Genomic DNA, 44,914 nt, shown 5'->3' with positions numbered 1-44,914 from the left:
AACTTTTGGCAAGAAAAACGAAGGTGTCCGACTCACTAGAAACATTTAAAAAGACCATTGCTGACTTGGATCAGAAAATCCTAATCCTGACAAATCAAAAGACAAAGGATTTAACATCCAAAGAATCGCTCACCACTGCGATAAATGAACTTAAGATTGAATTTGCCTCAAAAAATGAACAGTTTTTACATGCAAAAGAACGGCTCGAGCAAATGAAGCGGGATATCGTTGAAAACGAACAAAAACTGACTATTTTCACCGAGGACCTGAATTTCCTGACAGCGGAAATGACCAACAGTTCAACCGGTGAGGAGCAGCTAGAGGAAGCCGCTAAACGCAAGCAGCAGGACAAAGAAAATACGCTTAAGCTGATTGCGGCCAGGAGACAGGAACGCCTAGAGCTGCAAGGCGACCTGGAGAATTTGGAGCTTGAAACAAAGGAATTAAAACGAGTTCATAAAGGATTAACCATCGCCATCAAGGACGAGGAAGTAAAAATGAACCGTTTGGATGTAGAGCTTGAAAACAGGCTGACGCACCTTAGAGAGGAGTATTTATTATCCTTTGAGGGAGCCAAGGAGCAATTCCCACTAACTGTTCCGGTCGAAGAAGCCCGCAAAAAGGTGAAATTGATTAAGCTTGCCATTGAAGAGCTAGGTCATGTTAATCTTGGTGCGATTGAAGAATATGAGCGGGTATCGGAACGCTATGAATTTCTAAGTGAACAAAAGGCTGATCTTCAAGAAGCAAAGGATACACTATTCCAGGTCATTGGAGAAATGGATGAAGAGATGAAGAAACGGTTCAGCCAAACCTTCGAGGGAATCCGGGAACATTTTGAACCTGTTTTTCGGGCGTTATTTGGCGGCGGCCGCGCAGACCTAATCTTAACAGAGCCAGAAGATCTCTTGAATACCGGTGTTGAAATCGTTGCCCAGCCGCCTGGTAAAAAACTGCAAAATCTAGGGCTTTTGTCTGGGGGAGAGCGAGCCTTAACGGCAATTGCTCTGTTATTTTCGATTTTAAAGGTACGGCCTGTTCCATTCTGTATCCTTGATGAGGTTGAAGCCGCCTTAGATGAGGCCAATGTCCACCGTTTCAGTCAATATTTAAAACGCTTTAGTAAGGAAACCCAGTTTATTGTTATCACTCATCGAAAAGGGACAATGGAGGGCGCCGATGTCCTTTACGGGGTGACAATGCAGGAATCCGGCGTATCAAAGCTTGTATCGGTCCGCTTGGAGGATACCAAAGAACTAGTAGAATCATAAGATCAGGAAGTGAGAAAATGAGTTTTTTTAAAAAATTAAAAGAAAAGATTACAAAGTCGACGGATAATGTAACAGAAAAATTTAAGGATGGACTCACCAAAACAAGGGAAAGCTTTTCCGGCAAGGTCAACGACCTGATTGCAAGATACCGAAAAGTGGACGAGGAATTCTTTGAAGAGCTCGAAGAAATCTTAATCCAGGCGGATGTCGGTTTTGATACAGTTATGGAACTAATCGATGAGCTGAAAATGGAGGTAAAGCGCCAAAATATTCAGGACCCTGTTGAAGTCCAAAGTGTCATCTCTGAAAAGCTGGTCGATATTTATAATTCAGGGGAAGAACAGTCATCGCAATTAAATATTCAGAAGGATGGACTGACGGTAATTCTATTCGTAGGAGTAAATGGTGTCGGTAAAACAACTACTATCGGCAAGCTTGCCTATAAGTTTAAGTCCGAGGGAAAAAAAGTAATATTAGCGGCTGGAGACACCTTCCGTGCCGGTGCGATTGATCAGCTTGAGGTTTGGGGAGACCGGGTGGGAGTCGAAACCATTAAGCAGGCTGAGGGCTCTGATCCGGCAGCTGTCATGTATGATGCCATCCAGGCCGCAAAATCAAGAAACGCTGATATTCTCATCTGCGATACAGCAGGCAGATTGCAAAACAAAGTAAACCTGATGAAAGAGCTTGAAAAGGTGAAGCGGGTAATTGAAAGGGAGATCCCGGGTGCGCCGCACGAAGTTCTCTTGGTGCTTGATGCCACAACCGGCCAAAACGCACTCATTCAGGCAAAAACCTTTAAAGAAGCCACCAATGTAAGCGGAATTGTCCTGTCCAAACTCGACGGAACCGCCAAAGGCGGAATCGTCCTAGCGATCCGCAACGAATTGAAAATCCCCGTTAAATTCGTAGGGCTGGGGGAAAAAATGGACGACCTGCAAGAATTTGACGCCGAAAAATACGTCTATGGACTATTCGCGGAGCAGATTGAAAAGTCTGAATAGAATAATGTAAAGATGTTTTGCTTGACACTAACGGTTCGCCCATGTAAACTACTTCGTAAAGGCTTTTCGCTTTACAAAAGGGGGATGCGGCATGCTTGAAAAGACAACACGAATGAACTACCTGTACGACTTCTATCATTCGCTGTTAACGCCAAAGCAGCAAAGCTATATGTCTCTCTATTATTTGGAAGACTACTCACTCGGTGAAATCGCCGAAGAATACGAAGTCAGCCGTCAGGCCGTTTATGATAATATCAAACGGACAGAGGCAATGCTCGAGGAGTACGAAGAAAAGCTATTATTATTTCAAAAATTTCAGGAACGCAACCGGCTCGTCAAGCTTCTGAAAGAACTGCTCGATGAAGAGCAGCCAAGCAAGCAGGCGATGCAAGCCACAATCGCTGAGCTGGAGAATTTAGATTAGGAGTTGGGATAAATGGCGTTTGAAGGATTAGCCGACCGACTGCAAAATACAATCCAAAAAATCCGCGGCAAAGGGAAAGTCACTGAAGCGGATGTAAAAGAAATGATGCGTGAAGTGCGTCTCGCCCTGCTTGAGGCGGACGTTAACTTCAAGGTCGTCAAAGATTTTGTCAAAAAGGTAAGCGAACGCGCCGTTGGACAAGAGGTACTAAAGAGCTTAACTCCCGGACAGCAAATCATTAAAATCGTTAACGAAGAATTAACGGAATTAATGGGTGGCGAGCAAAGCAAAATTGCCGTGTCAAATCGCCCGCCAACCGTCATCATGATGGTTGGTCTGCAGGGGGCTGGTAAAACAACGACCTCAGGAAAGCTGGCTAATTTGCTGCGGAAGAAGTATAACAAACAGCCGATGCTCGTTGCTGCCGATATTTATCGCCCAGCCGCAATCAAACAGCTTGAAACACTAGGCAAGCAATTAAGTATGCCTGTTTTCTCCCTTGGTGACCAGGTAAGTCCGGTTGAAATTGCCAGACAAGCCATCGCCAAAGCCAAAGAAGAGCATCATGATTATGTTCTGATCGATACCGCCGGCCGGCTCCATGTTGATGAGACCTTAATGAACGAACTAAAGGACATTAAGGAACTGACCAAGCCGGATGAAATCTTTCTCGTTGTCGATGCGATGACAGGTCAAGATGCTGTCAACGTGGCACAAAGCTTTAATGAACAGCTTGGCCTGACTGGGGTCGTACTGACCAAGCTTGACGGTGATACAAGGGGCGGTGCTGCTCTGTCAATCCGGTCGGTCACTCAGACACCGATTAAATTTATTGGTATGGGTGAAAAGATGGATGCCCTTGAACCGTTCCATCCGGAGCGAATGGCATCACGGATTTTGGGCATGGGTGATGTGCTGACCTTAATTGAAAAAGCACAGGCCAATATCGACGAAGAAAAGGCCAAAGAGCTTGAGCAGAAAATGCGGACAGCGTCGTTTACACTTGATGATTTTCTCGACCAGTTAGGGCAGGTCCGCAAACTTGGTCCGCTTGACGAACTGTTAAAGATGATGCCTGGCGCTAATAAAATCAAAGGTTTGAACAATCTGCAAATCGATGAAAAGCAAATAGCCCATGTTGAGGCCATTATCAGGTCGATGACGAAACAAGAAAAGCTTCACCCTGAAATCATGAACTCAAGCCGTAAACGCCGGATTGCCGCAGGAAGCGGACGTACCGTTGCCGAGGTAAACCGTCTGTTAAAACAGTTTGAGGACATGAAGAAAATGATGAAGCAAATGTCTGGCATGCAGCAAAAAGCCAAGAAAAAAGGTGGATTTAAATTTCCTTTTAAACCGTTTTAGGACGTAAAAATTTGGAAATAATAACTGTAAAGAAAAAACACTTTACAAATAAAAAAACAATTGGTATTATACTATCTTGTGTGAAACTATTCGGAGGTGCTTATTTAAAATGGCAGTAAAAATTCGTTTAAAGCGTATGGGAGCTAAGAAAACTCCTTTCTATCGTATTGTAGTAGCAGATTCTCGTTCACCACGTGATGGACGTTTCATCGAAACAGTTGGAACTTACAACCCAGTTGCTGAGCCAGCTTTAGTTCAAATCAACGAAGAACTAGCTCTTAAGTGGTTGCAAAACGGCGCAAAGCCATCTGATACAGTACGTAACTTGTTCTCAAAACAAGGCATTATGGAAAAATTCCACAATGCAAAATTAAGCAAGTAATCGTGGAGAAGCGATGAAAGAATTGATCGAAACGATTGTTAAGCCCCTTGTTGATTTTCCTGAGGAAGTTCAGGTTGAAACCATTGAAGATGATACTCGAATCACCTATCACTTAACCGTCAATAAAACGGACATCGGTAAGGTGATTGGCAAGCAGGGGCGTGTTGCAAAGGCCATTAGGACTGTTGTCTACGCAGCAGGATCATCACAACAAAAGAAGATTTTCTTGGAAATTGGTGAATAGCTTTTTGCATCAAGAAAGAAAGGGAGGGATCAAAGTCCTCCCTTTTTTGTTAGTTGTTCAAATTTTTAAGGGGGCAATAAACATGCAAATTATCCAATCCGTTGTGGTGAAGCAAATCTTAACCGAAAAAAGCAAACAACAGCTTTTTGACAAGTATCATGCAAGGAAACGGCAGTTTGAAAAAGAATGCGACCAGCTTCAATTCGAATTAAAACGCTTGGAAAAATCAAAAAGCTACCCTCAGGGCACACTAAAAAAGCACTTTGAAAAAGAAATTGAAATGAGACGAGAAAAAATAAAATTACTTGATTTTCAAATAGAACAATTACATATCCTACCAATAGGCAGCGAATTAAAGGAAAAAGAAGTCCAGGCTCTCATTGAGGTTAAAGCAGGGGACCTTTGGATTGACCAAGATTTACAGCCTGAGATTCTTATTAAAGATGGTATCATTGAGGAAATTAGAAGGTGAGTACATATGGAAAGATGGTTCAATGTTGGTAAAATCGTCAATACCCATGGTATAAAAGGAGAAGTCCGCGTCATTTCGAAAACCGATTTTCCGGAAGAACGCTATAAACCGGGGAATACATTATATTTATTTCAAAAGGCATCAAGCACACCGCTTGAATTAACTGTTAAAAGCCACCGCAGCCATAAAAATTTTGATTTGCTTGTGTTTGAAGGGTATGAAAATATTAACCTGGTGGAGAAGTTTCGTGAAGGAATTTTGAAGGTTCCGGAGTCACAGCTAAGTGAACTCGAGGAAGATGAATTCTATTATCATGAAATTATCGGCTGTCTCGTGGCCACAATCGATGGGGAAGAGCTTGGAAAGATTACTGAAATCCTTACTCCGGGTGCGAACGATGTTTGGGTGGTCAAAGGAAAAGATGGAAAAGAGGTTCTAATCCCGTATATCCATGATGTTGTCAAGAAAGTGGATGTAAAGGAAAAGGTTGTCCTTATTGAACCAATGGAAGGACTATTGTCATGATGCAAATCGACATTCTTACCCTTTTTCCTGAGATGTTTACCGGGGTACTAGGGAGTTCGATTTTAAGCAAAGCAGCGGAAAAGTCAGCTGTCCAATACAATGTCGTGAACTTCCGTGAATTCTCCGATAACAAGCATTCCTCTGTGGATGACTATCCATACGGAGGCGGTGCTGGCATGGTTTTAATGCCGCAGCCGATTTTTGATGCGGTTGCCTCACTTACAGAACAGGCTAACAGCAGCCGCCCAAGAATCATTTTGCTTTGCCCTCAAGGGGAGCGATACAGCCAAAGGAAAGCGGAAGAATTGGCCGGCGAGGAACATTTGATATTTATTTGCGGTCATTATGAAGGCTATGATGAAAGAATCAGGGAGTATTTGGTCACCGATGAAATATCAATAGGCGACTATGTTTTAACAGGCGGTGAGCTTGGTGCCATGGTTGTGATTGATAGTGTTGTCCGTCTGCTCCCCGAGGTGCTTGGCAATCAAGAATCCCATATGAAGGATTCGTTTAGTACAGGTCTGCTTGAACACCCTCACTATACAAGGCCTGCTGATTTCCGCAGCATGAAGGTGCCGGATATACTATTATCCGGCAATCACAAGTTAATTGAAGAATGGCGCAATAAAGAAACCCTAAGAAGAACTCTATTAAGAAGACCTGACCTATTTGAACAAGTAGAACTAACACCAGAACAACAAAAGTGGCTGGAGGAAGTAAAAAAAGAATACAAGTAGTATTGCAGGGGCTTTGAGATTATGTTATGATATTTCTTGTGACTTGAGCTGAGTCTATCAGTTTAATGTCTTATAACGATGTTCCGCTGCAATTGATAAATTCTTGTTTTGCATGAGCGTCTGTTGGAAGGAGTTGAAAACGATGCATAAATTAATTGAAGAAATCACAAAAGAACAACTTCGTTCTGATCTTCCTGCGTTCCGTCCTGGTGACACTGTACGTGTACACGTTAAAGTTGTCGAGGGTACTCGCGAGCGTATTCAGCTATTTGAAGGTGTTGTGATTAAGCGTCGTGGTGGTGGAATCAGCGAAACTTTTACAGTTCGTAAAATTTCTTACGGAGTAGGCGTTGAGCGTACTTTCCCTGTTCATACACCAAAAATTGCGAAGCTTGAAGTAATCCGTCGCGGTAAAGTTCGCCGTGCTAAACTTTACTACTTACGTGAACTTCGCGGTAAAAAAGCTCGTATTAAAGAAATTCGCTAATAAGAAAAAGAGAGCTTGCTCTGCAAGCTCTTTTTTTATACCTAGTGAAAATATCTATTAACAAATTATTAAATTTAATTAAAAACATTAATCCCCTCGTGTTAATTAGTTCTAAGTTATGTAAAATAGGCTTTATAAGACATTTTTTACTGGATTGGTGGGGACAAAAGAATGGCAAAAAAGAAAAATGAATTTTGGGAATGGACAAAAGCGCTTTTAATTGCTGTCATCCTGGCAGCCGTAATTCGCTATTTTCTCTTTGCGCCGATAGTTGTGGACGGCTTATCAATGATGCCTACTTTAAAAAATCAGGATCGCATGATTGTTAATAAGGTGAGTTATAAAATAGGTGAACCGCATCGATTTGACATTATTGTTTTTCATGCACCTGAGCATAAAGATTACATAAAACGGGTCATTGGTCTTCCTGGAGATAGAATCGAATATAAGAATGACACTTTATATGTGAATGGTAAAGCGTATAAAGAGCCATATTTGGATGAATATAAAAAACAAGTGGAGGACGGTCCTTTAACAGACTCTTTCACATTGGAAGAAACACCGGTCGGTCAAATAACAGTTCCAAAAGGGGAATTATTTGTAATGGGTGATAACCGCCGCTTCAGCAAAGATTCCCGTCATATCGGATCCGTTCCAATGAGTAAAGTCATTGGCAAGACAAGCATCGTCTACTGGCCGCTAAACGATGCCCATATAGTTTCTGTGAAATAAATAATATTTTTGCAGAATGCATAGTAAAAGGAGGTGACTGCTTTGACGATCCAATGGTTTCCCGGTCACATGGCTAAGGCTCGCAGAGAGGTCACGGAAAAATTAAAATTAGTTGATATCATTTTTGAATTAGTAGATGCCAGAATTCCCTACTCATCAAGAAATCCGATGATTGATGAAATCATTCAACATAAACCGCGTTTGGTGTTATTGAATAAAGCGGATATGGCCGATAAGTATATTACCAAGGAATGGATTGCTTTTTTTGCCAAAAAAGGTGTGAAGGCAATTGCGATTAATTCCCAGGCAGGAGAAGGAATGAAGGAAATTGCCAATGCTGCCCAGGAAATTTTGAAAGAGAAATTTGACCGCATGCGGGCAAAAGGGGTAAAGCCGAGAGCCATCCGGGCCATGATTGTCGGCATTCCCAATGCCGGTAAATCAACACTGATTAACCGCCTGGCGAAAAAAAATATCGCCAAAACTGGCAATACCCCGGGTGTGACAAAATCCCAGCAGTGGATAAAAGTAGGCAAAGAAATGGAGCTTCTAGATACTCCGGGAATATTATGGCCAAAGTTTGAGGATCAAGAGGTCGGAATGAAATTGGCGATTACTGGGGCCATCAAGGATACGCTCTTAAATCTCCAGGACTTGACCGTTTACGCCCTGGATTTTTTAGAGCGAGAATATCCTGAACGCTTGATGGAGCGCTATAAGTTTACCGACATTCCAGATGACGTTGTACTTAAGTTCGACCACATCGGCAAGCTCCGCGGCTGTTTGATGGGCGGAGGAATGGTAGACTACGATAAAGTGGCGGAATTGGTGATCAGAGAAACCCGTTCCGAGAAGTTTGGTCCTTTATCATTCGAAAGGCCCAAGGATTTTCAAACTGAAAATGAAGAATAACGAAAAGCTCTCCTATTGGGGGAGCTTTATTAAACGCTACCTAAAAGGTGAATTAGAATGAAACGTTTGTCGATTGCAGAAATTGAAGAACAGCTGAATAACGTTAATGCAGATAACGACCCTTTCCTAATCAGTCTTGAAGGAGATGAGCGAAAAGGGGTGCAAACCTGCCTAGCGAGATGGAAGAAGCAGAGAGCTCAAGAAAAAGGCCTTGCTGAGAAATTTTTTGAAATGACGGCCTTTGAGCGTAAATACCGCGGTCAAGGTTTTCAGTATATCGCAGGTGTGGACGAAGTAGGCAGGGGGCCGCTGGCTGGGCCGGTTGTGTCCGCAGCGGTCATTTTGCCGACAGATTTTTTCCTGCCAGGGATTGATGATTCGAAAAAGCTGTCCGAAAAAAAACGGCTTGAATTTGATGAAATCATAAGGAGAGAGGCGCTAGCATTCAGCGTGGCCATGGTTCATGCTCCAGAAATAGACGAAATCAATATCTATCAGGCAACTAAAAAAGCAATGAAATCGGCTATTGCAGATCTAGGAACAAACCCGGATGTAGTGCTCATTGATGCCATGAAACTTGACACTCCTTACCTGACAGAATCAATCATTAAAGGGGACGCCAAAAGTATTTCAATTGCAGCCGCATCTATTGTCGCTAAAACAGCAAGAGATTCCCTTATGAAAGAAATTTCGGGGCAGTTTCCGCAATATGGTTTTCAAGAAAACGCAGGCTATGGAACGAAGGAACACTTGCTTGCGATTGACAAGTATGGAATCACTCCTTATCATCGTAAGAGCTTCTCACCCATCAAGGATACTTTGACAAATCAATTAACGTTTTCGCTGGGTACATAAATCTAGCTTAAGTGATTTATAATAAAACAGGCTGAATAAAGCCTGTTTTATTTTTGGAAAATAATAGTTTTGTATTATCTTACTAATTATTTTCCTTGATTTTTATATAAATATTATTTATAGCATAATGGTGGACAAGGTTTGTTTCATTATATAAAATGTAAACGGAGTCAAATTTTTTGAACAGTTTGATTAGGAGGATGGGAAATGAATATCCATGAGTATCAGGGGAAAGAAATCCTCAGAAAATATGGGGTAGCGGTTCCGAATGGAAAAGTGGCTTTCACTGTTGAAGAAGCAGTTGAAGCTGCGAAAGAATTAGGCACACAAGTATGTGTGGTAAAAGCGCAAATCCACGCAGGCGGACGGGGAAAAGCCGGCGGTGTTAAGGTTGCCAAAAACCTTGATGAGGTTCGTACATATGCCAGCGAAATTCTTGGTAAAACCTTGGTTACACACCAAACAGGACCTGAAGGTAAAGAAGTTAAGCGTCTCCTAATTGAAGAGGGCTGCGATATTAAAAAAGAATACTACATCGGATTAGTATTAGACCGTGCTACTTCCCGCGTGGTATTAATGGGTTCTGAAGAGGGCGGAACAGAAATCGAAGAAGTTGCCGCTAATACACCTGAGAAAATTTTCAAAGAGGAAATTGATCCAGGTCTTGGATTAATGCCATACCAAGCACGTCGTTTGGCATTTAATATCAATATTCCAAAGGAATTAGTCAATAAAGCTGTTAAGTTTATGACAGGCCTTTACAACGCTTATATTGAAAAAGATTGCTCGATTGCCGAAATCAACCCGTTAGTTGTAACTGGCGATGGTAACGTAATGGCTTTGGATGCAAAATTAAACTTCGATTCCAATGCATTGTATCGTCAAAAAGATGTTTTAGAGTATCGCGACCTTGAAGAAGAAGATCCAAAAGAAATCGAAGCTTCCAAGTATGACTTAAGCTATATTGCATTAGATGGCAATATCGGCTGTATGGTTAACGGTGCCGGACTGGCAATGGCTACAATGGATATCGTTAAGCACTATGGCGGCGAACCGGCAAACTTCCTTGATGTTGGGGGCGGTGCAACTGCTGAGAAGGTTACGGAAGCATTTAAAATTATCCTTTCCGATCCAAACGTAAAAGGTATTTTTGTTAATATCTTCGGCGGTATCATGAAGTGTGATGTCATTGCTGATGGAGTAGTAGAAGCAGCAAAACAAGTTGGCCTATCTATTCCGCTTGTCGTTCGTTTAGAGGGAACAAATGTTGACCTAGGTAAGAAGATCCTATCTGAGTCAGGTCTTAATATCACAGCTGCTGAATCCATGGCAGACGGCGCACAAAAAATCGTTTCATTAGTGAAATAGGATCAAGAGAAAGGGGAATTAACGTGAGCGTTTTTATTAATAAAGACACAAAAGTAATTGTTCAAGGAATAACAGGCGGAACAGCCCGTTTCCATACAAAGCAGATGCTTGAATACGGCACACAAATCGTCGGCGGAACTTCACCGGGCAAAGGCGGCCAAGAGGTGGAAGGTGTTCCTGTTTTCAATACTGTGAAAGAAGCAGTCGAAGCAACAGGCGCAAATGCTTCCGTTATTTATGTTCCAGCTCCATTTGCTGCAGATTCCATTATCGAAGCGGTTGATGCTGAACTAGATCTTGCTATTTGTATTACAGAGCATATTCCAGTATTGGATATGGTGAAAGTTAAGCGTTACATGGAAGGCAAGAAGACTCGCTTGGTTGGTCCAAACTGCCCTGGCGTGATTACAGCTGATGAATGTAAAATCGGCATTATGCCTGGCTACATTCACACTAAAGGACATGTTGGCGTTGTTTCCCGCTCTGGTACTTTAACATATGAGGCTGTTCATCAATTAACTCAAGCAGGTATCGGCCAGACAACTGCAGTTGGTATTGGCGGAGACCCTGTTAACGGAACAAACTTCATCGATGTATTAAAAGCATTCAATGAAGATCCTGAAACATATGCTGTTATCATGATTGGTGAAATCGGTGGAACAGCAGAAGAGGAAGCGGCACAGTGGGTAAAAGCAAACATGACTAAGCCTGTTGTCGGCTTCATCGGCGGACGTACTGCACCTCCAGGAAAGCGCATGGGCCATGCTGGTGCGATTATTTCCGGCGGAAAAGGTACTGCTGATGAAAAAATCCGCGTTATGAACGAATGTGGCATGAAAGTAGCTGCAACACCATCCGTAATGGGTGAAACTTTAATTGAAGTACTTAAAGAACAAGGCTTATACGAAAAGTGTAAAACTCACTAAAATACACCATGATAAACAGAAAGTCCCTCAAACTATGAGGGGCTCTTTCTGTTTAAAAAATTTAAAATGGAGGAAATTAACAGTGAATGAGTTTACTGAAAAACTAATCTCCCTGCTTCATTATCCTGATATATCGTGGCATTCGATCTATCAAATATTAAAAAGAGACCCGGGACTTGAATCTCTAAAATCTTATCAACCATTAGCCCAATTGAGCATGTTCCCTCCTCCGGCCTCCGCCATTGCTGCATACCCTGCAACCGAACCCTTTTATCCCGAAATCATTTATGACCAAATCCGCCAATACAAAACAAATGATATCTCCGTCATCACCGTATTTGACCCGCTGTATCCCCGTTATTTAAAAGAAATTTATCAGCCTCCTTGGGCAATCTTCGCAAAAGGTGACTTATCCCTGCTAGAGAAAGATCCGAAATTAGCTGTGGTTGGTTCTAGGCAAGCGACCCAGTACGGAAAAAATGCCATCCGTTTAATTTTCCCGGAATTAATTGATAATGGAGTGCTAATTGTCAGCGGCTTAGCAAAAGGTATTGATAAACTCGCCCATGAATACGCTATTAAAAATGGCGGAAAGACGATTGCTGTGATTGCCGGAGGGCTGTACCATATTTATCCAAAGGAAAATATGAATCTGGCATTGGAAATGATGAAAACACAGCTTGTTCTCTCTGAATACCCGCCGGATACACAGCCACAGAGATGGCATTTTCCAGCGCGAAACCGAATCATTAGTGGAATGTCACGGGGAACATTTATTATAGAAGCAAAGAGGAAAAGCGGCTCATTAATAACGGCCAATTATGCCGTTAATGAGGGCAGAGACGTTTTTTCGCTTCCCGGAAGCATTTTTAATCCCTATTCAATCGGGGCAAATGAACTTATTCAGCAGGGAGCAAAACTTGTCACAAAAGCCGGGGATATATTAGAGGAAATAAGATAAAACTGTATTTTATTGAATAAATTTTTAATTTTTGCAGGGTTTTTTGTATAAATGAAGAAAAGTTAGGATAAAAAGGTTGAAATAATTTCTAATTTGTATTACATTTTCCAACATAAGTTCAAAAACTAGAATGAGACAATAATATTGAAAGTATTATATAAATAATTTGGGATATGGGAGTTTTGGAAAGTATTTCTTGAAGCAAAGTTGTCATAACTAGAATTTAGAAAACTTCTCAAAAAAATCGAGCATCTTAGAAGCAGGCTTTTGCCAGATTCGGGGCGCTTTCACACTTTCCCTCTTAAGGAGGAACATACATGTCAGAGTTTCTTGTCATCGTTGAATCGCCTGCAAAAGCGAAAACGATTGAGCGATATTTAGGAAAAAAATATAAAGTAAAAGCATCAATGGGACACGTCAGAGATTTGCCGCGCAGCCAAACGGGGGTTGATGTAAACAACGGCTTTGAACCGAAATATATTACGATACGCGGAAAAGGTCCTGTTTTAAAGGAATTAAAGACAGCAGCCAAAAAAGCCAAGAAAATTTTTCTGGCGGCCGACCCCGATCGCGAAGGAGAAGCAATCGCTTGGCATTTGGCGCATAGCCTTGATGTGGATATTAACTCGGACTGCCGGGTAGTATTTAATGAAATCACCAAGGATGCTATCCAGGAATCGTTTAAACATCCACGGCCAATCAATAAAGACTTGGTAGATGCACAGCAGGCCCGCAGAATTCTTGACCGCCTGGTGGGCTATAATATCAGTCCGCTGTTATGGAAAAAGGTCAAAAAGGGGTTAAGTGCGGGAAGGGTCCAATCGGTTTCCGTCAGATTAATCATTGACCGTGAAAATGAAATTAAAGCTTTCATTCCAGAAGAATATTGGACGATTGACGGCGAATTTTTAAAGGGGAAAGATCAATTCAGCGCTTCGTTTCATAGTCTTGTAGGACTGAATAAAACAGAAGTAAGCTCTGAAGAAGAGGTGCAAAAGATTCTGCAGCAAATGGAGGGAAACAAGTTCACGGTCATTGCCGTAACAAAAAAAGAGCGGCGCAGAAATCCTGCCCCGCCATTTATAACCTCCTCCCTGCAGCAAGAAGCAGCCAGAAAATTAAACTTTCGGGCCAAAAAGACAATGATGCTGGCACAGCAGCTGTACGAAGGAATCGAACTTGGCAAAGAAGGGACAGTCGGTTTGATTACCTATATGAGAACAGATTCCACCAGGATTTCTGAAATAGCTCAGGAAGAAGCGGCTAATTATATCAAGACTGAATATGGGGAGCAATTTCTAAAAACAGAGCAAAGGAAAGAGAAGAAACAGACAAATGCTCAAGATGCTCATGAAGCGATTCGGCCGACCAGCACATTCAGAGATCCGAGCAGTTTGAAGGAGTTCCTTTCAAGAGATCAACTGCGTTTATATAAATTAATTTGGGAACGGTTCTTAGCCAGTCAAATGGCCCAAGCTGTAATGGATACAATGAGTGTTGATTTACAAAATGGCAATGTGGTGTTTCGCGCTACCGGATCGAAAATAAAGTTCCCCGGCTTTATGAAGCTATATGTTGAAGGTACAGATGATCAAGTGGAGGAATCCAACAAAATGCTTCCTGACCTCAATGAAGGGGATGAAGTGTTCCAGAAGGATATTGAGCCGAAACAGCATTTTACCCAGCCGCCGCCTCGGTATACGGAGGCAAGGCTTGTAAAGACGCTTGAGGAACTTGGAATCGGCAGGCCTTCAACCTATGCCCCAACGCTCGATACAATTCAAAAACGGGGCTATGTAGCGCTCGACAATAAGCGTTTTGTTCCGACGGAGCTTGGAGAAATTGTCCACGAATTAATGGTAGAGTTTTTTCCGGAAATTGTGAATGTCGAGTTTACCGCCAAAATGGAACAGGATTTGGATAATGTTGAAGAAGGAAAAACACCGTGGGTAAAGATCATCGATGAATTCTATCAGGATTTTGAAGTTCACCTGAAAAAAGCGGAAAAGGAAATGCAGGAAGTTGAAATCAAAGACGAACCTGCCGGTGAAGACTGTGAAAATTGCGGCAGCCCGATGGTGTTTAAAATGGGCCGCTACGGCAAATTCATGGCTTGCAGTAATTTCCCGGACTGCCGAAACACAAAACCGATTGTTAAAGAAATCGGCGTTACCTGTCCTACTTGTAAAGAGGGAACAATCGTTGAAAGAAAAAGTAAGAAAAAGAGATTGTTCTACGGGTGCAGCCGCTTCCCAGAGTGCGATTTCCTATCTTGGGATAAGCCGCTTCCTAGAAACTGTCCAAAATGTGAGGGACTCCTTGTCGAGAAAAAACTCAAAAAGGGTGTCCAAGTCCAATGCGTATCCTGTGACTATAAAGAAGAACCGCAGAGCTAAGGAGTGGGAAATATTCCACTCTTTTTAATTTTTTTGAACATAAAACTTTTTTGTTTGTCATTCGTATAGTAAAATGCAAGATGGACTGAATTCGAGGGAATGGTAAAAAGTAAGGACTTATTTAATATTTGAATGTTTCAGGAGGATTAACATGGATATAACAGTAAACGTTGTCGGTGCCGGATTGGCAGGCAGCGAAGCAGCGTGGCAGCTCGCCAAGCGCGGTGTAAAGGTCCGTCTTTACGAAATGAGACCAGTCAAACAAACTCCAGCCCATCATACAGATAAATTTGCCGAACTGGTCTGCAGTAACTCGCTTAGAGCTAATACATTAACAAATGCAGTCGGTGTATTAAAAGAAGAAATGAGAAGGCTTGATTCTGTTATTATCTCTGCGGCTGATGCCTGCAGTGTTCCTGCCGGGGGGGCATTGGCTGTTGACCGTCATGAATTCGCGGCAAAAGTTACCGAAATGGTGAAAAACCATGAAAATGTGACAGTCATCCATGAAGAGGTCATAGATATTCCGGAAGGACTAACGGTCATCGCAACAGGCCCACTAACAAGTCCGGAATTATCGGCCAAACTGAAAAGTTTAACGAATGAAGACTATCTATATTTTTATGATGCAGCGGCGCCGATTATCGAAAAAGACAGCATTGACATGGATAAAGTTTATTTAAAGTCCCGCTATGATAAAGGGGAAGCGGCATATTTAAATTGTCCGATGACGGAAGAGGAATTTGATCGTTTTTATGAAGCTTTGGTCACAGCTGAAACCGTCCCTTTAAAGGAATTTGAAAAGGAAATCTTTTTCGAAGGCTGCATGCCGATTGAAGTAATGGCAGCAAGAGGGAAGAAAACGATGCTGTTCGGTCCATTAAAGCCAGTCGGGCTAGAGGACCCAAAGACAGGTAAAAGACCTTTCGCGGTTGTTCAGTTAAGGCAGGACGATGCAGCAGGTACGCTGTATAATATTGTTGGTTTTCAAACCCATTTAAAGTGGGGCCCGCAGAAGGAAGTGCTACAATTAATACCGGGTCTTGAAAATGCCGAAATTATTCGCTATGGCGTTATGCATCGCAATACCTTTATCAACTCACCAAAGGTGCTAAAAGCAACTTATCAATTTAGAAACCGGGAAAATTTATTTTTCGCTGGACAAATGACGGGTGTTGAAGGGTACGTGGAATCTGCTGCGAGCGGTTTAATTGCGGGAATTAATGCGGCAAGACTCGCGACGGGAATGGAAACTGTAGAATTCCCAGCGGAAACGGCAATCGGCAGTATGGCGCGGTATATTACTTCTGCAAACCCGAAAAGTTTTCAGCCGATGAACGCCAATTTCGGATTGTTTCCTGAACTGCCTGTGAAAATAAGAGGAAAGCAAGAACGGAATTTGCAGCATGCTAATAGAGCGTTAGAAACAATTCAGAACTTTGTGAAAGTTTTGTAAAATTTATTGCAAGGGCTATTGAATTGTGATACGATTTAGAAGCCCTTGTGATAGAAAATGTTGATAATTGTGAATGTTTTGTTAACATTTTTGATTCGTTATTTACAACTGGACAGGAATTGCGCAAAATACTAAGGGACTTATTCAGCTTTTTTATAGTGATTTTGTTATGTTCATGGCTGAGCAAAAGGTGAAGAAAAATGTATAGAAAAAAACATCCCAGGGTATAAATGAATACAGTTTTCATAATTATCTTGTAGAAGGATTTTTTTACATACTTTACTTTGAACTAAAAGAAAAAACTCCAAAAATGAAGGAGGATATCTTAATGGAACAATTTCATGCCACCACGATATTTGCCATCCATCATAATGGCGAGTGCTCAATGTCCGGTGATGGCCAAGTTACCATGGGCAACGCTGTTGTGATGAAACATACAGCTCGCAAGGTTAGAAAGATATTTAATGGGAAGGTATTGGCAGGCTTTGCTGGTTCTGTAGCAGATGCTTTTACTCTTTTTGAATTGTTTGAAGGAAAGTTAGAGGAATTTAACGGGAATCTTCAAAGAGCAGCAGTTGAGCTTGCAAAAGAGTGGCGAAGTGATAAAGTCCTAAGAAAACTGGAAGCCATGCTGATTGTGATGAATCGTGAAAGTTTGCTGCTTGTGTCCGGCACAGGTGAAGTTATTGAGCCCGATGATGGAATTCTTGCAATTGGATCAGGCGGGAACTATGCATTATCAGCAGGTCGCTCATTAAAGAAATATGCCGGAGATCATTTATCGGCTAGGGAAATTGCGAAAGCATCGTTAGAAATCGCTGCTGAAATCTGCGTCTATACAAACCATAATATTATCGTGGAAGAGCTATAGCGGGAAGGAGCTAAAAATAATGGTCAGAACAACCAATTTAACCCCCCGGCAAATTGTTGAAAAGCTGGATCAATATATTATTGGCCAAAAGGATGCGAAGAAAGCCGTTGCGGTAGCCCTAAGAAACCGATACAGAAGGGGCCTTCTGGACGATAAGCTTCGAGATGAAATTATCCCTAAAAATATCTTAATGATTGGCCCGACTGGTGTTGGGAAAACGGAAATTGCCCGGAGAATTGCGAAGCTTGTCGGTGCACCATTTGTTAAGGTGGAAGCAACGAAGTTTACCGAAGTCGGCTACGTTGGTCGTGATGTAGAATCCATGGTTCGTGATCTGGCAGAAACATCTGTCCGTCTGGTAAAGGAAGAACGGATGCTAAGCGTGAAAGAACGGGCCGAAGAAAATGCTAACAGCAGACTTGTTGAACTTTTGGTTCCATCAGCGAAAAAATCATCTAACTATAAAAACCCGCTCGAAATGTTATTTGGCGGCGGGAACAATGCAAACGAGCAGGAAACACACCAAGAGGATTATTCTATCCAGGAAAAAAGAAAGATTGTCAAAGAAAGATTGGCACTTGGTCAAATGGAGGATGAAATTGTCACGGTTGAAGTGGAAGAGCAGGCGCCTTCCATGTTTGACATGCTCCAAGGCTCAGGTATTGAACAAATGGGGATGAATATGCAGGATGCCCTAAGCAGCTTCATGCCGAAAAAGCGCAAAAAAAGAAAACTTACTGTTCGAGAAGCAAGAAAAGTATTAACGAGTGAAGAAGCTGCGAAGCTGATTGATATGGATGAAGTAACATCTGAGGCCATTTATCGCGCCGAGCAAAACGGAATCATTTTTATTGATGAAATTGATAAAATTGCCAGCAAAAATAATGGCGGCTCCTCGGCAGATGTTTCCAGAGAAGGTGTGCAAAGGGACATTCTGCCAGTGGTTGAAGGTTCCACAGTGGTAACAAAATTTGGGCCGATTAAAACCGACCATGTCTTATTCATTGCTGCGGGTGCCTTTCATATGGCGAAGCCTTCCGATTTGATCCCCGAATTGCAAGGGCGTTTTCCAATCCGGGTGGAATTGACAAAGCTTACAGTCGATGACTTCTTTAGGATTTTAATCGAACCGGACAATGCTTTAATAAAGCAATATCAAGCATTATTGGAAACAGAAGGTATACAAATTGAATTTTCTGACGATGCTATTCGTAGAATAGCTGAAGTAGCATTTGAAGTGAATCAGAATACCGACAATATCGGTGCCAGACGGCTTCACACAATCCTCGAAAAACTATTAGAGGATCTATCCTTCGAAGCACCGGATATTACGATGGATAAAATCACCATAACACCTCAATATGTTGACGAGAAGCTAGGCGCTATATCGAAAAACAAAGATTTGAGTCAATTTATTCTTTAAGTTCGTATCTTATTACCTAATACGTTGCAAAAATCGTATTACCAATAAAAATTTAATAATGGTTGTAGTTATTTAGGAGGAAGAAACAGATGGATTTACTTACAAAAACAAGAAGAATTAATATTTTGCTGCAAAAGGCAGCAGGCAAACCGGTAAACTTTAAAGAAATGGCAGCAACATTAAGTGAAACCATTGAAGCAAATGTTTACATCGTCAGCCGCCGTGGGAAGCTACTCGGGATTACGATTTATCAGCAAATCGAAAACGAACGTATGAAAAAAATGTTCGAGGATCGTCAATTTCCGGAAGAGTACACAAACAATTTGTTCGCAATTACTGAAACATCCCCGAATTTGGATGTAGATAGTCAATATACAGCTTTCCCTGTGGAAAATAAGGATTTATTCCGTGAAGGTTTAACAACAATTGTTCCGATTATTGGCGGCGGTGAACGTCTTGGCACATTAATCCTGGCAAGATTGCATGATAAGTTCAATGATGACGATTTAATCTTGGCTGAATATGGTGCAACTGTTGTCGGAATGGAAATCCTTCGTGAAAAATCTGAGGAAATTGAAGAGGAAGCACGAAGCAAAGCTGTTGTGCAAATGGCCATCAGCTCCTTATCTTACAGTGAGTTAGAAGCCATTGAACATATTTTTGAAGAGCTAAACGGTAATGAAGGGTTATTAGTCGCTTCAAAAATTGCAGACCGTGTAGGAATTACCCGCTCCGTTATTGTCAACGCTTTAAGAAAGCTCGAAAGCGCTGGAGTTATCGAATCCCGCTCCCTTGGAATGAAAGGAACTTACATTAAAGTTCTTAATGACAAGTTCTTGGTCGAGCTTGAAAAATTAAAATCACATTAATGTTTTAAAGGATTCCCGGCAGGAGCCGGGAATTTTTTTGAATCTAAACCTTGATTGTTTAATGGCTATGTGCTATATTATTTCATGGTGTTATTACACACGCTTGTTGATTTAGGCAGAGGGTGCTTAACTTTAAGTCCTGCTTAAAGATGAGATAAGCGGAGGAAAACAAACCATTAGGAGGAAAAAAACATGTCAGTAATTTCTATGAAGCAATTGCTTGAAGCTGGTGTACATTTCGGACACCAAACTCGCCGTTGGAATCCAAAGATGAAGAAATATATCTTCACAGAGCGTAACGGCATCTACATCATCGACCTTCAAAAGACAGTTAAGAAGGTAGAAGAAGCTTATAACTGGGTTAAGGAACTTGCTGCAGAAGGCGGTACAGTCCTTTTCGTTGGTACAAAGAAACAAGCTCAAGATTCTGTTAAAGAAGAAGCAGCTCGTTCTGGTATGTACTATGTTAACCAACGTTGGTTAGGTGGTACATTAACAAACTTTGAAACAATTCAAAAGCGTATCGGCCGCTTAAAAGATATTGAAAGAATGTCAGAAGACGGTACTTTTGAAGTATTACCTAAGAAAGAAGTTGTTCAACTTAAGAAAGAACAAGAACGTCTTGAGAAATTCTTAGGCGGAATCAAAGATATGAAACAGCTTCCAGATGCATTGTTCATCATCGACCCTCGTAAAGAGCGCATTGCAGTAGCAGAAGCTAAGAAATTGAACATTCCTATCGTAGGTATCGTTGATACAAACTGCGATCCTGATGAAATCGATGTTGTTATCCCAGCAAACGATGACGCAATCCGCGCTGTTAAATTATTAACTGGCAAAATGGCGGATGCTATCTTAGAAGCTAAACAAGGCGAAGAAGTAGCTGTAGAAGCGTAAATTTATAGCCTTATCTAAAAAAGGTGATAAGAGGGAGACCCTTTATCACCTTTTTTTAAAGAATGAAAGTTTAACCCGGGTCTCATTGGTAAAGATATGAATACATAGTTAATTGAAGGAGGATATTAAATTATGGCAATTACTGCTCAAATGGTTAAAGAATTACGTGAAAAAACTGGCGCAGGTATGCTTGATTGCAAAAAGGCGTTGACAGAATCAGACGGTGACATGGACAAAGCAATTGACTATCTACGCGAAAAAGGTATCGCAAAAGCTGCTAAGAAAGCAGACCGTATCGCGGCAGAAGGCTTAACTTCCATTTCAACAAATGGCAATGATGCTGTTATCCTAGAAGTAAACTCCGAAACTGACTTCGTTGCGAAAAACGAAGGCTTCCAAACACTTGTAAAGGAGCTTGCTGAACATTTACTTAAGAACAAGCCTGCTACAGTGGAAGAAGCATTAGCACAAACAATGGAAAACGGTGCAACAGTTGATGCTCATATCAATGCGGCAATCGCAAAAATTGGTGAAAAACTATCTCTTCGCCGCTTTACAGTAGTTTCTAAGACAGACAGTGATGCATTTGGCGCTTACCTTCATATGGGCGGACGCATTTCTGTATTAACTGTTCTTGAAGGTTCTACAGATGCCGATGCTGCAAAAGATGTTTCTATGCACATCGCTGCGTTAAATCCAAAATATGTTTCCCGCGATCAAGTTTCTCAAGAGGAAGTAGAACATGAGCGTCAAGTATTAACTCAGCAGGCACTTAACGAAGGCAAGCCTGAAAATATCGTGACTAAAATGGTTGAAGGCCGCCTTGGCAAATACTTTGAAGATGTTTGTGTTCTTGACCAGGCATTCGTTAAAAATCCTGATCAAAAGGTTCGCCAATTTGTTGAATCTAAAGGCGCTACAATCCGTGAATTCATTCGCTACGAAGTAGGCGAAGGTATCGAAAAGCGTGAAGATAACTTTGCTGAAGAAGTAATGAACCAAGTGAATAAAAAATAGTCAATTATTCTCGGGCTAAAAGGTTTGAAGTATTTGTAATTGATGTTTGAATAGGGGACACGCTGTGTTCCCTATTTTTTAAGATGAAAAAAGTTAGAATTTTTTATGGAGGTTTATATGAACGGTCCTAAGTACAAACGCGTTGTGTTAAAATTAAGCGGAGAGGCTCTTGCTGGTGATTCGGGCTTTGGAATTAAACCATCTATCATCAAATCAATTGCCACTCAAGTAAAAGAAATTGCCGAGCTCGGTGTAGAAGTGGCTGTTGTTGTCGGCGGCGGCAATATTTGGCGCGGGAAGATTGGCAGTGAAATGGGGATGGACCGGGCAACTGCTGATTACATGGGGATGTTGGCAACGGTAATGAACTCTCTTGCGTTACAAGACAGTTTAGAGCACTTAGGGATTGAATCACGGGTACAAACCTCAATTGAAATGCGTCAAGTTGCAGAACCTTACATAAGACGCCGTGCGATCAGACACTTGGAGAAGAAGCGGGTAGTCATTTTTGCAGCAGGAACAGGAAATCCGTATTTCTCGACAGATACAACAGCGGCCTTAAGAGCAGCTGAAATTGATGCGGAAGTTATCCTGATGGCGAAGAATAATGTCGATGGTGTTTATTCTGCTGACCCACGTGTTGATGCCAACGCTGTAAAATATGATGATCTTTCATTCCTTGATGTTTTAAAGGAAGGCTTGGCAGTTATGGATTCAACTGCATCATCCCTATGTATGGATAATGATATTCCACTTATTGTCTTTTCTATCATGGAGCAGGGCAATATCAAAAGGGCCGTTATGGGTGAAAAAATCGGAACGATTGTTAGGGGGAAAAACTAATGGCAAAAGAAGTCATCAATTCCGCAAAAGAAAGAATGGCAAAAGGAATTCAAGCTTATACTCGCGAGCTTGCCAGCATTCGTGCCGGCAGAGCGAGTGCTTCACTTTTAGATCGAATTACAGTCGATTATTATGGGGCGCCAACGCCTGTTAATCAGCTGGCGGGAATCTCGACTCCGGAAGCCCGGTTATTGGTCATCCAGCCATATGATAAAACAATCCTTGGCGATATTGAAAAAGCGATTCTGAAATCGGATTTAGGCTTAAATCCTTCCAATGATGGTTCTATCATTCGGCTTGCAATTCCCCAATTAACAGAGGAGCGCCGTAAAGAATTGGTAAAAGTGGTGAAGAAGGAATCAGAAGAAGCGAAAATCGCGATCCGTAACGTTCGCCGCGATGCCAATGATGAGTTGAAAAAGCTTGAAAAAAATGGTGAAATTACAGAAGACGCCCTGCGCGGATTCTCTGATGATATTCAAAAACTTACCGATGATCACATCCATAAAATTGATCAAATCACAAAAGATAAAGAAAAAGAAATTATGGAAGTGTAACGTAAATAATAAAGAATGACCCTCTTTTTAGGGGGTTTTTTCACTATTAATAGAAAAATTTTAAAATACATAAGTTAGGATTGTTTGACATTATTCTTAATTCTTTCTATTTTACATAGTATGAAATGAGATATCTTTTTTCTTTTTTGGTATGATATAGGCATGTTGAATTTAAATCTATTACATACTATAACAAGTTCGATGAAGTTTATTATCGGAGGAAAGCTAATAATGGAGGAGCGCTTGCCATGTTAAATAAAATAAAAATCTGGAAGAACCAAAATAACTCTTCCACACTCCGAGATAAAATTGAAGAAATTAAAAAATTGCCGGTACCGGAACATGTGGCCATCATTATGGATGGAAATGGCCGATGGGCTAAAAAACGGGCACTGCCGCGCATTGCCGGTCATCATGAAGGGATGAAGGTTGTCCGAAAAACAACTATGCTGGCCAATGACCTTGGGCTAAAAGTGCTGACATTGTATGCTTTTTCCACAGAGAATTGGAAAAGGCCAAAAAATGAAGTGGATTATATTATGAAGCTTCCGGAGGAATTCCTAGGAACCTTCCTTCCAGAATTGGTGGCCAATAATGTTCAAGTGAAAATGATGGGCTATAAGCATCAACTGCCAAAACATACTTTAAATGCCATTGAAAAGGCGATGGAACAAACAAAGAATAATACAGGACTTGTGTTAAACTTTGCTTTGAATTATGGAAGCAGGGCTGAGATTCTTGATGCGGTGAAGCAAGTCTTAAATGATTATAATAGTGGCATACTGAAGGAAACCGATTTAAATGAGGAGGCATTTTCCTCCTATCTAATGACTTCCAATTTCAAAGATCCTGACCTATTAATCCGGACAAGCGGCGAAATTCGCTTAAGCAATTTTATGTTATGGCAGTTAGCCTATTCGGAGTTTTGGTTTACTGATGTGTTGTGGCCCGATTTCAGTGAGGATCATTTGTTAGAAGCAATCGAGGTGTTTCAAAAGCGCCAGCGTCGATTTGGAGGAATATAAATTTGCAGTCAAAAAAGGTGTTGAAACAGTAGATGAAACAAAGAATTATTACAGGAGTCGTAGCAGCGGCACTTTTTTTGCCAATCGTATTTTACGGAGGGCTTCCGTTCGTATTATTGACTTATTTGCTAGCAACCATTGGGCTATATGAACTATTAAGGATGAAGGGCTTGAGCATTTTTTCTCCATACGGGTTCCTTTCTCTGCTTTTCCTTTGGGTTATTTTATTCCCTGCACAATATAATGAAATAATGGCGGACTTTTACTATTCAAAAACAGAGCTAGGCATTGCTTTTATTCTTTTATTATTGACCTATACGGTCATTACAAAAAATCGTTTTACTTTTGAGGATGCCGCTTTTACAGTGCTTTCGGCAATTTATACAGGTATTGGTTTTTATTTTCTCATGGAAACGCGAGAAGCTGGTCTTGTGTATGTTTTTTATTCCTTATTCATCATTTGGGCAACTGACTCAGGGGCTTACTTTATTGGCAAGGCGATGGGCAAGAAGAAATTATGGCCGGAAATCAGTCCTAACAAAACGGTTGAAGGCTCAATTGGCGGTATTGTTTGTGCCGCTGTAGTGGCAATTATGTTTGCTGTTTTTGGCGATATGAATGCCGGGATTGTTACAATAGTAGGCATGACCATCGTTCTATCCGTTTTTGGACAAATCGGAGATCTTGTCCAATCTGCCTACAAACGCCATTTTAATGTAAAAGATTCAGGAACCATTTTACCGGGACATGGAGGCATTCTAGACCGGTTTGACAGTTTATTATTTGTTTTACCATTATTGCATTTTTTCCACCTTTGGTAAGAGGTTTTTCTTTTTAGGAGTTGACTTGTTTGAAGACAATTAGTTTACTGGGTGCGACCGGGTCCATCGGTACCCAAACCCTGGATATTTTTCGGGAGCACCCTGAAGAGTATAAATTAGCTGCCATTTCCGTTGGCAAAAATATCGATTTAACGCGAAAAATAATTGCGGAATTTCAGCCTGAGCTTGTTTCTGTACAAACGATGGCTGATTATAATACATTAAAAGCAGAATTCCCTATGCTTAAGTTTACGTTTGGCGAGGAAGGGCTGATTGAAGCAGCGGTTTATGACAAGTCGGATATTCTTGTCAATGCTGTTCTCGGCAGCGTAGGGTTAAACCCGACGCTGCAGGCGATTGAATGCGGGAAAACAATCGCAATCGCCAATAAAGAAACGCTGGTGACGGCCGGCCATTTAGTGATCGAAGCAGCGAAGAAAAATAATGTTGCACTTCTCCCAGTAGACAGCGAGCATTCGGCCATCTTTCAAGCCCTGCAAGGAGAGAAGGAGAAAAACATTGAACGCTTAATTCTAACTGCCTCTGGCGGCAGTTTCCGTGACCGCACCCGTAGTGAACTGGAGCAAGTGACAGTTGAGGAAGCATTAAATCATCCGAACTGGTCGATGGGTGCGAAAATCACGATTGATTCGGCAACGATGATGAATAAAGGCCTCGAAGTTATTGAAGCACATTGGCTGTTTTCACTTGGCTATGAAAAAATTGATGTATTGCTTCACAAGGAAAGTATTATTCATTCTATGGTTGAATTCCATGATACAAGTGTGATTGCCCAGCTGGGAACACCGGATATGCGGGTACCGATCCAATTTGCACTTTCCTATCCGGACCGATTGCCTCTTACCACAGGGAACCGCTTAAATTTGGCGCAAATTGGGACACTCCATTTTCAGGAAATGGATATGGAAAGGTTCCGCTGTTTGAAGTTTGCCTATGAGGCTGGGAAAATCGGTGGCACGATGCCAACTGTTTTGAATGCGGCAAATGAAGCGGCAGTCGCGGCATTCCTAGAAGGAAAGATTCGCTTCCTGCAAATAGAAGATTTGATTGAGCAGGCCTTAAGTGCTCATCAAACGACCCGGCATCCGAGCTTAAGTGTAATCCAAGAGGTTGACAAGGAAACGCGGCAGTTTGTAAATTCACTGCTATAAAGTTAATAAGCGCCTTGACCAAGGGCGACAGACAGATATTGAGGTCTAAAGGTACTTTCTAAACCAAATAAAAAGGTGGTTTTATTATTGAGTACAGTCATTGCCTTTATTGTGATATTTGGCGCACTCGTTTTTTTTCATGAATTAGGACATTTTATTTTTGCAAAACGGGCAGGCATCCTTTGCCGCGAATTTGCGATTGGGATGGGTCCGAAGGTCTTTTCCCACAAAAAAGGAGAAACCACATACACTATTCGTCTATTGCCAATCGGCGGATTTGTCCGGATGGCTGGCGAAGATCCGGAAATGGTTGAAATAAAGCCAGGCTATCGAATTGGACTATTATTTGATAAGAACGGCCAAGCAACCAAGCTTATCTTGAATAATAAAGAAAAGTACCCAAATTGCCGTATTGTTGAGGTTGAATATGCAGATATTGAAAAGGACCTAATCATCAAAGGGTTCCCTGAGGATGACGATGAAAATTTGCAAACCTTTACGATTCATCCAAAGGCAGTCATTGTCGAAAATGGCGTGGCATCACAAATCGCACCATTGGATCGGCAATTTGCTTCTAAAACGTTAGGACAGAGATTTATGGCCATCTTTGCGGGCCCGATGATGAATTTTGTATTGGCATTTGTGGTATTTATTATCATTGCTTTATTGCAGGGAGTACCGACTAACGATCCGAAACTGGGTGAGATTACCCCGGATGGTGCCGCGAAAGCAGCAGGACTACAAAAAGGGGATATTGTCCAAAGTATCGATGGTTCTGAAATTAGCAGCTGGTCTGATGTTGTTGAAATTATCCGCAAAAATCCAAACGAAAAGCTTGATTTTTCAGTTGTACGTAATGGAAAAGAAATGGATATTTCGGTTACGCCTAATGAGAAAACGGTGGAAGGCAAAAAAATGGGGATTATCGGTGTTTACAGCCCGGTTGAAAAGTCGCCAGTCCAAGCCGTTACAGCAGGCGCCAAAGAAACCTATTTCTGGACAACGCAGATTTTTGTTATGCTCGGTAAATTAGTAACCGGACAATTTTCCATTGATGCCTTATCAGGTCCGGTCGGAATTTATGTTTCCACGGATGAAGTGGCCAAATCGGGGATCTTCTACCTCATGAAGTGGGCTGGAATTTTAAGCATCAACCTTGGGATTATGAACTTACTGCCAATCCCGGCATTAGACGGGGGAAGGCTGATGTTCTTCGCAGTAGAGGCCGTTCGCGGCAAACCGATTGACCGTCAAAAAGAAGGAATGGTCCACTTTATCGGCTTTGCGCTGCTAATGCTGCTGATGCTCGTTGTGACCTGGAACGATATCCAACGATTTTTCTTAAAATAATTAAGAAGGGGCCGGTTTTTTGGCCCCTTATTTTTTGTTAAAAATGGATAAACCTTTCTGTCGAATTAACCCGAATCTTTTCGGATGATATGGTATAATTACTTTCTGAAATAGACTAGAAAAAGAGATTTTTAAAGAGGGGAGAGATGAGAGGATGAGCGAAAATGCCTTAGGCAAAAAAGAGCGATTCCAACTCTTACTCCAGCAGCTGCAACTAACTGAAGATGCAGTCGTTATGCATTTCCAAAATGCGCAAATCGAAAGGCTACTGGTAGAAAAGAAAGCGAGAAAATGGCACTTTCAATTTTTATTGGAAAAAGTCCTGCCATTCAATGTATTCACGCGGTTTACTGCCCAAATTGAGCGAACTTTTTCAAACATTGCAGCAGTATCATATGATATAAAAGTTACCAATCAAGAAAACGCCTCAGAATTAATCAGCGAATACTGGAGCTATTGCATCCAGCAAATTGATGGAATCTCCCCGCCGCTCATTAAACTTTTACATGAACAGCTGCCTGTGGTAAGCGGCAATAAGCTTACCGTTTCGGTTAGAAACGAGGCAGAGGGATTAACCCTAAAACGTAAATATGGGCCATTAATCGGTGAAATTTATCAATCCTTCGGGTTCCCGCTGTTTTCCTTTGAGATTGATATAAAAAGTGAAGAACATAATGAGGAATATCAACAATTTTTAATTGCTAAACAAAAGGAAGACCAAGAACGTGCCTTAATGGCAATGGTCGAAATGCAGAAACAAGATGCCGAGAAAGAGCAGGGAGGCGGTGATGTGCCGCAAGGTCCGCTTTCAATCGGTTTGACAATTAAGGATAACAACGAGCTCCGCAGCTTAATTGATATTGTCGATGAAGAAAGACGAGTTGTCGTCGAAGGTTATATATTTGATGCGGATATTCGTGAGCTGCGCAGCGGCCGCTCCTTGTTAACCTTTAAAATTACCGACTACACCAGTTCCATAATGGTTAAAATGTTCTCCCGCGACAAAGAGGACGCATCTGCCTTCCAACTTGTTAAAAAGGGAATGTGGGTAAAGGTCCGCGGCAGCATTCAAAATGATACTTTCGTTCGTGACCTTGTCATGATTGGTAATGATATTAATGAGATTAAGCCTGCTGGCCGGAAGGATACTGCTCCAGATGACGAAAAAAGGGTCGAACTGCATTTGCATACCCCGATGAGCCAGATGGATGCAGTAACTCCTGTCGCTACTTTAATTGCCCAAGCAAAAAAATGGGGCCATAAAGCCATAGCTGTTACCGACCACGCCGGAGCCCAATCCTTCCCGGAAGCCTACAGTGCCGGGAAAAAGAATGATATAAAGATTCTTTATGGTGTTGAAGTGAATCTGGTCGATGATGGTGTACCGATTACCTTTAACGATGCCCACAGGCTTCTCGCTGAAGATACTTATGTCGTGTTTGACGTTGAAACAACGGGTCTTTCAGCCGTATACGATACGATAATCGAGCTTGCTGCTGTAAAGATAAGGAACGGCGAAATCATTGATCGGTTTGAATCATTCGCTAATCCGCATCATCGCTTATCAGCGACAACCATCAACCTGACAGGCATCACCGATGACATGGTGCAAAATGCTCCAGAGGTAGCTGAAGTTTTACAGAAATTCTATGACTGGACTGGGGATGCTGTCTTAGTTGCTCACAATGCTTCCTTTGATATGGGATTCTTGAATGTCGGTTATAAAAAAATTGGTATTGGAAAAGCCAAAAACCCTGTCATCGATACGCTGGAATTGGGCCGTTTCCTGTATCCAGAATTAAAAAACCATCGATTAAATACCTTGGCGAAAAAATTTGATATCGAACTGACCCAGCACCATAGGGCGATTTATGATGCAGAAGCAACCGGATACTTATTATTGAAAATGTTGAAGGATGCTCAGGAAAAAGAGATTATTTACCATGATGAATTTAATGATCACATGGGAAAAGGAAATGCCTATCAAAGAGCCCGTCCTTATCACTGTACGCTTTTGGCGCAGACTGAGCATGGGTTGAAAAATTTATTTAAGCTCGTTTCTATTGCACATATTGAATATTTTTATCGTGTACCGCGTATACCTCGGTCGGTGCTGCAAAAATATCGCGAAGGAATACTTGTTGGTTCCGCATGTGATAAAGGAGAAGTTTTTGAGGGGATGATGCAAAAGTCTCCTGACGAAGTGGAGGCCGTAGTAGGCTTTTATGATTATATCGAGGTTATGCCGAAACCGGTGTATGCTCCGCTCCTTGAAATGGAACTGGTTCGTGATGAACGGGCGCTTGAGGAAATTATCGGCAACATCGTTGCACTTGGTGACAAGCTCGGAATACCAGTTGTAGCTACAGGTAATGTTCACTACTTGAACGAAAACGATAAGATATACAGAAAAATATTAATAAGCTCACAGGGCGGTGCTAACCCTCTGAACCGTCATGAGCTTCCGGATGTTCACTTTAGAACGACAAATGAAATGCTTGATGCCTTTTCATTTTTAGGCAAAGAAAAGGCAAAGGAAATCGTCGTCACAAATACAAATAAAATTGCGGATATGATTGACGTCATAAAGCCAATAAAGGATGATTTGTACACACCAAGAATTGAAGGTGCGGATGAAGAAATGCGGGAAATGAGTTATGCCATGGCCCGGAAAATTTATGGCGATGAGCTTCCGGAAATTGTTGAGGCCCGTTTGGAAAAAGAATTAAAAAGTATCATCGGGCATGGATTTGCCGTTATTTATTTGATTTCCCATAAGCTTGTTAAAAAATCTTTGGATGATGGGTACCTGGTCGGATCGCGTGGATCGGTCGGTTCCTCATTGGTCGCGACAATGACGGAAATAACTGAGGTTAACCCATTGCCGCCGTATTATATTTGCCCATCCTGCAAACATTCGGAGTTTTTTAATGATGGTTCGGTCGGTTCAGGCTTCGATTTGCCTGATAAAGATTGCCCGCATTGCGGCACAAAATATCGAAAAGATGGCCATGACATCCCGTTTGAAACCTTCCTTGGCTTTAAAGGAGATAAGGTTCCCGATATCGATTTGAATTTCAGCGGAGAATATCAGCCCCGGGCCCATAACTATACGAAGGTGCTTTTCGGGGAGGAATACGTTTATAGAGCTGGAACAATTGGTACCGTTGCCGACAAAACGGCCTTTGGTTACGTTAAGGCCTATCAGCAGGACAATAACCTCCAGATGCGCGGGGCCGAAGTGGAACGGCTTGCTTCCGGCTGTACGGGTGTAAAAAGAACAACTGGTCAGCATCCCGGCGGTATCATCGTTATTCCTGATTATATGGACGTTTACGATTTTACGCCAATCCAATTTCCAGCTGATGATCGAAATTCGGAATGGAAAACGACCCATTTTGATTTCCATTCGATTCACGATAATGTTTTAAAGCTTGATATTCTCGGACACGATGACCCGACAGTGATCAGGATGCTGCAGGATTTGAGCGGTATCGATCCAAAAACGATTCCGACCGATGACCCTGAAGTAATGAAAATATTCAGCGGTACGGAATCCCTTGGGGTAACAGAAGAACAAATCATGTGTAAAACGGGAACGTTAGGCATTCCCGAATTTGGTACCCGGTTTGTTCGACAAATGCTTGAAGATACAAAGCCAACCACCTTCTCAGAACTTGTTCAGATTTCTGGTTTATCACATGGTACGGATGTTTGGCTGGGAAATGCACAGGAACTGATTCAGAATAAGACATGTACCCTAAGTGAAGTAATCGGCTGCCGGGACGATATCATGGTTTACCTAATTTATCAGGGACTTGAGCCATCCTTCGCTTTCAAAATAATGGAATCCGTCCGTAAAGGAAAAGGATTATCGGAAGAAATGGAAGCGGAAATGAGAAGGAACGAGGTACCGGAATGGTACATTGACTCCTGTAAAAAAATTAAGTACATGTTCCCGAAAGCCCACGCGGCTGCATATGTCTTGATGGCTGTGAGGATTGCCTATTTTAAAGTTCATCTTCCCCTTCTTTATTATGCTGCTTATTTCACTGTCAGGGCAGAGGACTTTGACTTAGAAACAATGACGCGCGGCTCTGAGGCTATTCGTGCAAAAATTGGCGAAATCAATGCAAAGGGTTTGGAAGCATCGAACAAGGAGAAAAACCTGCTGACGGTGTTGGAGCTTGCGCTTGAAATGACTGAACGCGGCTATTCCTTCCAGAATTATGATTTGTACAAATCGGCTGCATCGGAATTTATCATTGAAGGAGATACGTTAATTCCGCCTTTCAACTCCATTCCGGGGCTGGGAACAAACGCTGCCGTAAATATTGTTAATGCCCGCGGTGCTGGAGAATTTCTATCGAAAGAAGACCTCCAGCAAAGAGGGAAGGTTTCAAAAACAATCCTTGAGTATCTGGACAAGCAAGGCTGCCTTAGCGCATTGCCTGAGCAAAACCAGCTTTCGCTGTTTTAACCTTCCGCTTTTTCTGACTCTAGCTCCTGTGCAAGGCCCTTCCGCTTTTGATATTTGCAACTAATTCATGGTTATGTTATAGTTTTATTGGAAATACTAAGACATACTCTCGTGTACAAGAGTGGGGATTCTCCCACTCTTTCGTGTTGTTTAGGATGATTTTTCATCAGTATTTTAAACTTGCATAGCTACATAGAAGATATTGCTGGAAAAGGAGGTAGGGCATGAGTAAAGTCACCGAGGTTGTTGAAGAACTGGCTGCACCTATTTTTCAAGAGCTTGGCTTAGAATTAGTAGAAATTGAATACGTTAAAGAAGGAAAAAGCTGGTTCCTTCGCGTATATATCGATAAAGACACAGGCGTTGATATAGAAGACTGCGGAATTGTCAGTGAACGACTTAGTGAAAAACTTGATGAAGTGGATCCAATTCCTCATAACTATTTTCTTGAAGTATCATCGCCAGGTGCAGAACGCCCTTTAAAGAAGGATAAAGATTTTGAAAAAGCAATCGGGAAAAATGTTTTTATTAAAACTTATGAGCCTCTTGATGGTGAAAAAGGTTTTGAAGGGACTCTTTTAGCTTTCGATGGTCAAACTGTTACAATCGAAGTGAAAATAAAAACCCGTAAAAAAACGATTGAAATTCCATATGAAAAAGTGGCAAATGCAAGGCTTGCTGTAACGTTTTCTTAAACTTAGAAAAATAAAATAGATTAGGGGGATATACACAAATGAGCAGCGAACTAATAGATGCTCTTATTGTCCTGGAAAGAGAAAAAGGTATTTCCAGGGATGTTTTAATTGAAGCCATTGAAGCGGCGCTTATCTCGGCTTACCGCCGCAATTTTAATCAAGCGCAAAACGTTAGAATTGATTTAAACCTGGAAACTGGTTCAATGCGTGTTTTTGCACGTAAAGAAGTAGTGGACGAAGTGTTTGATCCACGTCTTGAAATTTCCTTAGAAGATGCTATTAGAATCAATCCAAACTATCAGGTTGAGGATATCGTCGAAATGGAAGTAACGCCGAAGGATTTCGGCCGAATTGCTGCCCAAACTGCTAAACAGGTTGTGACACAAAGAGTCAGAGAAGCGGAAAGAGGAATTATTTATTCTGAATTTATTGACCGTGAAGAAGATATCATGACTGGTATCGTCCAAAGACTCGATTCAAAATTTATTTATGTCAGCCTTGGTAAAATAGAAGCTCTGCTCCCAATCAATGAGCAGATGCCAAATGAACGTTATAAGCCGCATGATCGAATTAAAGTATTTATTACTAAGGTAGAAAAAACAACAAAAGGACCTCAAATATTTGTTTCAAGGACTCATCCGGGATTATTAAAACGTTTATTTGAAATCGAAGTGCCGGAAATCTATGATGGGACGGTAGAAATTAAATCTGTTGCCCGCGAAGCAGGCGACCGTTCGAAGATTTCAGTTCACTCCGATAACCCTGAGGTTGATCCAGTTGGATCCTGTGTTGGTCCGAAGGGTGCCCGTGTTCAAGCAGTTGTTAATGAATTAAAGGGCGAAAAAATCGATATTGTAAAATGGTCCGATGACCCGGTTGTTTTTGTAGCCAATGCGCTCAGCCCATCGAAAGTGCTGGATGTTTCAGTAAATGAAGATGAAAAAGCGACAACGGTTGTCGTGCCGGATTATCAGCTTTCATTAGCAATTGGGAAACGCGGACAAAATGCCCGTTTAGCGGCTAAATTAACCGGCTGGAAAATTGATATTAAATCAGAATCTGAGGCTCGTGAAATGGGGATTTATCCTCGTGAAGAAACAATTCGTCTATTCGATGATGGAGCGGATACTGATTTTGACGATTTTAACGATGAAGAATTAGATTAGATCAGAGGTGAATGATGGTGAACACAAAGAAAAAAGTTCCTATGCGGAAATGTGTGGCCACTGGTGAAATGAAGCCGAAAAAAGAACTCGTTCGCATCGTTCGCTCAAAAGAAGGAGATGTATCCGTCGATTTAACTGGAAAAAAATCGGGCAGGGGTGCATATCTTTCAAAGGAAAAAGATGCCGTCCTCTTGGCAAAGAAAAAGAATATTTTGGCAAACCATTTAGAGGTTACGATTTCCGAATCGTTATATGATGAGCTGCTTGAGTTGATAGAGAAGGAGAACGGGTCGTCTAAATGAACGAAAACCAATGGATGTCATTGCTTGGACTGGCCAATCGAGCACGAAAAGTAATATCTGGTGAGGAGCTGAGCGTTAAGCAAATCCGCAGTGGAAATGCGAAGCTCGTTTTATTATCCGCAGATGCATCACAAAATACGACAAAAAAAATTACCGACAAATGTAATTCGTATGAGGTTCCAATTAAAATGGTTGAAAATCGTTATCTTCTTGGCCAGGCGATTGGCAAAGAGGCCCGCGTTGTGGCAGCCGTTTTGGATGATGGATTTGCCAAAAAACTTAAACAAGTGCTCGATTAAATCTTGCGGGGGTGAAAATAATGAGTAAAATGCGTGTTTATGAGTATGCAAAAAAACATAACCTATCTAGTAAAGAAATCATTACAAAATTAAAAGAAATGAACATAGAGGTTTCAAATCATATGGCAACTCTAGAATCATCAGATATTAAAAAGCTTGATGCTGCCTACAATAAAAAGGAAAATAAAGAGCAGCAGAAAAAGACTGGAAATACGGCCGAACAAAATCGAAACAATAACAATAACAATGGTCGACAAACTCAGCAAAAGGTTCAGACAAAGCCTCAGGTGCAGACTAAAACGACGCCAAAGGCTTATGAGGACGATGATGAAAAACTTGTCGTGCCTTCCAAAGTAAAGGTTGCTCCGGGAGCACCAAAAGCCAAAGAAGGCAAAAAACATGAACAGGAATTTCAATCCAAAGAAAATAAAGCATTTCAAGCTGGGAAAAACAAAAATCGTCCCCATAATAATCAACAACAAAATCGTAATCATCAACAAAATAAGAAGCGGAATCATCAACAAAACCATACGCAGCAATCCCAAGCGCCGCAAAAGAAGAAAGAGAAGGAGCTTCCAGCTAAAATTACCTTCAGTGAATCTTTAACGGTTGCAGAACTGGCCAAGAAGCTGCACAGAGAGCCTTCTGAAATAATCAAAAAGCTGTTCCTGCTTGGCATCATGGCAACAATCAATCAGGATTTAGACAAAGATGCGATTGAATTAATTGCCGGTGAATATGGTGTTGAGGTCGAAGAAGAAATTAAAGTTGATACGACCGATTTGGAAATTTATTTCACAGAGGATTCAACGGAAAACCTAGTGGAACGCCCTGCTGTTGTGACAATTATGGGACACGTTGACCATGGTAAAACAACCTTGCTTGACTCTATCCGTAATACAAAAGTTACCGAGGGAGAGGCAGGAGGAATCACTCAGCATATTGGTGCCTACCAGGTAATTGAAAACGGAAAGAAAATTACATTCCTTGACACACCTGGACACGCTGCGTTTACAACAATGCGGGCCCGTGGTGCGCAAATTACAGATATTACAATCCTAGTGGTTGCTGCAGATGACGGTGTTATGCCGCAGACAGTAGAAGCAATTAACCATGCTAAGGCAGCGGAAGTTCCGATTATTGTTGCTGTTAATAAAATGGATAAACCAGCAGCAAATGCCGACCGGGTTATGCAAGAGCTTACTGAGCACGGTTTAGTAGCCGAGGCTTGGGGTGGAGATACTATTTTTGTTCCGCTATCCGCTAAAACAGGTGAGGGAATCGACAGTCTTCTTGAAATGATCCTGTTAGTAAGTGAAGTAGAAGAATATAAAGCAAATCCGAAACGGAATGCAGTAGGAACGGTCATTGAGGCCAGATTGGATAAAGGACGCGGATCCGTTGCAACCTTGCTTGTTCAGAATGGAACGCTAAAAATTGGCGATCCAATTGTCGTCGGAAATACATTCGGACGTGTGCGGGCAATGGTGAATGATTTAGGACGCCGGGTTAAGGATGCAGGTCCATCTACACCGGTTGAAATTACCGGACTAAGTGATGTACCTCAGGCTGGAGACCGCTTCGTTGTATTTGACGATGAGAAAACAGCCCGTCAAGTTGGAGAATCACGTGCTCAAATCGCATTGGTTGCCCAGCGCGGTGAAAAAACCCGTGTCAGCCTAGACAATCTCTTTGAACAATTAAAGCAGGGAGAAATGAAGGATCTGAATGTCATTTTGAAATCAGACGTTCAAGGTTCTGCAGAGGCGTTAGCTGCTTCCTTGCAAAAAATTGATGTCGAAGGTGTAAACATCAAAATTATCCATAATGGAACAGGTGCCATTAACGAATCTGATATCACGCTCGCGGCTGCTTCAAACGCCATAGTCATCGGCTTTAATGTTCGTCCTGACGTGAATGCCAAACGTGCAGCAGATGCAGAAAAAGTAGATGTCCGTTTGCACCGCATTATTTATAAAGTCATTGAAGAGATGGAAGCGGCCATGAAGGGTATGCTTGATCCGGAATTTGTTGAGAAAGTTATCGGTCAAGCTGAGGTCCGCCAGACATTTAAGGTTTCAAAGGTCGGAACGATTGCCGGTTCATATGTAATTGACGGAAAAATTACCCGTGACAGCGGTATTCGTGTCATTCGTGATGGGGTTGTTATTTTTGAAGGTGAGATTGATGCCTTAAAACGCTTCAAGGATGATGCCAAGGAAGTATCCCAAGGCTACGAATGCGGTATCACCATTAAAAACTTTAATGATGTTAAAGAGGGAGATATTATTGAAGCGTATGTAATGGAGGAAATCGAGCGGAAATGATAATCGGCGCCGCCGTTTGTGAATGCATCATTTACGATGCACATTCCTTAAAAGAGAAGCGAGCTGTTTTACAGCGAATTCTTACTCGTTTAAAACAAAAATTTAATGTGTCAGCAGCAGAGGTTGACTATCACGATGTCTGGCAGCGGACTAAAATAGCCATTGTCGCTGTTACGGCAGCGCGGGTGTCAACAGAGCATGAGCTGCAGAATGCATTAAAACTAATTGACTCGTTTCCAGAGATAGAAAGAACAGTCACCGAAATGGAATGGCTTTAAATGAAGAGGTGAATTGAATGAGCCACAGACCAAATCGTGTTGGAGAGCAAATGAAGAAAGAACTGAGTGACATTATCGGACGCAAGATAAAAGATCCTCGGATTGGTTTTGTGACCGTTACAGACGTTCAGGTAACAGGCGATTTGCAACAAGCTAAGGTGTTTATTTCGGTATTGGGTGATGATGAACAGAGGGAGAATACGCTTAAAGGCCTTGCAAAAGCAAAAGGATTTATTCGAAGCGAAATCGGCCATCGTATTCGCCTTCGCAAAACTCCCGAAATTATCTTTGAATTCGACGAATCCATTGATTATGGGAATCGCATCGAAACACTTCTTCATGATTTACATTCTGACGGAAGCCCGATGGAAAAAAATGAAGAAGAATAACTCATCTTTTACCAAATAGTTTGCATATCCTCACAAATGAGGAAAATGGATAGACGAAAAAGTCTATCCATTTTTTTCGGGGATGACAGGAAAGAGGTTGTGAAAATTGGAAGGCATTTTACCATTATTGAAGCCTGCGGGGCTTACCTCTCATGATTGTGTTTTTAAATTGCGAAAGATCTTAAAAACAAAGAAAATCGGTCATACTGGAACACTTGACCCTGATGTAACCGGAGTTCTCCCAATCTGTATCGGGAAAGCGACAAAAATAGCCGAGTATATTACAGATGCAGGCAAGGCGTATGAAGGGGAAGTAACCATTGGTTTTTCCACGACAACGGAAGATGCTTCTGGTGAAGTGGTGGAAAAGGAAATGGTTAACCGGACCATCAGCCGCGAAGAAATTCTAAGGGTACTACAGTCGTTAACAGGCGAAATTGAGCAAACACCGCCAATGTATTCCGCCGTTAAAGTGAATGGGGTCCGTCTTTATGAATATGCCCGAAAAGGGATTGTCGTGGAACGCCCATCAAGGAAAGTAATGATTTATTCGATTAACCTTCTGGATGAACGGACTGAATTCGCTGGCGAGACCATCAGCTTCCGCTTTCAGGTTAGCTGCAGTAAAGGCACTTATATTCGAACTTTAGCTGTCATGATTGGTGAGGCTTTGGGGTTTCCAGCGCATATGTCAAAATTGGTAAGGACGCAATCTGCTTCGTACACGCTTACTGATTGCCTTACGCTTGAAGAAGTGGAAAGGTTAATGGCAGAAGGGAGCATTTCGCAGGTTTTACGACCATTGGAATCGGCACTTTCTCATTTGCCGAAAATGCAGATTAATGATAAAGTAGCAGAGAAAGTGAAAAACGGTGCACTTTTAGAAATTCCAGAGAATTTAAAAACTTGTGACGGACCTATTATTGCCGAAACGGCTGAAGGGCTGGCGCTTGCTATCTATGCAAAGCATCCCAATAAGCAAGGCCTCTTAAAGCCGGTGAAGGTTCTAAGAAATGAACTCGAATAAAGGTTCCTGTATAGAAAAGGTGAGTTTCAGTTGGAAGTAAAAAGATTAAGTTTTCCGCTAAATGTGTCAGATCTGCAGGCGCTGCCTCCCTTATCGATGGCCCTTGGCTATTTCGATGGCGTGCATCGCGGGCATAGGCAGGTAATACTTGAAGCAAAGAAGCAAGCTGATGAACAAGGACTGTCAAGCGCAGTCATGACTTTTGACCCTCATCCTTCTGTGGTTTTAGGGAAAAATGAAAAGCATGTAAAATCCATTACCCCATTAGCAGAAAAAATCAAAATTATCGAGGGAATGGGTATTGATTTTCTTTTTGTCGTTCACTTTACTATAGAATTTGCCAATCTTCTGCCTCAAGAATTTATTGACCAATACGTTATCGGGCTGAATGTGCAGCACGCGACCGCAGGCTTTGATTTTACCTACGGCCGGATGGGCAAAGGGACGATGGAGACCATTCCATTTCACTCAAGAGAGAAATTTACCTTTTCTGTTATACCGGAATTTACCGAGGGGAACGAAAAGGTGAGCTCGACCAGAATTCGCCGACTTCTTAAAGAGGGGACTGTTGAGGAACTTTCGCACCTTTTGGGAAGGTATTACACAACTTCAGGGTATGTCGTCCATGGTGATAAACGGGGACGGACCATTGGTTTTCCGACGGCAAATATTGAATTAAATGATGAATACATTATTCCCCCTACAGGTGTTTATGCGGTAAGGATGATGGTTAGCGGCAGTATGCATAATGGTGTTTGTAATGTTGGCTATAAGCCTACCTTTAATAAGGAGGCAGTCAAGCTGTCGATTGAAGTTCATTTATTTGATTTTCATAAGGATATCTATGGAGAGGATGCCGTAATTGAGTGGCATCTATTCCTGCGAAATGAACAAAAGTTTTCTGGAATAGAAGAACTTGTAAAGCAAATTGAAAAAGATAAAAATAGGGCTTTGGAATATTTTGCGGAAAAACACAAGCTGCTTGATGTATAGAAGAAGAGAAGTTTTCCTATAATATATGATGGAATGAACTTGCATTTTGCGACAAAACATTGTATTCTTAAATACGTACTAAATGAACCTTTGCTTGGCAAGTCGAATCACCGACGCTTGCTCGGCATGAGGGGATTGAGAAATAGGAGGTGAACCTGGATGGCAATCACACAAGAACGTAAAAACGAAATCATCAATGAGTATAAAACTCATGAGAACGACACAGGATCTGCTGAAGTTCAAATCGCTGTCCTTACAGAATCAATCAACAATTTGAACGAGCACTTACGTACTCACAAGAAAGATCATCACTCACGCCGTGGTCTTTTGAAAATGGTTGGTAAACGTCGTAATCTTTTGACTTACCTGCGTAACAAAGATGTTCAACGTTACCGCGTGTTAATCAATAAGCTTGGTCTACGTCGTTAGTTTACAGAAGCGGGATTTTTCCCGCTTTTTTGTTAGCTTTTAAAAGTTATTGAATATTTCATACATAATTTTTAAGTCATGATTTTTTGTGCATACTAATACTAATTTGGTTTGAAATCACAAGCGTTTTCGCTTTTTTATAGTTACATTAGAAAGATGATACCAGCGAATAAGTTTCGCGTCATCCTCCTAAGTGATTTAGATAGAGAGGGGTAAAAATATGGATCAGCAAAAACATGAGTATTCCATGGATTGGGCCGGCCGCAATCTGACAGTTGAAATTGGGCAACTAGCCAAACAAGCTAACGGTGCAGTCTTGGTCCGTTATGGAGATACAGCCGTTTTAAGTACGGCCACAGCGTCTAAGGAGCCTAAGAACCTAGACTTTTTTCCATTAACAGTGAATTATGAGGAAAGATTATATGCAGTCGGTAAGATTCCCGGAGGCTTTATTAAACGGGAAGGACGTCCAAGTGAAAAAGCGATTTTGGCAAGCCGATTGATTGACAGACCAATTCGTCCGCTTTTCGCAGATGGTTTTCGTAATGATGTTCAAGTAATCAGTATTGTCATGAGTGTGGATCAGGATTGTTCTTCGGAAATGGCCGCGATGTTCGGGTCATCACTGGCTTTATCGGTATCGGACATCCCGTTTGAGGGTCCGATTGCCGGCGTCGTAGTCGGCCGTGTAAATAATGAATTCGTGATCAATCCAACGGTGGAGCAGGCTGAAAAGAGTGACATCCACCTAACGGTTGCCGGTACAAAGGATGCTATTAACATGGTTGAAGCAGGGGCCGATGAGGTACCTGAAGAAATCATGCTTGAGGCTATCATGTTTGGCCATGAAGAAATCAAGCGGTTAATTGAATTCCAAGAGAAAATCGTTGCTGAAATCGGCAAAGAAAAAAGGCAGATAAACCTGTATGAGCTTGACAAGGAGCTTGAAGCAAAGGTACGGGAAATGTGTGAAACAGACATGATCAGTGCCATTCAAGTTCAAGAAAAGCATGCTAGAGAAGCTGCCATCACTGATGTAAAGAATCGAGTATTGGCTCATTTTGATGAGCAGGAAGCTGCCGATGATGAGCTAAAACAGGTTAAACAAATTTTGGACAAGATGGTCAAAGGTGAAGTCCGCCGCTTAATCACGGTTGAAAAAGTGCGTCCGGACGGCCGAAAGATTGATGAGATTCGTCCTTTATCATCCCAAGTAGGGATCCTGCCGCGTACCCATGGTTCGGGGTTATTTACAAGGGGACAAACCCAAGCGTTAAGCATTTGTACCCTTGGTGCAATGGGGGATGTGCAAATTCTTGATGGTCTTGGAATTGAAGAAGAAAAACGCTTTATGCACCATTATAATTTCCCTTCCTTCAGCGTCGGGGAAACAGGACCAATCCGCGGGCCAGGCCGCCGCGAAATCGGTCACGGAGCTTTAGGGGAACGTGCCCTCGAACCGGTAGTTCCAAATGAAAAGGATTTTCCATATACAATCCGCTTAGTATCCGAGGTGCTTGAATCTAATGGTTCTACCTCGCAGGCAAGTATTTGTGCTAGCACATTAGCCATGATGGATGCCGGTGTACCTATTAAAGCACCAGTTGCCGGTATTGCTATGGGTCTTGTGAAATCAGGAGAGCACTATACCGTTTTAACGGACATTCAAGGGATGGAAGACCATCTTGGCGATATGGACTTTAAAGTAGCCGGTACAGCCAAAGGTGTTACCGCTCTGCAAATGGACATTAAAATTGAGGGTCTTTCCCGTGAAATTTTAGAAGAAGCATTGCAGCAGGCCAAAGTCGGAAGAATGCAGATCCTTGATTCTATGCTAGCTACACTTGCTGAACCAAGACCTGATCTTTCGCGGTTTGCGCCAAAAATTCTGACCATGACGATTAATCCGGATAAGATCCGCGATGTTATTGGACCTAGTGGGAAGCAAATTAACAAAATTATTGAAGAAACTGGGGTTAAGATTGACATCGAGCAGGATGGAACCATTTTCATTGCTTCAGCTGACTCAGAAATGAATCAAAAAGCAAAGCAAATTATCGAAGATATTGTCCGTGAAGTTGTGGTTGGGCAATTGTATCTTGGTAAAGTAAAACGGATTGAAAAATTCGGTGCCTTCGTCGAAATCTTTGCCGGCAAAGACGGATTAGTCCATATTTCTGAACTGGCCGAAGAGCGGGTAGGAAAAGTGGAAGATGTCTTGAAAATCGGCGATGAAATTTTAGTAAAAGTGACCGAAATTGATAAACAAGGCCGCGTTAATTTATCGCGTAAAGCTGTCCTGAAGGAACAGAAGGAAAAAGCTGAACAAAATCAATAATCGTTTAAAAAGTCAGGAGGCCGCTCCTGACTTTTTCTTTTTCTATTGGCATGCTTTATCATCGTTCTACCTTGTCCCTGCTCGTCATAATCTGTATAGAAGGGGGAAGAGGAAGAATGAAAAAAAAGATAATTATCGCGGTAATTGTGCTTGCTGCTTTCCTTATTGTAAATAGTCCAATTGTACATAATTATGTTTCCGCCTTAAAGGGATCAGCACTTCCGGCAGTAAAGGAGACGGATTCCTTATACCAAAGCATTGTAAAAAATGCACCTGAATATGAGAAACCGCCTTCAGATGCCAAAATCGATCCGGTTTGGAAGGCGATACCGGGATACAATGGCCTTGCAGTTGACCTGGCTGCTTCTTATCAAAATATGAAAAAGAAAGGCACTTTTGATGAGAAAAAACTCGTCTTTAAACAGGTGAAGCCTAAAGTGCAGCTTAAAGATCTGCCGCCCTCACCTATTTATAAGGGGCATCCCGATAAACCGATGGTCAGCTTTATCATAAACGTTGCCTGGGGAAATGAATATTTATCAGATATGCTGGCAACGTTAAAAAATCATAATGTATCGGCAAGTTTTTTTCTAGAAGGCAACTGGGCTAAAAAGAACCCTGAGTTGGCCAAAATGATTGTTAGTGCCGGGCATGAGGTAGGAAACCATTCGTATTCCCACCCGGATATGGCAAAGCTTACAGCTGCCCAAACCAGAGAACAAATGGTGAAAACCAATGAAGTGATCGAAGCCGTGACCGATAAAAAGACAGAATGGTTTGCTCCTCCGAGCGGCAGTTATCGCGACGAAACAGTCAAAATCGCAGATGAATTAAACATGAAAACAGTCATGTGGACGGTAGATACTGTGGACTGGAGAAAGCCTTCTCCAGATGCCTTAATTAACCGGGTAATGGGCAAGATTGGCAATGGGTCGTTAATCCTCATGCACCCAACTGAATCGACGGCAAAATCTTTAGATCGATTAATTACCTTAATCGAACAAAAGAATTTACAGATTGGGACGGTTTCTGAATTAATGAGCGAGGAAAGGGTCATAAAATAAATTGAGGGAAGAAATACCTAAAAGTTGGAGAATATAGTGATTATAGGTATAATTAACAATTGGGAAGTAGCATCTGCTGTTTATAGACAGGAGGAAGTCGATGATTAACAAATACACGTGCCAAAATGGAGCAAGAATTGTATTAGAACAAATCCCTACCGTAAGGTCCGTTGCCATTGGTATCTGGATTGGAACGGGATCAAGAGATGAAAATCCTGAGACAAACGGGATTTCCCATTTCCTTGAACATATGTTTTTTAAAGGAACCACTACCAAAACTGCTAAAGAAATTGCTGAATCCTTTGACAGCATTGGCGGTCAGGTAAATGCGTTTACCTCAAAGGAATACACATGCTATTACGCTAAGGTACTCGATACCCATTCAAAGTTTGCTTTAGACGTATTAGCAGATATGTTCTTTAACTCTACCTTTGTGGAAGAGGAATTAAAGAAAGAAAAAAATGTGGTTTTAGAAGAAATAAAGATGTATGAAGATACACCTGATGATATTGTTCATGATTTGCTGAGCAGGGCTGTTTATGAAGACCATCCTCTTGGTTATCCAATTCTAGGAACTGAAGAAACATTGAACTCTTTTACAGGCAATACGTTAAAGGAATATATTCATGAACGATACACACCTGAAAATGTTGTGATTTCAATTGCAGGTAATGTTTCAGAAAGCTTCATTCAAGAAGTGGAAGCCTACTTTGGCTCCTACCAAGGCGGAAGTACAACAGTACAAGAAAATGTTCCTGTTTTCCATGCCAACCGGATTTCACGGAAAAAGGAAACTGAACAGGCGCACCTTTGTATCGGGTTTAAAGGATTAAAGGTTGGTCATGAAGATATTTATAGCTTGATTACCTTGAATAATATTTTGGGAGGAAGCATGAGCTCCAGATTATTTCAAGAGGTACGCGAGCAAAGAGGATTGGCTTATTCCGTTTTTTCCTATCATTCTGCTTATCAAGACAGCGGCATTGTGACTATTTACGGCGGTACCGGGGCAAAACAATTAAATGTATTGTTTGATACTGTTCAGGAAACGCTTGATAAATTAAAACAAACAGGCATAACGGAAAAGGAATTAACGAACAGCAAGGAACAGCTGAAGGGCAGTCTTATGTTGAGTCTGGAAAGTACGAACAGCCGGATGAGCCGAAACGGAAAAAATGAACTCCTTTTAAAGCGCCATCGCTCGCTTGACGAAATCATTGAACAAATTGATGCAGTAACAAAAGAAAGCGTAGACAAAATGACAAGGGATGTATTTACTGATAAGTATTCCGTGTCGTTAATCAGCCCTGACGGAGAATTCCCAACTAATTTAGCATAATTAACGAAAAAAACAGTTTGCCTCGGTGAACTGTTTTTTTCTTTATTCTAAATAAGGACTTCCCTCTATAAATATATAGTAAGTGAGGAATAGGGGGCGGCTTATATGAGGTTGAGTGAATTAAGCGGAAAAGAAATTGTCGATGTAAAAAAAGCAGAGCGCCTTGGTGTCTTGGGCCAAACAGATCTGGAAATAAATGAAAGCACAGGCCAAATCCAGGCGCTCTTAATCCCTTCCGTCAAATGGTTTGGACTGAGAAAGCAAGGGGATGAAATAAGAGTACCCTGGCAACACATTAAAAAGATTGGGTCAGATATGATCATCATCGATGTACCGGAAGAAGAATAATTATTGTGCCTGCTATTGGGCCTGTTGATTTCCGCTCCGGGCACTCGCTTTCCGCGGGGAGGTCCTGGAGCCTCC

The 44,914-nt window shown here is 41.7% G+C and carries 44 protein-coding genes; all 44 read left to right on the top strand.

Annotation, left to right across the window (positions count from 1 at the left end):
• Window positions 1–1,271, top strand: a 1,271-nt coding sequence (locus KHB02_RS16465; protein ID WP_420848090.1) for a chromosome segregation SMC family protein, incomplete at its 5' end; no start/stop codon positions are given.
• A gap of 17 nt (window positions 1,272–1,288) precedes the next feature.
• Entirely contained in the window at window positions 1,289–2,275 is a 987-nt protein-coding gene (gene ftsY / locus KHB02_RS16460; protein ID WP_213140789.1) for a signal recognition particle-docking protein FtsY, read from the top strand.
• Between the two features lie 91 nt (window positions 2,276–2,366).
• Window positions 2,367–2,699, top strand: a complete 333-nt coding sequence (locus KHB02_RS16455; protein WP_213140788.1) for a putative DNA-binding protein — start codon at window positions 2,367–2,369, stop codon at window positions 2,697–2,699.
• Between the two features lie 12 nt (window positions 2,700–2,711).
• Window positions 2,712–4,064: a signal recognition particle protein gene (gene ffh / locus KHB02_RS16450; RefSeq protein WP_213140787.1), complete on the top strand. Its 1,353-nt coding sequence runs from the start codon at window positions 2,712–2,714 to the stop codon at window positions 4,062–4,064.
• Between the two features lie 109 nt (window positions 4,065–4,173).
• The gene (rpsP, locus tag KHB02_RS16445; protein ID WP_213116352.1) at window positions 4,174–4,446 is read left to right on the top strand and encodes a 30S ribosomal protein S16; all 273 of its coding nucleotides are present in this window, start codon (window positions 4,174–4,176) and stop codon (window positions 4,444–4,446) included.
• 13 nt (window positions 4,447–4,459) lie between these two features.
• Complete coding sequence (locus tag KHB02_RS16440) at window positions 4,460–4,690, top strand: KH domain-containing protein (RefSeq protein ID WP_213140786.1); 231 nt, start codon at window positions 4,460–4,462, stop codon at window positions 4,688–4,690.
• Between the two features lie 82 nt (window positions 4,691–4,772).
• Window positions 4,773–5,162, top strand: a complete 390-nt coding sequence (locus KHB02_RS16435; protein WP_213140785.1) for a YlqD family protein — start codon at window positions 4,773–4,775, stop codon at window positions 5,160–5,162.
• Between the two features lie 6 nt (window positions 5,163–5,168).
• Complete coding sequence (gene rimM, locus KHB02_RS16430) at window positions 5,169–5,687, top strand: ribosome maturation factor RimM (RefSeq protein ID WP_213140784.1); 519 nt, start codon at window positions 5,169–5,171, stop codon at window positions 5,685–5,687.
• Window positions 5,684–6,427 (top strand): tRNA (guanosine(37)-N1)-methyltransferase TrmD, encoded by a 744-nt coding sequence (gene trmD / locus KHB02_RS16425; RefSeq protein WP_241113899.1) that lies wholly within the window; start codon window positions 5,684–5,686, stop codon window positions 6,425–6,427. Before rimM ends, trmD begins: the two co-directional genes overlap by 4 nt.
• A gap of 142 nt (window positions 6,428–6,569) precedes the next feature.
• Window positions 6,570–6,914: a 50S ribosomal protein L19 gene (gene rplS / locus KHB02_RS16420; RefSeq protein ID WP_213116348.1), complete on the top strand. Its 345-nt coding sequence runs from the start codon at window positions 6,570–6,572 to the stop codon at window positions 6,912–6,914.
• A gap of 171 nt (window positions 6,915–7,085) precedes the next feature.
• Window positions 7,086–7,646 carry a signal peptidase I gene (gene lepB, locus KHB02_RS16415; RefSeq protein WP_213140783.1) on the top strand — a complete coding sequence of 187 codons (561 nt, stop codon included), beginning with the start codon at window positions 7,086–7,088 and terminating at the stop codon, window positions 7,644–7,646.
• A gap of 42 nt (window positions 7,647–7,688) precedes the next feature.
• Window positions 7,689–8,558 carry a ribosome biogenesis GTPase YlqF gene (gene ylqF / locus KHB02_RS16410; protein WP_213140782.1) on the top strand — a complete coding sequence of 290 codons (870 nt, stop codon included), beginning with the start codon at window positions 7,689–7,691 and terminating at the stop codon, window positions 8,556–8,558.
• Between the two features lie 57 nt (window positions 8,559–8,615).
• The gene (locus tag KHB02_RS16405) at window positions 8,616–9,413 is read left to right on the top strand and encodes a ribonuclease HII (protein ID WP_213140781.1); all 798 of its coding nucleotides are present in this window, start codon (window positions 8,616–8,618) and stop codon (window positions 9,411–9,413) included.
• Window positions 9,414–9,620: 207 nt separating this feature from the next.
• Window positions 9,621–10,781 (top strand): ADP-forming succinate--CoA ligase subunit beta, encoded by a 1,161-nt coding sequence (sucC, locus tag KHB02_RS16400; protein ID WP_213140780.1) that lies wholly within the window; start codon window positions 9,621–9,623, stop codon window positions 10,779–10,781.
• Window positions 10,782–10,804: 23 nt separating this feature from the next.
• Entirely contained in the window at window positions 10,805–11,707 is a 903-nt protein-coding gene (gene sucD, locus KHB02_RS16395) for a succinate--CoA ligase subunit alpha (protein ID WP_213140779.1), read from the top strand.
• Between the two features lie 82 nt (window positions 11,708–11,789).
• Window positions 11,790–12,668, top strand: a complete 879-nt coding sequence (gene dprA, locus KHB02_RS16390) for a DNA-processing protein DprA (protein WP_213140778.1) — start codon at window positions 11,790–11,792, stop codon at window positions 12,666–12,668.
• Window positions 12,669–12,985: 317 nt separating this feature from the next.
• A complete protein-coding gene (gene topA / locus KHB02_RS16385) occupies window positions 12,986–15,064 on the top strand; it encodes a type I DNA topoisomerase (RefSeq protein ID WP_213140777.1) in 2,079 nt (692 codons plus the stop codon).
• 151 nt (window positions 15,065–15,215) lie between these two features.
• On the top strand, window positions 15,216–16,520 hold the full coding sequence (gene trmFO / locus KHB02_RS16380) for an FADH(2)-oxidizing methylenetetrahydrofolate--tRNA-(uracil(54)-C(5))-methyltransferase TrmFO (protein WP_213140776.1): 1,305 nt from the start codon (window positions 15,216–15,218) through the stop codon (window positions 16,518–16,520).
• Window positions 16,521–16,848: 328 nt separating this feature from the next.
• On the top strand, window positions 16,849–17,391 hold the full coding sequence (gene hslV, locus KHB02_RS16375) for an ATP-dependent protease subunit HslV (protein ID WP_213116339.1): 543 nt from the start codon (window positions 16,849–16,851) through the stop codon (window positions 17,389–17,391).
• Between the two features lie 19 nt (window positions 17,392–17,410).
• Window positions 17,411–18,814: an HslU--HslV peptidase ATPase subunit gene (gene hslU, locus KHB02_RS16370; protein ID WP_213140775.1), complete on the top strand. Its 1,404-nt coding sequence runs from the start codon at window positions 17,411–17,413 to the stop codon at window positions 18,812–18,814.
• 89 nt (window positions 18,815–18,903) lie between these two features.
• Window positions 18,904–19,683, top strand: a complete 780-nt coding sequence (codY, locus tag KHB02_RS16365; protein WP_213140774.1) for a GTP-sensing pleiotropic transcriptional regulator CodY — start codon at window positions 18,904–18,906, stop codon at window positions 19,681–19,683.
• A gap of 192 nt (window positions 19,684–19,875) precedes the next feature.
• The gene (gene rpsB / locus KHB02_RS16360; protein ID WP_213116336.1) at window positions 19,876–20,580 is read left to right on the top strand and encodes a 30S ribosomal protein S2; all 705 of its coding nucleotides are present in this window, start codon (window positions 19,876–19,878) and stop codon (window positions 20,578–20,580) included.
• Between the two features lie 132 nt (window positions 20,581–20,712).
• Window positions 20,713–21,597 (top strand): translation elongation factor Ts, encoded by an 885-nt coding sequence (gene tsf, locus KHB02_RS16355; protein ID WP_213140773.1) that lies wholly within the window; start codon window positions 20,713–20,715, stop codon window positions 21,595–21,597.
• A gap of 117 nt (window positions 21,598–21,714) precedes the next feature.
• Window positions 21,715–22,440, top strand: a complete 726-nt coding sequence (gene pyrH / locus KHB02_RS16350; protein ID WP_213140772.1) for a UMP kinase — start codon at window positions 21,715–21,717, stop codon at window positions 22,438–22,440.
• Entirely contained in the window at window positions 22,440–22,997 is a 558-nt protein-coding gene (gene frr, locus KHB02_RS16345) for a ribosome recycling factor (RefSeq protein WP_213140771.1), read from the top strand. Before pyrH ends, frr begins: the two co-directional genes overlap by 1 nt.
• Before the next feature lie 248 nt (window positions 22,998–23,245).
• Window positions 23,246–24,022 carry an isoprenyl transferase gene (locus KHB02_RS16340; RefSeq protein ID WP_213140770.1) on the top strand — a complete coding sequence of 259 codons (777 nt, stop codon included), beginning with the start codon at window positions 23,246–23,248 and terminating at the stop codon, window positions 24,020–24,022.
• Window positions 24,023–24,054: 32 nt separating this feature from the next.
• Window positions 24,055–24,843, top strand: coding sequence for a phosphatidate cytidylyltransferase (locus tag KHB02_RS16335; protein ID WP_213140769.1), 789 nt, complete (start codon window positions 24,055–24,057; stop codon window positions 24,841–24,843).
• A 29-nt stretch (window positions 24,844–24,872) separates the two neighbouring features.
• Window positions 24,873–26,015, top strand: coding sequence for a 1-deoxy-D-xylulose-5-phosphate reductoisomerase (gene dxr / locus KHB02_RS16330; protein WP_213140768.1), 1,143 nt, complete (start codon window positions 24,873–24,875; stop codon window positions 26,013–26,015).
• Between the two features lie 87 nt (window positions 26,016–26,102).
• The gene (rseP, locus tag KHB02_RS16325) at window positions 26,103–27,365 is read left to right on the top strand and encodes an RIP metalloprotease RseP (RefSeq protein WP_213140767.1); all 1,263 of its coding nucleotides are present in this window, start codon (window positions 26,103–26,105) and stop codon (window positions 27,363–27,365) included.
• A 154-nt stretch (window positions 27,366–27,519) separates the two neighbouring features.
• Complete coding sequence (locus tag KHB02_RS16320) at window positions 27,520–31,845, top strand: PolC-type DNA polymerase III (protein ID WP_213140766.1); 4,326 nt, start codon at window positions 27,520–27,522, stop codon at window positions 31,843–31,845.
• A gap of 224 nt (window positions 31,846–32,069) precedes the next feature.
• Entirely contained in the window at window positions 32,070–32,540 is a 471-nt protein-coding gene (gene rimP, locus KHB02_RS16315) for a ribosome maturation factor RimP (RefSeq protein WP_213140765.1), read from the top strand.
• 38 nt (window positions 32,541–32,578) lie between these two features.
• A complete protein-coding gene (gene nusA, locus KHB02_RS16310; RefSeq protein WP_213140764.1) occupies window positions 32,579–33,706 on the top strand; it encodes a transcription termination factor NusA in 1,128 nt (375 codons plus the stop codon).
• Between the two features lie 17 nt (window positions 33,707–33,723).
• A complete protein-coding gene (gene rnpM, locus KHB02_RS16305; RefSeq protein ID WP_213141303.1) occupies window positions 33,724–34,008 on the top strand; it encodes an RNase P modulator RnpM in 285 nt (94 codons plus the stop codon).
• Entirely contained in the window at window positions 34,005–34,307 is a 303-nt protein-coding gene (locus KHB02_RS16300) for a YlxQ family RNA-binding protein (protein ID WP_213140763.1), read from the top strand. Before rnpM ends, KHB02_RS16300 begins: the two co-directional genes overlap by 4 nt.
• 20 nt (window positions 34,308–34,327) lie before the next feature.
• Window positions 34,328–36,634, top strand: coding sequence for a translation initiation factor IF-2 (gene infB / locus KHB02_RS16295; protein ID WP_213140762.1), 2,307 nt, complete (start codon window positions 34,328–34,330; stop codon window positions 36,632–36,634).
• Entirely contained in the window at window positions 36,634–36,912 is a 279-nt protein-coding gene (locus tag KHB02_RS16290) for a DUF503 domain-containing protein (protein WP_213141302.1), read from the top strand. The genes infB and KHB02_RS16290 overlap by 1 nt, the downstream gene beginning before the upstream one ends.
• Before the next feature lie 17 nt (window positions 36,913–36,929).
• Window positions 36,930–37,301, top strand: a complete 372-nt coding sequence (gene rbfA, locus KHB02_RS16285; RefSeq protein WP_213140761.1) for a 30S ribosome-binding factor RbfA — start codon at window positions 36,930–36,932, stop codon at window positions 37,299–37,301.
• 106 nt (window positions 37,302–37,407) lie between these two features.
• Window positions 37,408–38,328: a tRNA pseudouridine(55) synthase TruB gene (truB, locus tag KHB02_RS16280; protein ID WP_213140760.1), complete on the top strand. Its 921-nt coding sequence runs from the start codon at window positions 37,408–37,410 to the stop codon at window positions 38,326–38,328.
• A gap of 30 nt (window positions 38,329–38,358) precedes the next feature.
• Entirely contained in the window at window positions 38,359–39,321 is a 963-nt protein-coding gene (gene ribF, locus KHB02_RS16275; RefSeq protein ID WP_213140759.1) for a bifunctional riboflavin kinase/FAD synthetase, read from the top strand.
• A gap of 159 nt (window positions 39,322–39,480) precedes the next feature.
• The gene (rpsO, locus tag KHB02_RS16270; protein WP_213116319.1) at window positions 39,481–39,750 is read left to right on the top strand and encodes a 30S ribosomal protein S15; all 270 of its coding nucleotides are present in this window, start codon (window positions 39,481–39,483) and stop codon (window positions 39,748–39,750) included.
• Between the two features lie 220 nt (window positions 39,751–39,970).
• Window positions 39,971–42,088, top strand: a complete 2,118-nt coding sequence (gene pnp, locus KHB02_RS16265; RefSeq protein ID WP_213140758.1) for a polyribonucleotide nucleotidyltransferase — start codon at window positions 39,971–39,973, stop codon at window positions 42,086–42,088.
• 116 nt (window positions 42,089–42,204) lie between these two features.
• Entirely contained in the window at window positions 42,205–43,152 is a 948-nt protein-coding gene (locus KHB02_RS16260) for a polysaccharide deacetylase family protein (protein ID WP_213140757.1), read from the top strand.
• Window positions 43,153–43,252: 100 nt separating this feature from the next.
• On the top strand, window positions 43,253–44,491 hold the full coding sequence (locus tag KHB02_RS16255) for a M16 family metallopeptidase (protein WP_213140756.1): 1,239 nt from the start codon (window positions 43,253–43,255) through the stop codon (window positions 44,489–44,491).
• 105 nt (window positions 44,492–44,596) lie between these two features.
• On the top strand, window positions 44,597–44,839 hold the full coding sequence (locus tag KHB02_RS16250; protein WP_213140755.1) for a YlmC/YmxH family sporulation protein: 243 nt from the start codon (window positions 44,597–44,599) through the stop codon (window positions 44,837–44,839).
• Window positions 44,840–44,914: the final 75 nt, after the last annotated feature.

The organism is Neobacillus citreus, from assembly GCF_018343545.2.
In the GTDB taxonomy this organism is placed as follows: domain Bacteria; phylum Bacillota; class Bacilli; order Bacillales; family Cytobacillaceae; genus Neobacillus; species Neobacillus citreus.
This window is presented reverse-complemented; position numbering and strand designations above follow the sequence as displayed.

What these genes read in the sequence shown, in the direction of transcription:
- KHB02_RS16335 (WP_213140769.1), top strand. Translation starts at nt 24,055, where the DNA reads ATGAAACAAAGAATTATTACAGGAGTCGTAGCAGCGGCACTTTTTTTG.
- trmFO (WP_213140776.1), top strand. Translation starts at nt 15,216, where the DNA reads ATGGATATAACAGTAAACGTTGTCGGTGCCGGATTGGCAGGCAGCGAA.
- pnp (WP_213140758.1), top strand. Translation starts at nt 39,971, where the DNA reads ATGGATCAGCAAAAACATGAGTATTCCATGGATTGGGCCGGCCGCAAT.
- rplS (WP_213116348.1), top strand. Translation starts at nt 6,570, where the DNA reads ATGCATAAATTAATTGAAGAAATCACAAAAGAACAACTTCGTTCTGAT.
- frr (WP_213140771.1), top strand. Translation starts at nt 22,440, where the DNA reads ATGGCAAAAGAAGTCATCAATTCCGCAAAAGAAAGAATGGCAAAAGGA.
- nusA (WP_213140764.1), top strand. Translation starts at nt 32,579, where the DNA reads ATGAGCAGCGAACTAATAGATGCTCTTATTGTCCTGGAAAGAGAAAAA.
- pyrH (WP_213140772.1), top strand. Translation starts at nt 21,715, where the DNA reads ATGAACGGTCCTAAGTACAAACGCGTTGTGTTAAAATTAAGCGGAGAG.
- ftsY (WP_213140789.1), top strand. Translation starts at nt 1,289, where the DNA reads ATGAGTTTTTTTAAAAAATTAAAAGAAAAGATTACAAAGTCGACGGAT.
- hslU (WP_213140775.1), top strand. Translation starts at nt 17,411, where the DNA reads ATGGTCAGAACAACCAATTTAACCCCCCGGCAAATTGTTGAAAAGCTG.
- rpsO (WP_213116319.1), top strand. Translation starts at nt 39,481, where the DNA reads ATGGCAATCACACAAGAACGTAAAAACGAAATCATCAATGAGTATAAA.
- rimM (WP_213140784.1), top strand. Translation starts at nt 5,169, where the DNA reads ATGGAAAGATGGTTCAATGTTGGTAAAATCGTCAATACCCATGGTATA.
- topA (WP_213140777.1), top strand. Translation starts at nt 12,986, where the DNA reads ATGTCAGAGTTTCTTGTCATCGTTGAATCGCCTGCAAAAGCGAAAACG.
- rpsB (WP_213116336.1), top strand. Translation starts at nt 19,876, where the DNA reads ATGTCAGTAATTTCTATGAAGCAATTGCTTGAAGCTGGTGTACATTTC.
- ffh (WP_213140787.1), top strand. Translation starts at nt 2,712, where the DNA reads ATGGCGTTTGAAGGATTAGCCGACCGACTGCAAAATACAATCCAAAAA.
- trmD (WP_241113899.1), top strand. Translation starts at nt 5,684, where the DNA reads ATGATGCAAATCGACATTCTTACCCTTTTTCCTGAGATGTTTACCGGG.
- KHB02_RS16255 (WP_213140756.1), top strand. Translation starts at nt 43,253, where the DNA reads ATGATTAACAAATACACGTGCCAAAATGGAGCAAGAATTGTATTAGAA.
- KHB02_RS16250 (WP_213140755.1), top strand. Translation starts at nt 44,597, where the DNA reads ATGAGGTTGAGTGAATTAAGCGGAAAAGAAATTGTCGATGTAAAAAAA.
- rbfA (WP_213140761.1), top strand. Translation starts at nt 36,930, where the DNA reads ATGAGCCACAGACCAAATCGTGTTGGAGAGCAAATGAAGAAAGAACTG.
- KHB02_RS16340 (WP_213140770.1), top strand. Translation starts at nt 23,246, where the DNA reads ATGTTAAATAAAATAAAAATCTGGAAGAACCAAAATAACTCTTCCACA.
- KHB02_RS16260 (WP_213140757.1), top strand. Translation starts at nt 42,205, where the DNA reads ATGAAAAAAAAGATAATTATCGCGGTAATTGTGCTTGCTGCTTTCCTT.
- hslV (WP_213116339.1), top strand. Translation starts at nt 16,849, where the DNA reads ATGGAACAATTTCATGCCACCACGATATTTGCCATCCATCATAATGGC.
- lepB (WP_213140783.1), top strand. Translation starts at nt 7,086, where the DNA reads ATGGCAAAAAAGAAAAATGAATTTTGGGAATGGACAAAAGCGCTTTTA.
- KHB02_RS16440 (WP_213140786.1), top strand. Translation starts at nt 4,460, where the DNA reads ATGAAAGAATTGATCGAAACGATTGTTAAGCCCCTTGTTGATTTTCCT.
- codY (WP_213140774.1), top strand. Translation starts at nt 18,904, where the DNA reads ATGGATTTACTTACAAAAACAAGAAGAATTAATATTTTGCTGCAAAAG.
- KHB02_RS16455 (WP_213140788.1), top strand. Translation starts at nt 2,367, where the DNA reads ATGCTTGAAAAGACAACACGAATGAACTACCTGTACGACTTCTATCAT.
- KHB02_RS16300 (WP_213140763.1), top strand. Translation starts at nt 34,005, where the DNA reads ATGAACGAAAACCAATGGATGTCATTGCTTGGACTGGCCAATCGAGCA.
- rpsP (WP_213116352.1), top strand. Translation starts at nt 4,174, where the DNA reads ATGGCAGTAAAAATTCGTTTAAAGCGTATGGGAGCTAAGAAAACTCCT.
- tsf (WP_213140773.1), top strand. Translation starts at nt 20,713, where the DNA reads ATGGCAATTACTGCTCAAATGGTTAAAGAATTACGTGAAAAAACTGGC.
- rimP (WP_213140765.1), top strand. Translation starts at nt 32,070, where the DNA reads ATGAGTAAAGTCACCGAGGTTGTTGAAGAACTGGCTGCACCTATTTTT.
- KHB02_RS16435 (WP_213140785.1), top strand. Translation starts at nt 4,773, where the DNA reads ATGCAAATTATCCAATCCGTTGTGGTGAAGCAAATCTTAACCGAAAAA.
- KHB02_RS16320 (WP_213140766.1), top strand. Translation starts at nt 27,520, where the DNA reads ATGAGCGAAAATGCCTTAGGCAAAAAAGAGCGATTCCAACTCTTACTC.
- KHB02_RS16405 (WP_213140781.1), top strand. Translation starts at nt 8,616, where the DNA reads ATGAAACGTTTGTCGATTGCAGAAATTGAAGAACAGCTGAATAACGTT.
- infB (WP_213140762.1), top strand. Translation starts at nt 34,328, where the DNA reads ATGAGTAAAATGCGTGTTTATGAGTATGCAAAAAAACATAACCTATCT.
- sucC (WP_213140780.1), top strand. Translation starts at nt 9,621, where the DNA reads ATGAATATCCATGAGTATCAGGGGAAAGAAATCCTCAGAAAATATGGG.